Origin of the sequence: Rhodococcus sp. NPDC080181, from assembly GCF_040702225.1 — a bacterium.
GTDB lineage: Bacteria > Actinomycetota > Actinomycetes > Mycobacteriales > Mycobacteriaceae > Rhodococcoides > Rhodococcoides fascians.
Genome location: NZ_JBFBKN010000005.1, coordinates 230687 through 288357 on the forward strand (window position 1 = coordinate 230687; position 57671 = coordinate 288357).

Genomic DNA, 57671 nt, shown 5'->3' on the forward strand with positions numbered 1-57671 from the left:
CGCTGGGTGCGGCCGTGACGAGAGACGCGGGCGCGGCAGCGAAGCAAAAGTAGATAGCCTCGCACCGTGACGCAGAAACGTTCGTTGCTCGCCGCAGTACTCCTCGTCGCCACGGTCTGCGCGGCCTGTGGAGGCGGCCCGTCGATCCGTCCCGAAGTGGCGGTGGAGCAGCGCTCGCCCGGTCAGCCCGCCGAGTCGTCGCCCGAAACCCCGCCCGAACCGGCTGCACTCGCTGTTCCGACCACCGACCTCGATTGGTCCGAGTGCACCTCGGCCACCCTCGGAATGTTCGGGCTCACCGCCACCACGCCGGGCCTGACGCTCGAATGCGGTGAGTACGAGGCCGATGTCGACGCCAGCGGTCAGATGTTCGGCACCTTCGCCGTCGGGGCGCTTCGGGCCACGCTCGACCGGACACCCGTCGATGCCGGGCCCCTGGTGTTCACGTCCGGTTCGGATCGTTCGTCCATCGCAACCTTGGCCACGATGGCCGCCGGCCCACTCGCCACGCTGCTCGAGGCACATCCGATCGTTGCCGTGGATCGCCGCGGCATCGGACGCTCGACGGCCGTGGACTGCATCGACGACACCCCCCAGGCGCCTACCAAGGCTGCCGTCGATGCCCTGGGACAGTTCTCCAGATCCGACTCGGACTCCGTCGACCGCGCGGTCGACGCCGGACGAGACGCCACCATCGAATGCACCGACACCCTGCAGCCGCAGGAGCTCGCCTTCGGCACCGGGTACGCCGCGGACGATCTCGATCGGCTTCGACAGTTGTGGGGCGTGGACCGGATCGGCCTGATCGGAGCGGGAAACGGTTCTCTCACCGCCATGGCCTACGCCGCGAAGTTTCCCGACAACGTCGCGCGCCTGATCCTCGATTCGCCGACGGGCGTCAACGCCGACCAGGCAACGCTCGCCGAGCAGCGAACTCAGGGCAAGGAAGCGGCGTTCGCTGCCTTCGCACAGCGTTGCGTCGCGCTGAACTGCTCGCTCGGAAGTGACCCGACGGCCGCAGTGGCACAGTTGATCAAGCGCGCCGCCGGCGGCGAGTTCGCACCGCTGTCCACACACGAAATTCTCGACGCGATCACCTTTGCCCTGGCTTCGACCGCGGGAGACGCGTCGACGCGGGCGAGAGATCTGTCCTCGACGCTCTCCGCTGCCGCCGCCTCCGACACGACAGCGCTCGCAGCGCTCGCCGAACGAGGCCGGGCGGCGTACAGCACCGACGGCCAGTTCGTCGCCCGCTGCACGGACGGGCAGCAGTGGCCATCTCCGCAGGGCGTCCGCGACCTGGCGCCGGGGTGGACCGACCGCTACCCGATCTACGGAACCGATGCTGCCTTGACGGCATTGCTGTGCTCGTCCTGGCCGACAGCTCCCTCCGTCCCACTGCCCACCTCGCTGGACGTTCCGGTCCTGGTTCTGTCCAACGCCGGCGACCCGATCGTCGGCAACGGCGGCCTGTCCTCGGTCACCGGCCTGATCGGTGCGACCGGTGCCGCCGTCGCGTCGGCCGCCTGGCAGGGCAGCGGGCATCCGAGCATCGGCGGGTCGCAGTGCCTGCAGAGTGCTGCTGTCACCTACGCCCGAGACACGACGCTTCCGACCGACGGCACCGTCTGTCCGGCCTGACTCGACTCCTCGGAGGGTCGCGAAAGACACGGGCCCCGCGGGGTGTCCTGAACGGGCGCACCGACCGTCTCGGGTACCGTTCGCGGGTGTCACTTAGCTTTCTGGAGCCGCGTACCGGGCGGACCACCGCCGAAGTAATCAAGTACGCGCTCTGGCCGATCGCCATCATGACCGTCGTGCATCGGGTGGTGATCAGGGCGGTCAACGGCGATGTCACCAACGACTTCAACCCGGTGTACAACGCAGCTCTCGCGTTCCTCAACCGGCAGCCGGTGTACACCGCGAACTTCGATTCGGTCGATCCTCATTACCTGTACCAGCCGAGCGCGACGATGCTGCTCTCCCCCATCGCCATCATCGACCCGGAGCGCTCTCGCTGGCTGTTCATCCTTGCCAGCACCGTGGCCATCCTCGTCGCGCTGTACATCCTGCTGCGCATCTTCGGCTTCCGGTTGGACTCGGTGGCTGCACCCGCCCTGCTCCTGGCTGCCTTCGTCAGCGAGACGGTGACGAACACACTGGTGTTCACCAACTTCAACGGTTTCGTACTCCTCGGCGAAGTGGCGTTTCTCGGATTCCTGTTGCAGCGCAAGGATTTGTCCGCCGGTGTCGCGATGGGCTTGACCCTGGCGATCAAGCCGATGCTCGCACCACTGCTGCTGCTCCCCCTGATGACGAGACAGTGGAAGGTGTTCATCACCTCGATCGCCATCCCGGTGGTGATGATGGCCATTGCCTGGCCGTTGTCCGTCGATCCCAAAAATTTCATCGATCGGACGCTGCCGTACCTGCTGCAGACGCGTGACTACTTCAACAGCGCTGTCGTCGGCAACGGCCGTTACTACGGAGTGCCCGAGTTCCTGACCCTCGGCATCCGCGCCGTCCTGGGCATCATGGTGTTGGTCTCGCTGTGGTTGCTCTACCGGTACTGCCGAGAAGATCGACTGTTCTTCTTCGCCACCACCTCCGGCCTGATCCTCACCGCGCACTGGCTGCTGGGCTCACTGGGCCAGATGTACTACTCGATGATGCTGTTCCCGTTGCTCATGACGGTCGTGCTCAGGAACTCGCTACTCCGGAACTGGCCGGCCTGGCTCGCGATCTACGGGTTCATGAACGCCGATCGTTGGTTGTCCGGACGGTGGATCGAAACCGGACGGGCCCTCGACTATCTCCGCACCACCTTCGGTTGGGCGCTGCTGATCGTCGTGATCTTCGGAGTGCTCGTCGGACGCTGGTTCGCCGCGAGAACAGAGGGACGGCTCGACGAGGGAATCGAGCCCAACTACCTGCTACCGACTGCGTCACCAGCGAAAACGGCATAACCCGGCAAATCGTATTAGCGTGTCAGCATGAGTTCAGCAACAGACAACAATGCCGCTCCGGCCGTCCAGCTCACCGACGCGCAGTGGCGGGAGAAGCTGACACCCGAGGAGTACGCGGTTCTGCGTCAGGCCGGTACCGAGCGCCCGGGCGTCGGCGAATACACCGACACCACCACCGAAGGCATCTACGAGTGCCGCGCCTGCGGAGCCGAACTGTTCCGCAGCACCGAGAAGTTCGAATCGCATTGCGGATGGCCGTCTTTCTTCGACCCGTCCGACAGCGACGCCGTCATCCTGGAAGAGGACACCACTCTCGGCATGCGCCGCGTCGAGGTCGTTTGCCGCAACTGCCACAGCCACCTCGGCCACGTCTTCGAGGGCGAGGGCTACCCCACCCCGACCGACCAGCGGTACTGCATCAACTCAATTTCTCTGGTGCTCAAGCCTGCATCCTGATCGGTCCGGACATCCCGGGGATCGCCGCGCACTCGGCGAACCTGCGCTGAGGATGCGTCGAAACCGAGCCGCGAACTCCGGAGATTACCTCTGCTTGACCTGATCGTTAGGGTAGCTTTGGGGTTGTGGCCACGTCGATCAAGACCTTCTGGTGGCGCCAGGTGAAAATCACCGGCGTCACACCCAATTTCGGTGACGAATTGACGCCGGGACTGGTCGGAACATTGTTCGGGAAGAAGTGTTCCTGGCGTCGCGCGAAGAGCTGCGACATGATCGGGGCAGGTTCCACCCTGGAAATGGTCCAGCTCATGCAGGCCCGGAAGGGTCTCAAGGTCTGGGGCTCGGGTTTCATGCTCAGTGACGCCGCCCACGAACGAGACTTCAGCTACCCCGATTTCGACTTCTACGCGGTTCGCGGACAGCTGTCGCTGGGACGCATCAAGTCCGAGCGCGAAGTCGCGGTCGGGGACCCCGGGCTGCTGGCGAACAAAGTCTATGCACGCTCCCCACGGGTACCCGGCCGGATCGGCCTCGTCTACCACTGGGTGCACAAGAAGGATCCCGTAGTGCGCTCGCTTGCGCGAGACGAAAGCGTCACGTTGATCGACCCGTCCAGAAAGCCGGCCAAGGTCATCGCCGACATCACTGCATGTGACTTCGTGATGTCCACGAGTCTGCACGGGTTGATCGTCGCAGACTCGTACGGCATCCCCAACGCATGGATAAAGCTGCCGCAAGACATAGGCGGCAACGGATACAAATTCGCCGATTATTACTCTGCTTTCGACCGAGAAGCTGTCCAGCATTCGTCGGACCTTGCGCGAGATCACGATCGAATGGCGCAGCTACAATACGAATATCGGCCGGTCCCGAATCTGAAAGAGATTCAAGACAATCTGATCGGAGCTTTTCCGTTGGCTCCGCCCCACACAGCTTGAATTCGACAGGCCGACACTCGAGCCGGTCATCGCTCGCTCCCACACGATCGCTTTCGAGCGCCCTATTACGACGGTGCATACTGTGAGCATGCGCACTTTCACCTCACCAGAGCAGATCAAGGCGGCCGTCGGCGAAGAACTGGGAACCAGCGACTGGCTCCAGATCACCCAGGAACGGGTGAACACCTTCGCCGACGCCACCGGCGACCACCAGTGGATCCACGTCGACGTCGAACGAGCGAAGAAAGAGAGCCCGTTCGGCGCGCCGATCGCCCACGGATTCCTGAGCCTGTCGCTCGTGTCGATGCTGAACTGGCAGATCTACACCATCGAGAACACCAAACTCGGAATCAACTACGGCTCCAACAAAGTTCGCTTCATCAACCCGGTCAAGGTCGGATCCCATGTCCGGTTGCGGACCACCCTCACCTCTGTCGAGGACGCGTCGGGCGGAGCGCTGCAGATCGTGACGACGGGAACGTTGGAGATCGAAGGCGAGGACAAGCCTGCGCTCGTCGCCGAGATCATCTCTCGGGTGGTGTTCTGACCGATCGTGTCACCGGTGGATCGAACGCAGTGATCGGCGGCAGCGGCGCGTCGTAGCGTTCGATCTCCACCAGCACGTGTTGCCCGGTGCACCCCCGCGAGAGCGACGACGACCCGACGTCGGCGGTGAGAACGTTCACGCTGCCGTGCACGCACATCGACCCTGGGTCTGCTCGGTCCAGCGGGTCGTACCAGGCACCGGTCGACAACTGCACCACCGATTCCAGCATCCCGTCGTCGACGACCACCCCGGCCAGGCACGAACCGCGGTCGTTGAACACTCGCACCACATCGCCGTCCGACACTCCCCTGGCCCCCGCCGCAGACGGATGCATTCGAATCGGCTCGCGGCCCTGAACCTTCGAATTCCGGCTCACCGCACCGTGATCGAGCTGACTGTGCAGCCTGGTGCGCGGCTGGTTGGCGATCAAGTGCAGAGGAAACTGCTCGGCGCGTGGCCCACCGAGCCACTCCTGCGGCTCGAACCACATCGGATGCCCTCGGCAGTCGTCGTAATCGAACCCCGCGACCGTCGCCGAGAAGATCTCGATCTTGCCGCTCGGTGTCCGCAGCGCGTTGCCGATCGGGTCCTGGCGAAAATCCTCGAGAAACGTCAACTCGTCCTCGGTCTTCATCCGGAACGAACCCTCACGCGTGAAGTCGTCGAATTCCGGGGTCTGCACGCCGTCGGCCCGCAAGTACTCGCGCCACTGCCCGTACATGTGCTCGAGCCATTGCTGTGACGTGCGCCCCTCGGTGAACTGCTGCCCCACACCGAGTTTCATAGCGAGTTCCGCGAAAGTGTCGTAATCGTCGCGTGAATCGGCGAATCGCTCGGCAGCCGGCGCCATGGCCACGAGCAGTGGATCGTTGCGTGTGCAGCTCAGATCCGACCGTTCCAGCGATGTGGTCGACGGGACGACGACATCTGCGTGCTTGGCCATCGGCGTCCAGTAGGGATCGTGGACGACGACGGTATCGGGCCTGCCGAGTGCCCGGCGCAATCGTCCCAGATCCTGGTGGTGATGAAACGGGTTGCCGCCCGCCCAATAGACCACTTTGATGTCGGGATAGACCAAACGTCGGCCGTCGTAGTCGAATTCGTACCCGGGGTTGAGCAGCATGTCCGAGACAGCTGCAACCGGAATCAGATCGGCCACCGGATTGATTCCCTGCGGCAGTGTCGGCAACGGATAGGGCACAGGAGCGAGGCCGGGCTCGTTCATCGAGCCGTATCCGTGTCCGAATCCCCCACCGGGCACGCCGATTTCGCCCAACATCGCTGCCAACGTGATGCCCATCCACGGAGCCTGTTCACCGTGCTGCGTACGTTGCAGGGACCACGTGACGGTGACCATCGTGCGTTTCGACGCCATCTCTCGGGCGAGGTCCGCGATGATCGTGGCTTCGATGCCGCAGATGTCCGACGCCCACTGCGGGGTCTTGGGAGTGCCGTCCGAGACACCGAGAAGGTAGCGCTCGAACTCGGGGTAACCCTCGCAGTATTTCTCCAGAAACGCCGTGTCGTGCAGCTTTTCGTCGGCCAGGACGTATGCCAGAGCCAGCATCATCGCCACGTCGGTTCCGGGGCGTGGGGCGATCCACCGCGCCTCGCCCGACATGTCGTTGCGCAATGGACCGACGGTGACGATCTGCCCGCCGCGGGCGCGCATCGCGTCGAGCGAACCGACGGTCGGATGATCCGACGTACCACCGTGATTGATGCCGGTGTTCTTCACCGGAACACCGCCGAACGCCACCAGCAGTTCGGTGTGTTCGGCGATCACGGACCAGGATGTGGAGCGCGAGAACATCTTCCAGTGCGCGCCGAGCACGTGCGGCATGATGACGCCGGTCGCACCGAGCGAATAGCTGTGCACGGATCGCGTGTAGCCGCCGATGCAGTTCAGAAAGCGGTGTACCTGACTCTGCGCATGATGAAAGCGGCCGGCACTGGCCCAACCGTACGACCCGCCGTAGATGGCGTTGTTGCCGAATGTGTCCACCACGCGGCGCAATTCGCGCGACAACAGGTCGGTGAGCTCGTCCCACGAGACGTCGACGAACTCCTCGCTACCGCGCCTGTCGGTGGGGCCGGGACCGTTCTCGAGCCAGCCCCGGCGTACCGCAGGCGACGTGACGCGGGATCGATGGGTCACCGAACCGACGAGGTTGCCCAGCACCGGGGAAGGATTGCTGTCCGTCACCTGAGGATGAATCGCGGTGACGTCACGTCCGTCCGAGTCGGCGCGGAACATCCCCCAATGGCCCATGTGCTGGACGCCGGTCACTCCGGTCATCGAATCCCGAACGCGCTCAACGCTGCCAGCAGTGCGTCGGGACGCTCGGCCGTCGGCACCGGATCGACGAGTGCGAAACTGCACCCGATCTCCTGTGCCGCGCCGTCGGCCTCGGCACTGTCGCCCACCATCAGCGTCCGCGCGGGCTCGACGCCGAGAGCGGCCACCGCATGTCGGAAGATCTCCGGTTGCGGTTTGACGTGCCCGACCTCGAACGAGAGCACGAATTCGTCGACGTACCGGTCCAGGCCCCGAGCAGTGAACGCCGGACGGATGTCGAAGGCAATGTTGCTCAGCACCCCGACGCGAATCGACCGTCCCGCCAATGTCGACAGTGCCGCTTCCGTGTCGGGATAGGGCGTCCAGGAGTCGGCGTCGATGACTCGTCCGTACACCGATTCGGCCTGTGCCTCGGCGGTGATGCCGGACTGCGCCAGAACGTGCAGATACGCCTGCCGATGCAGGGCCGGATCCAGATCGCGATGACGCCATGCGTGCCGAGTGGCGTCGTCGAACTCGACGGTCTCGCCGACCGGAGCGGTCATGCGTCGCATGAGCTCGGCGGCTCCGGCTCCGTCGACCGGAATGCCGTCGGCATCGTGCACACCGTCGAACCACGACGGCTCCTCTTCCAGTCGGAAGAGTGTGCCGGAGAAGTCGAAGAGAACGGCGTCGACGATGGGTGTGTCCGTCCCCGTCACGGTAGTGATTCGACGAGCGCGTCCACCTCGACCCGAGGGCCGGTGAAGAACGGCGTCTCCTCGCGCACGTGTCGGCGTGCCTCGGTGGCCCGGAGATCGCGCATCAGGTCCACGATGCGGTCGAGCTCCGGGGCTTCGAAAGCCAGGATCCACTCGTAGTCACCGAGCGCGAACGAGGGGACGGTGTTGGCGCGCACGTCCTTGTAGTCGCGTGCTGCCTTCCCGTGATCGGCGAGCATCGTCCGACGTTCCTCGTCGGGCAGCAGGTACCAGTCGATCGAGCGGACGAACGGGTACACGCAGATGTACGCGCCCGGATCCTCGCCCGCGATGAACGCAGGCACGTGGCTCTTGTTGAACTCGGCGGGGCGGTGCAGAGCAGTGTTGCTCCATACCGGCGTGCTCGCCTTGCCCAGCGCGGTGGTGCGCCGGAAGTCGGAGTACGTCGCCTGCAGGTCCTCGATGCGCTCGGCGTGCGTCCACACCATGAAGTCGGCATCGGCCCGCATTCCGGCGATGTCGTAGACCCCGCGCACGACGACACCCTTGTCCTCACGGCCCTCGAAGAATGCCCGGGCTTCCTTCGCAGCGGCCGCGCGGTCGTCGCCCAGAACCCCGGGTGTGACCTTGTAGACCGAGAACATCAAGTACCGAAGAGTCGAATTGAGCGCTGAGTAATCGAGGCGTGCCATGGCCCCTATCGTGCCACCTCGACCAGACGGGCGGCAGCGGTGGTGGCGGACGCAATACAGGCCGGTACCCCGACGCCGCGCTGCCACGCTCCGGTCACGGCGAGCCCGGCGAGTTCGGACACTCCGGATTCGATGGCGGCGACGCGGTCGAGGTGTCCGGGAGCGTACTGGGGCAATCCGCCCGGCCACCTCTGGACGGTCACTGCCAGCGGCCGGGTGCCGATACCCGAGACCGTGGCCAGGTCGGCGAGCGCGACGTCGATCGTGTCCTCGTCGGATCGCTGCGCGGCAGTGTCGTCGCCGAAACGCCCGAGCGAGGCTCGCAGCAGTACCGCGTCACGCTGGGCCAGGTGCGGCCACTTTCGACTGGACAGCGTGAACGCCTTCACGTCCAGCCCCGCGTCCGTCGCCACCAGAATTCCCGAATTCTGCGGCAGCTCGGTCGACGTCGGAAACGCCATCGCCACGACCGTCGACGACGCAAGTTCGATCTCACGGGCCGCGCGCGACGCGTCCGGTGCGAGGTCTGTGATGAGATCGGCCAGTATCGGTGCCGGTACCGCCAGCACGACCCCGTCGACCACACCCACCCGATCGACGAACCAGCCGCCCGACTCACGGCGGATCTCGCCGACGCTCGTCTCGCGCAGAACGCGAGCGTCGGTGGCTGTAACCAAAGCGTCGAGCAGCACCGCGTAGCCGTCCCGGAGTCCACCGAACACCGGCCCCGGGGACGGAGTCGGGAGTGCCTTCAGCACAGCCTCGGTCAGGTTCGCCGCGCCGTTGTCCAACGCAGCGGCCAGCGTCGGCAGCGCAGCACGGACACCGATGGAGCTCGCCGAACCGGAGTAGACCCCGCCGAGCAGTGGATCGACCGAACGGCTCACCACCTGGTTCCCGAAACGTGTGCCCACGAGATCGGCCACGCTGGCATCGGAGCCCCGGACCCATCGAAACGGCCGCTCGGTCTCGGTGTCGATGATGTGCAGCTCGGACGGATCGACCAGCTCTCGGACGGACTCCGCCGACGACGGGATACCCATGAGGGTGCCCACCGGAAGTGGATGAGTGCGTCCACCGGAGAAGACGAGCGGTCGCACCGTCGACGGGTGCACGAGCTGATCGGTGAGCCCCAGTTCCGCAAGCAGGGCGGGCACCTCCGGACGGCGCCCGATGAACGCCTCGGCACCGACATCGAGCGACTGATCGCCGACCGAGGTGGTGCGCAGGGTGCCGCCCACCCGGGACGATGCCTCGACCACGGTGATCTCAGCGTCGGGCCCGCACGCCTGCCGCAGGCGATACGCCGCGATGAGGCCGGAAATTCCGCCGCCCACGACGGCGTAACGCCGGACGGTCACAACGAATGCACCAACGCGACGACCCGAGTCAGGATGTCGGGATCGGTATCGGGAAGCACGCCGTGGCCGAGATTGAACACGTGGCCGCGGGCACCGGCCGCGATCGCACGATCCGCCTCGGCGGCAATGCGTCGGACCTCGGCCTCGACTGCGTCCCAGCCCGCGAACAGCACTGCGGGATCGAGATTGCCTTGCAGGGCCTTGCCGTGGCCCACCCGGTGCACCGCGTCGTCGAGCGGAATCCGCCAGTCGACCCCGACCACGTCGGCACCGGCCTCGCCCATCGCACCGAGGAGTTCTCCGGTGCCGACCCCGAAGTGGATCTTCGGGACGCCGGCCGAGGACACGGCGTCGAACACTCGTGTCGAGTGCGGCAATACGTACTCGCGGTAATCGGCGAGCGAGAGTGTACCCGCCCAGGAGTCGAACACCTGAACGGCGTCGACGCCCGCAGCCAGCTGGGCCTGCAGAAAGGTGATCGTGGTGGAGGCCAATGCGTCGAGCAAGGCGTGCCACGTGGCCGGGTCGGACCGCATCAGAGCTTTGGTCTTCTCGTGATTGCGGCTCGGACCACCCTCGACCAGGTACGACGCAAGGGTGAAGGGTGCGCCGGCAAATCCGATCAGCGGGGTGGTTCCCAGCTCACGAGTGAGAATGCGGACGGCGTCGGCCACAGGCCGCACCTGGTCGGAGGTGAGGACGGGCAGAGCCGCGACGTCCGCAGCCGAACGCACCGGATGCGCAACCACCGGTCCGGTACCGGCGACGATGTCGAGATCGATGCCCGCGGCTTTGAGCGGAACCACGATGTCGGAGAAGAGGATCGCTGCGTCGACGTCGTGACGACGTACGGGCTGCAGGGTGATCTCGGCGACCAGATCGGGCCGGAAGCACGAGTCCAACATCCCGATGCCTGCACGGATCTTGCGGTATTCCGGGAGGGACCTGCCGGCCTGACGCATGAACCACACCGGCCGCCTCGACGTCGGTCGGCCGTCGATCGCGGCCAGAAACGGTGCCTCCGGAAGTTCTCGTCGGGCGGGGGCTGCGGTGTGCGATTCGGCGTTCATCACCGTCCATGCTGCCACGTGCGACAACCGCCGCTACCCTCGAGGGCGAGACACTCATCGCAGTTCAGGACACTCGGATCGTTCGACGGACGCTCGGCGCAGTTCGATCACGGCTCGGCGCGCCTCCATCGCAGGACAACGTGACGCGTCTAACGTCCGGTGACGTGACCGAGCACCGATCTGACGCCGAACCTGCGCCTTTCCGCGCCGCCATCGACGCGATGCATCGGGCGCAGGTACACCCGGCGATCGAAATCGGTCCGATTCGGCCGCCGCAGAGACTCGCTCCCTACAGCTATGCGATCGGTGCCGAGGTCAAGCACGCCGACTCCGAGCAGATCGACGAACAGAGCGACGGCGACGCGTTCGGCCGTCTGATCCTGTTGTACGACCCCGACGGTGCCGAGGCCTGGAACGGCACTCACCGCCTGGTCGCGTACATCCAGGCCGACGTGGACGAGTCCCTCGCCGACGATCCACTGCTCCCCGAGGTCGGCTGGAGTTGGCTGGTCGATGCCCTCGAATCGCGATCGGAACCGTTGAACGCGCTCGGCGGCACGGTCACCTCGACCAGCTCGGTTCGGTACGGCGACATCGCCGGCCCGCCGAAGGCTCACCAACTCGAACTTCGCGCGTCCTGGACGGCGACCTCGGAGGATCTCTCGACCCACGTCGAGGCGTTCTGCGAGGTGCTCGCCTACGCCGCGGGCCTGCCGCCCGCGGGCATCACCACCCTCGGGCAGCGCAGTTCCAGTCGGACATAGCAGTTCCAGTCGTACATAGTTGCCGGTCCGTTCGGCCCCAGGGCCTAGAGTCACATCTCATGTCAGCCGAGAGTTCCCCGGACGCCGCGTCGGATGTAGAAGCGAACGAGCCTGTCGCCGTTCCGTTGTTGGCCCCCGCTGACGGGGTTCCCGACGTCGTCGACACCGCCGATGCCGTTCGCGCAGCCGCAGAGGCACTTGCCGCAGGCCACGGGCCCCTCGCTGTCGACGCCGAGCGCGCGTCCGGCTTCCGCTACTCCCAACGTGCGTACCTCGTGCAGTTCCGCCGCCGCGGCGCAGGCACCGTGTTGCTCGACCCCATTCCCGTCACCGGCGACCTCGCACCCCTGGCCGAGGTCATCAACCCGCTCGAATGGGTATTGCACTCCGCGGACCAGGACCTGCCCGGTCTCGCCGAACTGGGGCTCGTCCCCGCCACGCTGTACGACACCGAACTCGCCGGCCGCCTGGCCGGATTCGACCGCGTCGGCCTCGGTGCGATAGTCGAGCGAACCCTCGGCCTGGCCCTGCAGAAGGGGCACGGCGCGGCCGACTGGTCTACCCGACCCCTCCCCGACACCTGGCTCAACTACGCCGCCCTCGACGTCGAAGTTCTGCTCGAGCTGCGAGACGCGATGGCCACCGAACTCGAGGCACAGGGCAAAACCGAGTGGGCAGCACAGGAGTTCGCCCACATCCTCGCCCTGGGCCCGCCCAAACCGAAAACCGACAGATGGCGTCGGACATCGGGAATCCATGCGATCAAGTCACCACGAACGTTGGCTGCCGTCCGCGAATTGTGGACCACCCGAGACGAATTGGCGGCCAAACGTGACGTAGCACCGAGCCGGGTCCTGCCCGACTCGGCGATCGTCGCCGCGGCGACGGCCGATCCGAAGTCCTCACGCGAACTCGAACAGCTACCCGTCTTCGGCGGCCCCCGTCAGCGTCGGTCCTCTCGGTTGTGGGCCTCGGCCCTGACCCGAGCACGGGCGCTGCCCACCGCGGAATTGCCGTCGATGGCGGCGTCGTTCGACGGGCCGCCACCGGTCAACCGATGGGCCCGCCGCGATCCGGACGCAGCGGCCCGACTCGCCGACGTGCGAGCGGCGATGACCGAGCTCAGCGAGTCGGTATCGGTGCCGGTCGAGAACCTCCTGATGCCGGACCTGCTACGCCGATTGGTATGGGATTGGCGGACTCCCGACGACGACGCTCTCGATCCAGAAGCTCTCATCGATACTCGCCTGACCGAAGGAGGGGCGCGGCCCTGGCAACGCTCGCTGGTGGTACCGGTTCTGACGAAGGCACTGCACCCTTCCCAAGTTACCGACGGGTAATACCCGCTACAGTGGGTGGCGCGTCCGGGCACCCGGACGAGTCGTCCGCATCTGTCGGGAGGATCGAAAAGCGTGTCTGTACCCCCGTCCACCAGCTCACAGAGGAATGTTGTCTTCGTCGACGGCATCCGTACCCCGTTCGGCAAAGCAGGCCCCAAGGGCATGTACGCCGACACTCGCGCAGACGACCTCGTCGTCAAAGCAATACGCGAGCTTCTCCGCAAGAACCCCAATCTTCCTCCCGAGCGCATCGACGAGGTCGCGATCGCTGCGACCACACAGACCGGCGATCAGGGCCTGACCATCGGCCGGACGTCCGCTCTCCTGGCCGGGCTCCCCCGCAGCGTCCCGGGATTTGCGATCGACCGCATGTGCGCAGGTGCGATGACTTCGGTGACCACCACCGGATCGGGAATCGGATTCGGCCAGTACGACGTCGTCATCGCCGGCGGAGTCGAGCACATGGGCCGCCACCCGATGGGTGAGGGTGTCGACCCCAACCCGCGCTTCCTCGCCGACAAGCTCGTCGATCCCAGTGCACTGGTGATGGGCAACACCGCCGAGAACCTGCACGACCGGTTCCCGAGCATCACCAAGGACCGCACCGACGCCTACGCCGTCGCCAGCCAGAACAAGTACGACGCGGCCAAGAAAGCCGGCTACATCGCCGACACTCTCGTTCCGGTCGCCACCAAATCCGCCGCAGGATGGGGCCTGGCTACCGAGGACGAGCCACCTCGCCCCGGCACCACCGTCGACGATCTCGCCAAGCTCAAGACACCGTTCCGGCCCGCAGGACGAGTGACCGCAGGCAATGCCGCCGGCCTCAACGACGGCGCCACCGCGGCGATCCTCGCCGGTGAGGACACCGCGCACGAGCTCGGCCTGAACATCGGGATGCGGATGGTCGGCTTCAGCTTCGCCGGCGTCGATCCCGCCGTCATGGGCATCGGCCCGGTTCCCGCAACCGAAAAGTTGCTCGGCCGAACCGGATTGAGCATCGACGACATCGGCCTGTTCGAGATCAACGAGGCCTTCGCCATCCAGGTTCTCGCCTTCCTCGAGCACTACGGCATCGCCGACGACGACCCCCGCGTCAACCAGTGGGGCGGCGCCATCGCGTGTGGCCACCCGCTCGCTTCCTCGGGCGTCCGCCTTATGACGCAGCTCAGTCGTCAGTTCGCCCAGCAACCCGACGTCCGCTACGGCCTGACGACCATGTGCATCGGTCTCGGCATGGGCGGCACCGTCATCTGGGAGAACCCCAACCACGCTGACTACTCAGGAGCCAAGGCATGAGTGACATCACGACGGCGTTCGAGGACGAGGTAGTCACGAACGCGTTCACCAAGATCGTGTCCGTACCGGGGCTCGACGGCTCCATCGCACTGGTGACCCTGGACAACGGCTTCGATCACACCAAGCCGTCGACCTTCGGTCCCGGCGGACTCGCCAAGTTCGACGCCGCACTGGACGAAGCGTTCGCAGCGAACCCGGTGGCCATCGCCGTCACCGGCAAGCCGTTCATCTTCGCCGTCGGTGCCGACCTCAACGGTGTGCCGAACATCAAGAGCAAAGATGAGGCGCTGCAGATCGGACAGCTGGGCCACAAGGTCTTCCGCCGCCTGCGGGAGTCGACGGTTCCCACGTTCGCCTTCATCAACGGTGCCGCACTCGGCGGTGGCCTCGAAGTGGGACTGCACTCGCACTACCGCACCGTCGCGGAGAACGCCGCCGCGCTCGGCCTACCCGAGGCCTTCCTCGGCCTGGTACCGGGATGGGGCGGAACTCAGTTGCTGCCCAACATCATCGGAGCCTCGAACGCGGTCACCGTCGTCATCGAGAACGCACTGAACCAGAACCGCGTCCTCAAGCCGCAGCAGGCACTCGACCTCGGCATCGCCGACGCCCTCTTCGGCGGAGCCGACTTCCTCGAGCAGTCCCTCGCGTGGGCCGCTCAGGTCATCAAGGGCGAGGTCGTCCCCCACCGTCCCGAGATCGACCGCGGTCAGGCCTGGGACGACGCCATCGCCCGTGCCCGGGGCATCGTGGCCGGCAAGACCGGCAATTTCGCACCGGGACCGGTCGCTGCCGTCGACCTGCTCGAGCTCGCCAAGAACACCGACATCACCGATTCCTCGTCTCTCGACAAGGCCTTCGCGGCCGAGGACGACGCGCTGTCGACGCTGTTGGTCAAGGACGAGTTGCGTGCCGGTTTGTACGCCTTCGACTTGGTTCAGAAGCGCGCGAAGCGTCCCGCCGGTGCGCCCGACAAGTCGCTCGCGCGCAAGATCTCCGGCGTCGGCATCGTCGGTGCCGGTCTGATGGCCAGCCAGCTCGCGTTGCTGTTCGTGCGCCAACTGAAGGTGCCGGTGATCCTCACCGACATCGATCAGGAGCGCATCGACAAGGGTGTCGGCTACGTTCACAGCGAGATCGACAAGCTGCTCGGCAAGAAGCGTCTGTCCCCCGACGCCGCAAATCGGTTGAAGGCGTTGGTGTCCGGATCGATCGACAAGTCCGCATTCGCGAACACCGACTTCGTCATCGAGGCCGTGTTCGAGAACCTGGACGTCAAGAAGAAGGTGTTCGCCGAGGTCGAAGAATTCGTCTCTGCCGAAACGATTCTCGCGACCAACACCTCGTCGCTGTCGATCACGAAGATGGCGGCCGACCTGAAGCACCCCGAGCGCGTGGTGGGCTTCCACTTCTTCAACCCGGTCGCGGTGCTTCCGCTGCTCGAGGTCGTCAAGGGCGAGAAGACCGACGATGCCACACTCGCAACAGCATTCGCCACCGCGAAAACTCTGAAGAAGTCTGCCGTGCTGTCGGCGGATCTCCCCGGATTCGTCTTCAACCGGCTGGTCACTCGTGCGTCCAACGAGATCATCAGCGCGATCGACGAGGGCACCCCGTTCGATGTGGCAGACGGCGCTGTGGGCGAACTCGGCATGCCGATGAGCCCGCTGACGTTGCTGGCACTCGTCGGACCGGCCGTCGCTCTGCACACCGCGGAAACGCTGGCCGAGGCATACCCGGAGCGATTCAAGGACTCCGCCGGATTCCGTGCGCTCGTCGAGGCGAAGAAGCCGGGCGTGTGGACCTACGGACCCGAGGGCCAGGTCGTCGACCCCGAGGTGGCCGCACTGTGGCCGCAGGGTGATTCACCGTCGACGGCCGAACAGGTTCTCGAGCGAACCCGTAACGCCTTCGCTGACGAGATCAAGATCATGCTCGACGAAGGCGTCGTCGCGGCGGCCCAGGACATCGACCTGTGCCTGCTGCTGGGCGGCGGCTTCGGATTCTGGAACGGCGGCATCACTCCGTACCTGGATCGCAGCGGCGCGTCCGAGGCCGCGACCGGTCAGCGCTTCCTCGCGCCCGGTGTAGCCGGCGTCTAGCTCTACCCGCCGAGTTCGAGGTTATGGACGGATTTCTCCTGATTTTCGTCCATAACCTCGAACTCGGCTTTTTCGTGTCGGGATAAGGTCTGATCCGATGAACAGCGAACGCAGTCGGTTGATCGGCATCGCCTATCGAATGCTGGGTTCCTACAGCGACGCCGAGGACGCAGCATCGGAAGCGCTGCTCCGCTGGTACCGACTCACCGACGCCGAACGTGACGCCATCGACGTCCCCCGTGCGTGGCTCACCCGCGTCGTCGGCCGCATCTGTCTGGACCTGCTCGGATCCGCCCGCGTACGCCGGGAACACTATGTGGGGCAATGGCTTCCCGAACCCGTCCGAGCCCTTGCGACCGGCGACGACGGCACATCGAACCCGGCCGACCGCGTCGCCCTCCACGAGTCCGTCGGCCTGGCGTTGCTCGTCGTTCTGGACTCACTGAGCCCGGCAGAACGTGTCGCGTTCGTGCTGCACGATGCATTCGCGATTCCATTCGACGACATCGCGAACGTTCTCGGTCGGACCCCCGCCGCCTGCCGCCAACTGGCCTCGGCCGCCCGGCGACGGGTGCACGACGATCGCCGCGGCCCCAGCGCTCCCGACACCCACGACCGCGTCGTCCGCGCTTTCGTGGCTGCCGCCGCCGGCGGAGATCTCGATGCGCTCGTCGCACTGCTCGCCCCCGACGTCACCCTCGTCAGTGACGGCGGCGGACGAGTGGCGGCGGCCCGCAACCCGGTTCGCGGGGCCGATCGGGTCGCCCGCTTCGTTCTGGGTATCAGCGTCAAGTCCACCGACCTCGACCGGTCGATCGAATCGGTCAACGGCCTGACCGGGATAGTCCTCCGCCGACACGGTGTGGTCACCGGTGTGATCGGTTTCCGCACCGATTCCGCCGTGGTCACCGACGTGTGGATCGTGCTCAACCCGGAGAAACTTCGACACTGGTCGTGACGGCCATACATTCTCGTGGGCTACGTCGTCAGTGCAGGTGAGGCCCGAACTCCTCGAGCCGATCGACTCCGAACAGGACAGGTGGACACACGATGAAGATCGCCGTAGCCGGTGGAACAGGGACCGTCGGAACGCATGTCGTAGACGTGGCGCGTGAGCGTGGGCACGAGGTCGTCGTGCTGTCGCGGTCGGCCGGTGTCGACCTCGTCGACGGGACCGGCCTGTCCGACGCTCTGTCCGACGCTCTGGCCGGCGTCGACGCCGTCGTCGATGTCGCGTCGACACAAACGGTCTCGGCGAAGGAATCGACGGCGTTCTTCTCCGCCGTCACCCGCAACCTGCTGGCGGCCGAGATCGAGGCCGGAGTCGGCCACCATGTGGCGCTGTCCATCGTGGGGATAGACAAGGCTCCGCACTCGTACTACGCCGGAAAAGTCGAGCAGGAGAACATGATTCGGTCCGGGTCGGTGCCGTGGACGATCCTGCGAGCCACTCAATTCCACGAATTCGCCGCTCAGATCCGTGCACGCGCGTCGTTCGGTCCGGTGAGCATCGTCCCGAAGATGGTCTCGCAACCGATTGCTGCCCGCGAGGTCGCCGAACGACTGATCGACCTGGCGGAGCACTCCCCCGCGGGCCGCGTTGCCGACCTCGGCGGACCGAGGGAAGAGCGGATGGCCGAGATGGTGCGGCGCTATGCACGTGCCATCGGTGCCCGTGGCCTGGTGCTCGAGGTCCCGATTCCCGGCGCATACGGTCGCGCGATGCGAGACGGAACGCTGGTCACCACGACCGGTTCGGATCACGGTTTCCAGACCTTCGATCAGTGGTCGGCCACCCAGGCGCGATAGCCACCTGCCGCCGAACTCGAAGCTATGGACGACTTACAGCAGTTTTCCGTCCGCAACTTCGAGTTCGACAGCGCGATATCGGACTTCTCGCCTATTTCGGCAATTGGATTGCTGCACGCCACGAATATCGAGGCGATTTCGCTCCCATTCCGTGTGTGCGAGGACGAAGATGGCGATGACCACCATGGACGCTGTTCACCCGAAAGCTGGTTCATGCCATGACGCAATCGACCGATCGGCACACCGCAAAGGTCATCGGAGTCACCATCGCCGCCGCTGTCGGCGGGTTTCTGTTCGGATTCGATTCCTCCGTCGTCAACGGTGCAGTCGACTCGATCCAGCAGAATTTCGCTCTGTCGTCGTTCGTCACGGGGTTCGCGGTCGCAATCGCGCTACTCGGGTGCGCGGTCGGAGCCTGGTTCGCCGGTCGCCTGGCCGACAGTTGGGGCCGCAAGAAGGTGATGCTGCTCGGCTCTGCCCTGTTCACCATTTCCTCGGTGGGGTCCGGGTTCGCCTTCAGCGTCCCCGATCTGATGTTGTGGAGGGTCCTCGGCGGGCTGGGTATCGGAATTGCATCGGTGATCGCGCCCGCGTACATCTCGGAGATAGCACCGGCTCGCTATCGCGGTGGATTGGCATCGCTGCAGCAATTGGCAATCACCGTCGGAATCTTTGCCGCGCTGCTCTCGGATGCGGTTCTTCAGAACGCGGCAGGCGGACCGTCGAACGATCTGTGGTTCGGCCTCGAAGCGTGGCGGTGGATGTTCCTGGTCGGCGTCGCGCCCGCATTGGTCTACGGATTTCTCGCGACACTGATTCCAGAATCACCTCGGTACCTGGTGGGTAAACACCTCGACGAGGAAGCTGCACGCATTCTGGGCGACATCACCGGCGAAGTGAACCCCGACGAACGCATCCGGGAAATTCGCCTGACTCTCCGGCGAGAATCCAAATCCTCGTTCGCCGATATCCGAGGACCCAAATTCGGTCTGCAGCCGATCGTGTGGGTCGGTATCACGATGGCGATTCTGCAGCAGTTCGTCGGGATCAACGCGATCTTCTACTACTCGACGACGCTGTGGAAGTCGGTGGGCTTCAGCGAGAATCAATCGTTCGTCACGTCGGTGATCACGTCCGTCATCAATGTGTCGATGACATTCGTCGCAATCTTGTTCGTCGATCGCTTCGGTCGCCGAAATCTGTTGATGATCGGCTCGATCGGCATGTTCGTCGGTTTGGTCCTGGCCGCAGTCTCGTTCACGCAAGCCGTCGGAAGCGGCGACCAACTGGAATTGCCGTCGCCGTGGGGCCCGGTCGCGCTCGTCGGCGCAAATCTGTTCGTGGTCTTCTTCGCAGCAACATGGGGACCGATCATGTGGGTGATGCTCGGGGAGATGTTCCCCAATCGAATGCGTGCAGTGGCGTTGGGCATCAGTACCGCCGCGAACTGGATAGCGAATTTCGCCATCACATTGGCATTCCCGCCGTTGTCCGACACCATCGGACTCGGCTTCATCTACTCGTTCTTCGCGCTGTTCGCTCTCCTTTCCTTCTTCTTCGTCAAATACAAGATCACCGAGACCAAGGGGATGGAACTCGAAGAGATGGGCGTCTGAATCGAGGTTGTCCGAACGACGGCGGGTCCGCGGTTCTCTCGACCGATAAGGCAGGGTGGGGGTGCACTCTGTCGGTCGATCTGCCGTCGAAAGTAGGACATGAAGCTTCGTATCGCTTGCGCCGTGGGCACCGTCGTGGTGTTCGGACTGAGCCTGCGCCTGCTGTTCGGCAGTACGTCGGCACTCACCTCCGACATCGCCGAGTTCTACTCCGCGAACTCGACATCCATGGCGTTGCTGACCACGGGCCCAGTGATCTGCCTCGGTGTATTCGCCGCCACCGCACGCTATTTCGTGCGCCGGGTCCCTGCCACGCACGTTCTTGTGGTGTGCCTGTCCCTGGTGGCCGTCGGCACAGCTGTACGCGCGGTGCCGTCGTGGCCGATCCTCGTGGTCGGCACTCTCGTCGCGGCGGCGGGTATCGCGGTCGCGAATGTGTTGGGTCCGGTTTTCGTCCGTCTGGTGGTACGAGAGTGGAGCCTGTCGGAACGACCCAGGGGCAGGGAGTGGAGCCTGTCGGAACGACCCAGGGGCAGGGAGTGGAGTTCGATAGGTGAACCCGATGCGGCGGCGGGGCGACGACTGGGGTTGTTGACCGGGGTGTTGACCGCTGTGATCAGTGCCAGTGCGGGAGTGGCGTCGGGAGTGTCCGTTCCGTTGGCCGAGGCCTTCGACGGTGGTTGGCGGATTGTTCTGGGGCTGTGGTCGATTCCGGTCGTGTTGGCCGCCGGATGTATGGCGATCTTCGGGCGAACGCTGTCGCGCGGGCGGTCGGTTGCCGGGTCGGCGACACTCCCCGACGACGCTCCTGGGAGTCGCACGGGGGTTCTGACATCGCCCGTGGCGTGGTCGTTGACGGCATTCATGGGTTTGCAGTCGCTGATGGCGTATTCGATGATCGCGTGGTTACCTACGATCTTTCGTGACCGCGGGGTGGACGCGCGTGATGCCGGTCTGCTGTTGACGGCATTGTCGGTCAGCAGCGTGCTGACTGCATTGACGGTTCCGAGCCTCGCGACCAGGTTGGGGAATCAGAGCGCGTTGGCGGTCGCCGTGACGCTACCGACGTGCGTGGGCCTGCTCGGGATAGTGTCGTCGGCCGATTCCTGGGCCCTGGTGTGGGCGGTACTGCTCGGTTTGGGGCAGGGCGGGCAGTTGTCGCTCGCGCTGACGCTGATGAACCTGCGGGCCGCGAACGCCCGTGATGCTGCGTCGCTCAGTTCCATGGCGCAGACGGTCGGATACGTGTTGGCTGCTGCCGGTCCGCTGGTGTGCGGGGCCGTTCATTCGGCGACGCAGCGGTGGGAACCGTCGATTGTGTTTCTTCTGGTGGTGACGATCCCCATGGCTGCAGCAGGTGCGGTGGCCGGCCGCCGCGTCGTGGTCGGAAGCGAGGCGGAGCCGGCCGACGCCGTCAGAGGCTCTTGACCCAATGCGAAACTTGCTGCACCACGGTTTCGCAGGTGAGTCCGAACTCGTGGTGCAGTTGCTCCCGAGATGCGTGGTCCAGGAATCGTTGCGGCACACCGAGATCGCGGCAGGGCACGTCGACACCGGCACCGCGCAGCGCGGCCGAGAGCGTCGAACCTATCCCGCCGTGCAGGCCGCTGTCCTCGACGGTGACCACCAACCGGTAGTCCTCGGCCATCTTGAGCAGCGACTGCGGGACCGGGAGCACCCAGCGTGGATCCACGACGGCAACCGAAATACCCTCTGCTTCCAGCTTTTTCGCGGCGTCGAGGGCGAGCGACCCGAACACCCCGACGGCAACGATCAGCACGTCGCCGGTGGCCTCGGACGGCTCGGTCAGCACGTCGAGTATTCCGTCCAACCTGCGCACCGCAGGCACCGTCTCGGTGACCGCGCCCTTCGGGAAGCGAAGAGCCGTAGGGCCGTCCGAGGTGGCGATCGCCTCGGCCAGCTCCTCTCGAAGAGTGGCGGCGTCTCGTGGCGCTGCCACCTTCATGCCCGGAACGATGCCGAGTAGAGACATGTCCCACATGCCGTTGTGGGACGCGCCGTCGGCACCGGTGACTCCCGCGCGATCCAACACGATGGTGACGGGAAGACCCAACAGGGCGACGTCCATCAGCAGTTGATCGAACGCGCGGTTGAGGAACGTGGAGTAGATGGCGACCACGGGATGCATGCCGCCGAGCGCAAGCCCGGCGGCCGACGTCATCGCATGCTGCTCGGCGATACCCACGTCGAACATTCGGTCCGGAAACCGCACCCCGAACGCCGCGAGCCCGGTGGGCGCGGCCATTGCGGCGGTGATGGCCACGACGTCCTCGTTCTGCTCGCCCTGCTCGATCAGCGCCGCCGAGAACACCGACGTCCAATCCGGAGCCGATTTGGATCGGGCCAGGCCGGTCGCAGGATCGATGACGCCGGTGGCGTGCATCTGGTCGGCTACGTCGTTCTCGGCATGGATGTAGCCCATGCCCTTGCGCGTCACCGCGTGCACGATGACCGGGCCGCCGTACGCCTTGGCTCTGCGCAGTGCCGATTCCATGGCGTGCTGGTCGTGACCGTCCACCGGGCCCAGGTACTTGATGCCGAGATCGGTGAACATGACCTGCGGGCTGATGGCGTCCTTCACTCCGGCTTTCATGCCGTGCAGCATCGTGTAGGCGGCGCGGCCGACGACGGGGATCCGTCGTACGATCCGGCGGCCGTTGTCGAGAATCTTCTCGTATCCCGGCTGCAGTCGCAGAGCTGCCAGGTGATCGGCCAGCCCGCCGATGGTCGGGGCGTACGAACGGCCGTTGTCGTTGACGACGATCACCAGCGACCGGTCTCGGCCGGCGGCGATGTTGTTGAGCGCCTCCCAGCACATACCGCCCGTCAGCGCGCCGTCACCGACCACAGCCACGACATGCCGGTCGGTCTCTCCCTTGAGGGCGAACGCTTTGGCCAACCCGTCTGCATACGACAAGGATGCCGATGCGTGCGAGGACTCGACCCAGTCGTGTTCGCTCTCGACCCGAGACGGATAGCCCGACAGCCCGCCCTGCTTGCGGAGTGTATCGAACATTCCTGCGCGTCCGGTGAGCATCTTGTGCACGTAGGCCTGGTGGCCCGTGTCGAAGATGACCGGATCACGCGGTGAGTCGAAGGTGCGGTGGATCGCCAGAGTCAGCTCCACCACTCCCAGATTGGGACCGAGGTGGCCCCCTGTTGCCGATACCTTCTCGACCAGGAAGGCGCGGATCTCGCGAGCCAGTTCGGCCAGCTCCGCACTATCGAGGTCGCGCAAGTCCTCGGGCGTCTGAATTCGCGCTAGGACACCCAACGAGATCGCTCCCTCCGGCCGGAAAACATATTCGAAAAACCAGTCTACGGAGTGGCTGCACCCAGCCGCCCCGTCCAGCATTGTCTCGCCGACACTACCGTCGAGTAGGCAGGTGCCCGGGGTCAGTCGCCCCTAACCTCGAATACGCTCGAAACGGACACCCGACATACAGTGTCGCCCATGAGCAACGTCGTCGATGCCATCCTGACCCGGGTTCACGAACTGTGCCGGGACGACGCGTCGGGACAGGTTGCCGACTACATCCCCGAACTCGCAGCCGTGACGCCGGACGGCTTCGGTATCGCCCTGACGACCACCGACGGCTACCTGTACGAAGTCGGCGACACGAGGATGCCGTTCACCATCCAATCCATCTCGAAACCCTTCACCTATGCACTCGCGCTGGCCGACCGCGGGCTCGACGTCGTCGCGGGCAAGATCGACGTCGAACCCTCGGGTGAGCCGTTCAACGAGATCAGCCTGGACCCCGTCACGGAGCGGCCCCGAAACCCGATGATCAACGCGGGTGCGATCACGTCCGCGTCGCTCATCGCCGGCCGCACCGCGGAGGAACGATTCGAGCGCATTCGAGCGTCGTATTCCCGGTATGCAGGAAGGTCTCTGAGCTTCAACGACGCGGTGTATCGATCCGAAGCGCGCACCGGACACCGCAATCGCGCCATCGGCTACATGCTGCGGTCCTTCGGCATCATCGACCACGATCCGGAGGCCGCCGTCGACCTGTACTTCCGCCAGTGCTCGATCGACGTCACGGCGGCGGATCTGGCCATGATGGCCGCCACGATGGCCAACAACGGAGTCAATCCCCACACCAAGGAGCGCGCCCTGGCACCCGCACTGGTCGAACGCGTGCTGTCGGTGATGACGACCTGTGGGATGTACGACGGCGCAGGCGACTGGGTGGCGCGGGTGGGTATGCCGGCCAAGAGTGGGGTCGGCGGCGGCATCCTGGCGGTGCTTCCCGGGCAGATGGGCATCGCCGTCTACTCCCCCCGCCTCGATTCGCACGGCAACAGCGTGCGCGGCGTTGCTGCCTGCCGAGAACTCTCCACCACACTCGAATTGCACTTTCTACATGTCACTCGGGCCGCGAAGTCGTCGATTCGACGTCGGTACGTTCTCACCGAGGCACCGTCGCGAAAACGACGATCCGAGATCGAACAGGCCACACTCGCTGCAGTCGGCGACCGGGCGCGGGTCTACGAGTTGCACGGGGACCTGCTGTTCTCGGGTGCCGAGACAGCGGTCCGCGAGATCGGCAACCTCGACCGGAATCTCGATGCACTCGTCATCGACGTTCGTGGCGTCGACGAGGTGAGCGACATCGCCCGTTCGATGTTCGAGGACCTACGCCGCGATCTCGCCGACCACGGCTGTGTGGTGTGCCTGGTGGATCCCAGAGCCATCATGGGCCACACGACGTCGAGCCTGGACCCGAACGATCCGGCGGGCCGGGTGTACTCGAGTCTGAGCTCGGCCATCCAGTGGGCCGAGAACCTGCTGCTCGATCGGCACTGCTCCGGCGCGCGGCAACCGGCAGAGATCACTCCGGCCGAGCACCCGTTGCTCGCCGGTCTGTCCACCGAGCAATTCGACTCGGTGACTCCCTATCTGGAGAAACGTCACTACGCACGGGGCGACGTCATCGTTCACCGTGGTGCGCCTGCAGCGGGTCTGTTCTTGATCCTGCGCGGAGAAGTGACATCGACGGCCGTGTCCGCAGACGGGGGCACACACCGCATCACGACGCTCTCCCCCGGGATGAGCTTCGGCGAGATGCCGCTGCTGATGTCGGTGCCGTTCCTGCTGGACATGGTGGCCGACACCCCGGTCGATCTGGTGGTCGTGTCGGTATCGCACTTCGAGGCACTGACTCGGGACGCCCCGGAAGTGAAGCTGGCGCTACTGGAAAATCTGGCCAGCGGCGCGTACGGCCAGATGGCGTCCGTCGTCAAGACGCTCGGGCGGTTCGACATCGGCTTCTGATCCGACTGTCGAACCGCCCGAGTGGACGTGCATGGCCCCTGATCAGGCGTCGAGCGTGATCATAGTGAGGACCTCGGTGGGCTGCGCCGAGCCGCCGGCAGGCTCGAGCGAGAACGCGAAGTTGGTCGACGCTCCCATGCCGTCCACCACGGTGCCGTCGCTCGACGTGAGCTGATCCTCGGTGACAACGCCGGCGGAGCGCGGCGCACCGTCGACGAACCACATCTGGTAGACCCGGCCCGACGGCGGCTCCGGGACACCGTCCAGAGTCACCACGACCGCATCTCGGCTCAGCGAGTACGACACCTTTGCAGTGCCGCCACCCGGGAACTCCGCAGACGCCTCACGAGCGTCGGGCGCTGCGACGATCTGCTCGGCCTGGGAAGGCTGCGGGTCCGAGCCCATGGTCTGCGTGACGACGACTACACCACCGACTGCGACGACGATCGCGGCAGCCGCGGACACCATCGAGTATCGCCACGTCTTGGAGCGCTCACGTCGGTGCCGGTGCAGCGGAGTGACGTTCGGCGGAAGTTCTCGGACCGTCGGCTCCTGATCGCTCGCGGCGACACGCGCTAGCACGGCCTCCCGCACGCGTTCGGGTGCGGGAGTCGCGTCTGCCGCCGCAGCCAACGCCAGCGTTTCGTGAATCTCACCCACGAGGATGTCGAATTGTGCCCGGGTCGTCTCGTCGACGCGGATTCGCTCGGATTCGATGGCGCGCCGCTCGGACTCGCTCATCGCGTGGAGGGCATAGACCTCCGCTTCGTCCAGCAGTCGTTGCCGTGACGCTTCACTCATTGCGGGATCACCCCCAGGCATGTCTTCAACTTGATCAATCCATCTCGTATGCGCGATTTGATCGTCGGCACGGCCACCCCGAGCCGTTCGGCAACCTCGCGATAGGTGTACCCGCTGTAATAAGCCATTCGTACCGACTCGCTCTGCGTATCGGTCAGAGTGTCGAGACAGGCCACGACCGCCTCCGATTCGAGCCGCTGGGTCACCGTCTCGAGTACCTCGTCGTGCTCGGGTGTGTGACTCACGGCACCGTACGCCGCCTCGCGGTCGGTACCCGACTGTTCGCTACGTACCCGATCGACCGCCCGGCGATGTGCCAGCGTCATGATCCACGCCAGCGGACTCCCCTGGCTCGGATCGTAATTCGGTGCCGCACGCCAGATCTGGAGGAACACCTCCTGCGCGGTCTCCTCGCTGTACCCCGGATCGCGAAGCACGCGCACCACCATCCCGTACACACGGGAGGACGTGGCGTCGTACAGCTCGGCGAAGGCCGACCGGTCGCCCTGGGCAACGGCGGCCATCAGGCGACGGAGACGGTCCGTCTCCTCGGCACGCAGATTCTTCAGCTGGGGGCTCGGTACTGCGCACACCGCATCCTCGACCGAGGTGCTGTCCTCGGACTCGGGCGGCGTTCGGTCACGGCCGGTGCCCGCAGATCCGGAAGCGTCGGAGAACGGCACGCTCATCGGACTGTCGTCCCAGCAGACGGGTTCATGATCGAGTTCATCGATCATGACACTAGTGGTCATGTAGCCCTCATATCGAAACCTCCGCGTTTTCCCGCCGCAGTACATATTCGGAACAAACACCCCGAGGGATGGTCCGCGACCGAAATTCGTTTGCGCAGAATTGGACCGGGCTTCATCCTGGGTGCGAGAATCGGACAAACGCGGGCAATCGGGCGGACAGCTCGATGGAGGGACGGACACGCATGACGGCCATCGAAACCCACGGGCTCGTCAAACATTTCGGCACCACCGCCGCAGTCGACGGCGTGGATCTGTCGATCCCGTCCGGCGGGGTGTACGGCGTACTCGGACCCAACGGGGCCGGGAAAACCACGACCATCCGGATGCTGGCGACACTTCTTCCGATAGACGGCGGCAGCGCACGAGTCCTGGGACACGACGTGGCAACCGAGCCGGAGGCCGTTCGCCGAAAAGTCTCTCTCACGGGTCAATTCGCCTCGCTCGACGAGGATCTGACCGGCACCGAGAATCTCGTTCTGCTGGCGCGGCTGCTCGGCTACTCACGTCCGGCCGCCCGAGCGCGCGCTGATCAACTGTTGACAGCATTCGACATCGCCGACGCCGGACCGCGACAGGTCAAGACCTACTCCGGTGGCATGCGCAGGCGCATCGACATCGCGGCGAGCATCATCGTCACCCCCGAGCTGATCTTTCTCGACGAACCCACCACCGGCCTGGACCCGCGCAGTCGCAATCACGTCTGGGAGATCGTCCGAGCACTGGTGGCAGGCGGCACGACGGTACTGCTGACGACGCAGTATCTCGACGAGGCCGACCACCTGGCCGGGCGCGTGGCGGTGATCGACCACGGCAAAGTCATCGCCGAGGGCACGACGGGCGAGCTGAAGGCATCGGTGGGATCGAACTCACTGCACCTGCGCGTGCTCGATGCCGGGCACCGGAATGCCGCGGCGAGAATCGTTCGAGATCTGGTCGGCAGCACCGTGACCGAGGACGCCGACCCGTTCACCGTGTCCGCACGACTGGACAATCCGGCGCAGGCGGCACCGATCCTTCCTGCTCTCGAATCCGCCGGAATCGCCATCGCATCCTTCACCCTCGGTCAGCCGAGTCTGGACGAGGTGTTCCTGGCGCTGACCGGGCACGACGCGGGAGCGGGAGTGGAGCCGGTGGGTGCGAAAAAAGCTGAAATCGACAACGGGGAGATCGCGTCATGAACACCGAGGCCCAACGATCCGCCCCACAGGCGTCGACGATCATCGATGTTCTCTCAGCCGCAGGTCCGAGGCCGGAGCGTCCGTCGTCGCTGTCGACCTCGCTGAGTTTCGGCTGGCGGGCGTTGCTGAAGATCAAGCACGTACCGGAGCAGTTGTTCGACGTGACGGCGTTTCCGATCATGTTCACGCTGTTGTTCACGTACCTGTTCGGTGGCGCTCTGGCCGGTTCGACCGACGCGTACATCCAGTTTCTGCTGCCGGGCATCCTGGTGCAGACCGTGGTGATGATCACGATGTACACCGGCGTAACGATGAACAAGGACATCGAGAAGGGTGTGTTCGACCGGTTCCGATCGTTGCCGATCTGGCGTCCGTCGCCGCTGGTCGGTGCGTTGCTGGGTGACGTCGTGCGCTACACGTTGGCGTCGGTGATCGTACTGATCTTGGGGCTGATTCTCGGTTTCCGGCCGCAAGGCGGGCTGCTCGGTGTGATCGCATCGATAGTGCTGTTGCTCGTGTTCTCGTTCTGCCTGTCCTGGATCTGGACGATGATCGCCATGATCGTGCGCACCGAGGCAGCCGTGATGGGGATGTCGATGTTCATCCTGTTTCCGCTGACGTTCGCGAGCAACATCTTCGTCGACCCCAACACGATGCCGGGGTGGCTTCGTGCGTTCGTCGACGTCAACCCGGTCAGCTTTCTGGTGACGTCACTTCGAGGCCTGATGCAGGGCGATGTCGACACCGGCCAACTCGGAGTGACTCTGGTGCTGTCGGCGGCAATGCTGGCGATCTTCGGACCGATCACGATGCGGCTGTACAACCGCAAGTCCTGATCCGCGCCTCCCGGTGCAAGCGTCAGGATGCGGCGCGGGCTCGGTGTCGGCGGACTGCGTCCCGGTTCGAGCACACGGTTCCGCAGTACCGCTGCCGTCCGGTGCGTGAGGTGTCGGCGAAGGCGGTCGTGCAGTCGGCTGCGGCGCACCGATGGAGTCTGTCCATTCCGCGACCGGTCAAGTGCAGCGCGGTACCGACACCGACCAGTGCCCTGATGACGCCACCCAACGCGATGTTGGGATCGCGATAGTGCATGTGCCAGCCGTCGTCGGCATGGTTGGTCAACCGTGGGTACGCGGATGCCTGTGCAAGGAGGGCGTTCAGGGCCTCGGCCCGCTCCTCGGCTGTCTCTGCATCCACCACGCGAGCCCACTCGCGGAGGAACTCGAGTGTGTCCGCGAGATCGGCGTCGGTGGCAGTCCAGTCGGGAACGAGGCCGGCGTCGATGCAGCGGGCCCCCAATTCGCTCGGCGACGTGGGTGGCCGGTTGAGGAGGTCGATGCCCAGTTTCACGGCATATTCCCCGTAAGGGTTGATGTGCACAAGACCATTACATCACAGTGGATGCATGGACATCGAACACAGCACACACTCCTGGACCACCCGCTCGCTGCACGACACCAGCGAAGGCCTCGTCGGCTACCAGGGCTGCCACTGCGGAGCTCAACGCATCGTCTCGGTACCCGCGCAGACGTTCGCCCCGGTTGCCGAAGTGGATCACCCCAGCACGTTCGCCACCGCAGGCACCACCGTGTCGAGTGCATAGCCGATGGACAGCGCCGAGTTGGTGGCGTAGGACTTCGCGACTTCCGGGTCGTCGAACACGACGTAGCGGCCGTCCGCGACAGCCGGAATCCGTTGGAACAGCGGATTGTCGGTCACCTCGGACGGCGCCTTCTGGATGGGGAAGACGATCAGTACGTCGGCGTCGAGCAGGTCGAGCTCCTCCCCGGAAATCGGAACCGAGAAGCCGCGCGGCGGAAGAGAATCGATGGCCGGGCTGGTGACGAAGCCGAGCTTCTTCATGAACTCGAGTCGACTGTTCGACGAGATGTATGCGCCGTATCCGGTGCCGCTGTAGGCCCCGACCACCGCTGTCTTGCCGGCGAATTCCGGATGGGCAGCGGCCGCTGCATCGAAACGGTCGGCGATTCCTGCGAGCAGCGCGTCCCCTTCGGACTGCTTGCCGAGTGCCGTGGCCACCATCGTGACCTGCTGCTCGAGCGTTGTCAGGTAGTTGTCCGCCCCCGCCGGTATACCCACCGTCGGAGCAATGGCGGACAGCGTGGCGTACCGATCGGCGTCACCGGAGCTCTTGGTGTCGAGGATCAGATCCGGCTCCAGCGCCGCGACCTGCTCGAACGACGGCTCCTGCGTCCCGATGATCTGCGGTGGTGCGTCGTAGAGCCCGGCCGCCCACGGACCGACGCCGTCGCCGCCGAAGGCGAGCCAGTCGCTCGCACCGACCGGTGAGACACCGAGCGCGAGTGCGGTTTCCGCGTCGCCCCAGCCGAGCGCGACGACGCGCTGCGGGGCACTGTCGACGGTCACGCCGCCGAACTCGGTATCGATCGTGACGGGGAACGCAGCCGCCGTTCCGTCGGACGGTGCCTCCGATCCGGGTCCGTCGTCCCCGCCCGACCCACACGAGACGACGGCGGTCAGGAACAGCAGGGCGACCGACACAGCACCGACGGTGCGACGAATTCTCACCCGAGAAACGGTACGTCAGACTCGCCAAGATTGGTGAGGCAACCCTATTTACGGACGAAGCGGCCGATACATTCGACGTGGCTGGTCAGAGGAAATGCGTCGAACGCGCGCACGTCCGTCAGCTCGTAACCGGCTGCCCGGTAGAGGCTCGCGTCCCGCGCGAACGATGCCGGATCGCAGCCGATATGGACGATCGTGCGGGGAGACCGCGTCGCGAGACCTTCGATGACGTCGCGTCCGGCACCGGCTCGCGGCGGATCGAGTACCGCCACCGCCACCGATTCCGGCAACGAATCCATCGATCGCTCGACCCGGCCCGGCGCGAACGAGACCTGAGCAAGGTCGTGCAGCGCCGAACGCCCGTCCTCGGCGGCCCGGCGCGAGAACTCGACGCTGGTGACTCGTCCGCTCGATCCCACCCGCTCGGCGAGAGCCGCCGCGAACACGCCGACACCGCCGTAGAGATCCCATGCGCCGTCACCCGGATCGGCGTCCGCCCAGTCGCGCACGACGTCGGTGTACACCTGGGCCGCTCCCTTGTGCGCCTGCCAGAAGCCGGTGGCATCGAGTGTCCACGGCCGCGCCGAGACGAATTCGGTGACGCGACCCGAGCCGATGACAGCCTTTTCCGGCCTGGTCCGGGACGACGCCGCTCGACGCGCCGACGCACCGCGGCGGCCCGGAGACCGGCGTCCGGTTCGCGTCAACTGGGCCGGTGCCACCTCCACCACATGGCGTTCACCCGTACCGTCGAGGACCACCTGCAATTCGGCACCTGCGCGCCACTCACGGTCCGACAATCCGTCGAACGCAACTGGATCCATTTGCGGGCACGACAACTCCGTGACGATCGAACTGCTTCGATAGCGGTGGTAGCCGGGCCGTCCACCCGAATCCACTGCCAGCCGAACGCGGGTCCGCCATCCGGTGCCGTCGCCGGTGCCCGGCAACTCCTCGACCGGAACGTCCCTCTCGATGCCCGCGACGCGGCGCAGCTGTTCGGCGACGACGGAGGACTTGAGTCGACGACCGGCTTCGGGGATCGCGTGAGAATAGTCGCAGCATCCCGAACCACCGGGGCCGGAGATGGGGCAGCGAGCGTCGATGCGGTCCGGCGACGCGGTGAGGATCTCGATCGCGTCGGCGCGGCAGAACGACCCACCGCGATCCTCGGTCACCTTGGCCATGACGCGTTCCCCCGGTAGCCCGTGGCGGACGAACACCACCCGACCTTCGTGACGGGCCACGCAGAACCCACCGTGTCCGGGAGCACCCAGTTCGACGTCGAGCACCAGCCCGAACCAGTTCTCGGTCATTTGCCCGCCGGCGGTTCGTAGCCGCGACGCGATGCACCCGGCGCATTTCCGAGCACCTCGCGCCTGGCCTTCTCCGACGAGCGCAGCTGCCACGGAACGCTGGTGACCATCACGCCGGGTTGGAACAGCAGTCGGGACTTCAATCTCAGCGCACTCTGGTTGTGCAGGACCTGCTCCCACCAGTGACCGACGACGTACTCGGGGATGAAGACGGTCACCACATCACGTGGTGAGTCGCGTCGAACTCGTTTGACGTAGTCCAGAACCGGCTTGGTGACTTCGCGGTAGGGCGATTCGACGACCTTCAGGGGTACCGAGACGTCACTGGCCTCCCATTCACGTACCAATGCTCGAGTGTCCACCTCGTCGACGTTGACGGTGACCGCTTCGAGAGTGTCGGGCCTGGTCGCGCGTGCGTAGGCGAGAGCCCGCAGGGTCGGCATGTGCAGCTTGGACACCAGCACGATCGAGTGCGTGCGGCTGGGTAGTACGCCGTCCCATACCTCGTTCTCCAGCTCGCGCGCCACGGTGTCGTAGTGCTTTCTGATCATCCGCATCAGGATGAAGATGGCCACCATCGCCACGATCGCAATCCAGGCTCCGGCAGCGAACTTGGTGATCAACACGATCACGAGAACGGTCGCCGTCATGGCCAGACCGACGCTGTTGACCACCCGCGAGCGCTGCATCCTGCCGCGCTGCTCGCCATCGGTCTCGGTTCGGAGCAGGCGGGTCCAGTGCCGGATCATGCCGGTCTGGCTCAGAGTGAACGAGACGAACACACCCACGATGTAGAGCTGGATGAGCTTGGTGACCTCTGCTCCGAACACCACGACGAACACGATGGCTGCGCCGGACAGGAACAGAATGCCGTTACTGAAGGCAAGGCGATCGCCGCGTGTGTGCAACTGTCGGGGTAGATACCGGTCCTGAGCGAGCACCGAGCCCAGCACGGGGAAGCCGTTGAATGCCGTGTTCGCGGCGAGTACCAGGATCAACGCCGTCACGGCGGTGATGAAGAAGAACCCAACGGGGAACCCGCTGAACACTGCCTCCGCCAACTGCGCGATCAACGTCTTCTGGTGGTAGCCATCCGGTGCCCCGATCAGCTGCGTCTCCGGGTCCATCGCGTACTTGATGCCGATCTTCTGCGCCAGCACGATGATGCCCATCAACAACGTGATGCCGATACCGCCGAGCAGCAACAGCGTGGTTGCCGCGTTACGGGACTTGGGCTTCTCGAAGGCAGGCACCCCGTTACTGATGGCCTCGACTCCGGTCAGCGCCGCGCAACCCGACGAGAACGCCCGCGCGACGAGGAACGCGAACGCGATCCCGTACAGATGCGAGTCCTCGGCTTTCAGATCGAACGTCGCCGACTCGGCGTGAATGTCGTCTCCGAGCACGTAGACCCGGAACAACCCGTAGCCCAACATCAGGAACATGCCGCCCATGAAGGCGTATGTGGGAATGGCGAACGCGGCACCCGACTCGCGGATACCGCGCAGGTTGATCGACGTGATGAACACGATGGCCACCACCGCGAACAGCACCTTGTGCTGCGCGACGAAGGGCACGGCCGAACCGATGTTCGACGCGGCCGCCGAAATGGAGACCGCCACGGTCAGCACGTAGTCCACCAACAATGCACTACCCACGGTCAGACCCGCCGCAGGACTGAGGTTGGTGGTCGCGACCTCGTAATCACCACCGCCGGACGGGTAGGCGTGCACGTTCTGCCGGTAGCTGGCGACCACCACCGCCATCACGACACAGACCGCGAGACCGATCCACGGAGTGAACGTGAGCGCCGATATCCCGGCCACGGACAACACCAGGAAGATCTCTTCGGGTGCGTACGCAACCGAGGACATGGCGTCCGAGGCGAACACCGGTAGCGCGATTCGCTTGGGTAGCAAGGTATGACCGAGCTTGTCGCTGCGGAACGGCTTACCGAGAACCAGCCGCTTTGCGGCAGTCGAGACCTTGGACACGATCAGAAGCGTAGGCCGTCGGGTCGCCGTCGGCGCAACCACGCGCCCTTTGACTTCCATCCGATGCCCACCCACGGTCGAGCCGGTGACGAATCCCCGATACGTTGGTGCTCGCATGCACACGGTGGCAATGTCGTCGGCAGTGTTGGTCGGCAATCGAGATCGGGACGGAGCTGGGCGTTGTACGTAGTTGTGATGGGGTGTGGCCGTGTCGGCGCATCGCTGGCCGGAGCGCTCGAGCGCATCGGGCACGAGGTGGCGATCATCGACCGCGACGAAACCGCGTTTCTGCGCCTCGACCCCGACTTCGGCGGGCATCGAGTAGTCGGTATGGGATTCGACCGAGATGTGTTGGTGCGCGCCGGAATCGAGAAGGCGGAGGCATTCGCAGCCGTATCCTCCGGTGACAATTCCAACATCATCTCCGCGCGCGTCGCGCGCGAGACGTTCGGCGTCGAGAAGGTCGTCGCCAGGATCTACGACGCCAAACGCGCCGCCGTGTACGAGCGCCTCGGTATTCCGACCGTGGCCACCGTGCCGTGGGCGACCGACCGGTTTCTGCACAATCTTCTGCGGGACGACCCCACCACCAAGTGGCGAGATCCGTCCGGGAGCGTCGCGGTGGTGCTGCTCGACTTCCACGATGCGTGGATCGGCAAGAAACTGTCGGTACTCGAGGATGCGACCCGGTCGCGGGCCGCGTTCGTCATCCGTTTCGGCACAGGACTGCTGCCCGACAAGCGCACCGTGATCCAGGCAGGCGACGAGGTGTACGTCGCTGCCGTCTCCGGGACCGTCGCCGAGGCCATCGCATTGGCCGGCAATCCGCCGCCGTCGGACGACTGATGCTCGCCCGTACTTTGTTCTCCTCCCCCATCGACCCGAACGGGAAGCCATGAAAGTCGCCATCGCCGGTGCCGGCGCAGTCGGCAGATCCATTGCACGCGAATTGATCCGAAGCGAGCACGAGGTGATGCTCCTCGAACGCAAACTCGACCACGTCGATCAGGCCGCGGTACCCGAGGCCGAATGGGTGCTCGCGGACGCCTGCGAGTTGAGTCTGCTCGAGGCCGCCCATCTCGAGAACTACGACGTAGTGATCGCCGCTACCGGCGACGACAAGGCGAACCTGGTGCTCAGCTTGCTGGCCAAAACCGAGTTCGGCGTGAACCGCGTGGTGGCCCGGGTCAACGACCCCAGAAACGAATGGCTCTTCGACGCGGCCTGGGGTGTCGATGTCGCAGTCTCGACCCCGCGCATGCTGGCGTCACTGGTGGAGGAGGCCGTATCGGTAGGCGATCTGGTCCACCTGATGACATTCCGCAAAGGGCAGGCAAATCTCGTGGAGATCACTCTGCCCGAGAACACGCCCCTGGCGGGCAAGCCGGTACGCAAGCTCCAGCTACCGCGGGACGCAGCACTGGTGACGATTCTTCGCGGTGGCCGTGTCATCGTTCCGCAGCACGACGATCCACTCGAAGGCGGTGACGAGTTGCTCTTCGTCGCGGCGAAAGAGGTGGAGGACGAACTACGTGCTGCGGTCGGTCTGACCTGACGGCAGCTCGTCGGCCTGTTCGTCGTTAGATGCGAGGTCCAGCGCTCGATCTGCCTGACGCACCGCCCACAGAGTCACCAGTAGGGCTACGCCGGTCAGGGGCCACCCCATCCCGATCCGTGCCACCGCGAGCCAGCCGGTCTGGTCCGAGTCGTAGAGCTGGGACTGAACGATGTAGCGCGCAGCGAACACCGACGCCCAGGCGATAGTGGCCACGTCGTAGTAGCGAACCGCAGACCGCTCCCGACGCCACGACGTTCCCTTGCCGTTGAGGTAACCCCAGATGACGCCGACGAGCGGCCACCGGGCGAGTACCGACAGCACGAACGCCCCGCCGTAGACGAGTGATGTATAGATGCCGAACAGGAAGTAGCCCTTGGCGTCCCCGGTGCGGTACGCGATGAATGCGCAGATGCCTACGCCGAAGAATCCGGAGATGGCCGGTTGTATCGGGCTGCGGCGTACCAGCCGCCACACCAGAACGGCCGCGGCGACACCCAACGCCGCCCACAGAGCGACCGACAGGCCGAAGTAGCTGTTGAACGGGACGAAGACGACCACGGGCAGCGTGGAATACACCAATCCGCTCACACCGCCGAGCTGCTCGAGCACGGTGGGGGCGGCGGTCTTCACGGCGTCCGGCGTCGACGTGTCGGGTACCGGTTCCGGCGTGTCCGACGTTCTCGGGTGCGGCACTGCATCGTCGCTGTTCGTCACGAGAACGAGAGTGCCATACCGGGGACGATCAGTTGTCGTCGCGCAGTTCGTAGTACGGGTTGTAGACGATCTTGCGCCCATCGCGTTCGCCGACCCGGCCACGCACCAGGACCGTCTTGCCCGGCTCGATTCCGGCAATCTTGCGCCGGCCGATCCACAGGAGAGTCACCGTGTCGGTGCCGTCGAAGAACTCCGCTTCGATGTTTGCGTTCGCGGCCTTGGAACACGCTTCGACGCTGCGTAGACGACCCAACATCGTGACCTCTTCGCCACGCGAGCAATCGCAGGCGCGTCGAGCTCCGGACGCTTCGGAGGATTCGGCCATCTCCTCGGCGTCGAGCTGATCGATGTCCTCGGTCAACTTTCGCGTCAAGCGGCGAAAGTATCCTGCGGCAGCGGGTGCCATTGTGCGCTCCTGCGGGTGGGGGTCGTCTCGCAGCTCCACTCCTGGGAGCAGTTGCGGCGACCTGGGAGTTTCCCTCGTCATAGCTGGTACTTCGCCACTGTAGACCCGATCCGGCGCGCTGACCAACCACCGCCACGCCGTCGAACGGGGGCGTGCACAATCGTCTCGTGCACACCCGATTCGAGACCTCCACCGCGATCGTTCTACCGGGGACGGGATCGGACGCGCAGTTCGCGAAGGAGGCATTCGGGCAGGCGTTCGACGTTGTGGGATTGACCACTGTCGCCGTGGAACCCGACCCGACCGGCGTGGTGAGGAGCTACCTCGGTGCCCTCGACGACGCTGTACGCGCGCACGGTCCCGTCGTGGTCGCCGGAATCTCGCTGGGTGCAGCCGTCGCGGCGCACTGGGCCGAACGCAACCGCTCGAGTGTCGTCGCGTTGGCGCTGGCGCTGCCGGCGTGGACGGGCGATCCCACCGGCTCACCAGCTGCACTGAGTGCACGGTTCACGGCTGGGTCGCTTCGCGAACACGGGCTCGACAGCGTCACGGCGACCATGGCGGAGTCGAGCCCAGAATGGCTCGCGCGCACCCTGGCGCGATCCTGGGCGTCGCAGTGGCCGGCGCTCCCCCGCGCGCTGGACGAGGCGGCCTCGTACCGAGGCCCGGAATTGGACCGTCTCGCGCGGATCGACGCGCCGACCGTCGTGGTCGGCGCGATCGACGACCCGGTGCATCCGATCGCGGTGGCGGAGCAGTGGGCTCGCGCCCTACCGAGAGGCGTACTGCGGACCGTGACATTGACAGATATCGGACTCGACCCGGGGGTCCTGGGCCGAGAAGCCGTCGACGCTCTGACCGCGGCGCTCGACGGCTGACGCCGATCAGCCCCCCAGTTGCTGAATCGCCGATCCGGACGCTCCGCGGCGCGGAGCGCGCTCGGCACCGGGTTGTTCGGCGTTCGGTTGCGGAGTCGACTGCTGCTGCGCCGCATCGGTGTTCGCATCAGGGGCGGTGGGCTGCGCCGGCGCGGCCTGCTGCGCTGCTTGCTGCTGCGCGGCAGCCGCCAGTTGCTCGGCCAACACCTGCGGCAGAACCACCGGCAACGGAGTACGCACCGGGTGTGGATCGGTGCCGCGGTCGACGACGGTCTGTCGAAGAATCGAGTGCGCGAGCTGGACCAGGGGCTGGCCCTCCGCCACCGCGCCCGACGGCCCGGCGAGGACGCATCGAACCATCCAGCGATACCCGTCGACACCGATGAAGCGCAGATCGGCGTTGGCGGTGACACCGACCAGCTCGCGGCCCCACGGCCCGGTCTCCACGGTCGTCTCGGCCTTGTCGTTGCGGAGCGATGTCGCCAGATCGGCTGCCACCTCGCGCCACTGCCCCGGAGACTTCGGGGCAGCGTAGGCGGCGATGGTGATGCGCCCGAACTGGGTGACGATGTGTACTGCTTGCGGGCTGCCCGCCTGAGACATCTCGACCTGTAGTTGCCCGCCCTCGGGGAGAGGGATCAACACCGAGCCGAGATCCAGCCGGTTCGCCGCGACGGTCTCGCGATCCTGGTCCAGATCACCGAGATCGTGGGGGCCCTCGACGGTCGTGTCCGCGGTCGCATCGTCGTTGTCGTTGTCGTCGTCGCGGCCGTCGACGAATGGCTCCGCGCTGGACGCGGAGGCACTGCCGGCGTCGTTCTTCTTACGCCGTCCGAACATGTTCAGCTCTCTTCTTCTCGGTTGCATTCAGTTCGCTGTACACCGACGACCGTCGCGACAGACGCACTACGTAGGACGTCACTGCACCAGACTCGCATGTCCGCCGGTCGAACCGTGACCGCCGTCCCCTCGAACGGTGTCGTCGAGTCGATCCACTTCGACGAACTCGACCAATTCGACGCGCTGCACCACCAACTGAGCGATTCGATCGCCGCGATCGAGCACGATGGGCGTCCGGAGATCGTGGTTGATCAAGCAGACCTTGATCTCCCCGCGGTATCCAGCGTCGATGGTGCCAGGGGTGTTGACGACCGACAGTCCCGATTTGGCCGCCAGGCCCGAGCGCGGGTGGATCAGCCCCACCATCCCGAGGGGCAAGGCCACCGCAATCCCCGTGCCCACGAGAACCCGTTCGCCGGGAGCGATCGTCACTGGGGCGGTGATCCGCAGATCCACACCCGCGTCACCCTCGTGCGCACGCGTGGGAACCGGTAGATCTGGGTCCAACCGGCGAAGTCGAACCTCCCCGGGGCGGTCCGGGGGCACCTCGAGCTGGTCGCCGGAAAGCGTGTTGCGGGACTCGATGACTTCGTCACTCACGTCGAACGAGACTACGCTGATCTGCTTCGCCGTCGGCGGGGCGACTACCCTGGGTGGGGTGACTGCAGATCGACAGGCCGATCGGGCGAACCCCGAGTCCGACGACCCCGCCTCGCGTGCCGGTTCCCCCGGCTCGGAGTCGGTGCTCTACGCCGAACGACTGTGGGTACCCCTCTGGTGGTGGGTGGCCGGCGCAGCGCTGGCGGTACTACTCGCAGCGGAGGTACACATGGGTGCCCCCGGTGTTCGCGCCTGGCTGCCCTACGTGTTGCTCCTGCCCCTTGTCGCCTGGGGTCTGGTGGCGTTCAGCAGGTTACGTGTGCAGGTGGTGGCCACCGATCCGAGCTCGGACTCGACCGAGTCGTCGTCCGCCGGCCTCGAGCTACGGGTCGGCAAAGCGCATCTGCCTCTCGATGTCGCGTCCAAGGCAGCCGTGGTGCCCGCGACAGCAAAAAGTGCGGCGCTGGGAAGGCAGCTGGACCCGCTTGCCTTCGTACAGCACCGCACCTGGGTGAAACAGATGGTGATCGTCGTACTTGACGACCCGGACGACCCGACGCCCTACTGGTTGATCAGCACCAAGCGACCGGAGGATCTACTCGCCGTGCTCAGTGCCCACGGCGTGGAAGCTCGCTGACCCAGCCGTCGGGCTCTCGCTGCGAAACCTCACTGCCCGGCCGCTCGGCCGGGCATTGCCTGCCCTCGATCAGGGCCTGCCGTCGATCAGGCAGCGCAGTCCCGGCACATGAGGACGCCGTTGGCATCGCTGGCCAGTCGACTGCGGTGGTGCACCAGGAAGCAGCTCGAACAGGTGAATTCGTCCGCCTGCTTGGGAACCACCCGGACCGAAAGCTCTTCGCCGGACAGGTCGGCACCCGGGAGCTCGAAGGACTCGGCGGTGTCTGACTCGTCCACGTCGACGACTGCGGACTGCGCCTCGTTGCGGCGAGCCTTCAGTTCTTCGAGAGAGTCCTCCGAGACGTCGTCGGATTCTGTTCTTCTCGGAGCGTCGTAATCGGTTGCCATTGTTCTCGTAACCCCTCATCTTCGTACGTGTGTGTGGTGGAAGCTGCCGGTGTGGTCGGCTTGTGGCCGTCGGCTGTGAAGAGGGCGCTTGCTCGCTCCCACCGATTTGATTCTCGATCGAACAGGTTCATCACGCGGTGCCGGAAACTACACCGGGTAGTTCCCGAATTCCGCCGGTTGAAACTCGATCGAGATTTCGCTCACCTGATCGACGATTCACCGGCAGCTTTCTGTTTCTTAAGCACTGCGGCCGCCAGACAATAGCCGACGCCGACCCCAAAGCCGAAACCGAATCGCCGATCACTTCATTGCCTCCGTGCACGCCGCATCAACACCGAGATCACCGGCTTCATTCCGCAGTCCGCAGAAGCAGTTCTGCTGCTGGTTTTCGCGGTGCAAACGGGTCGCATGCACTGCTTTCGGCGACCTCGCGGCCGAGTGTGCCGTCGCCGAGGACCGCGGGCATCTACAGTAGGCACGCGTCGGTGTGAACCGACTCCGTGTACCGGTCTCGGCGACTGCCGACGGAAAGGCGAAGAATCACTGTGGTTTCTCTGATCACCGAAGGCCGGCCGGTCGACGACCGCGGCCGTCCGTTCCGTCGACGCCGCGCACTTCCGATCATCGCCGTGTTCGCAGTACTCGCTCTGCTCGCCGTGGTCGTGTGGGTCAAGGTGTTCACCACCACCGAGACGACATCGGCCACTGCCGAATGCAACACCCCGACCACGACCGCTGCCACCGACGGAACGCAGCCGGTTGCCCTCGGCGAGGAAGTCGACCCGACGACACTTCTCGACGTCGAGCCTGCCGCCCTGTCGGCATCGAAGGTACGAGTGTTCAACGCCAACGGCGAACGCGGCCAAGCTGCACACGTGGCGGCTCAGCTCAGTGACTACGGCTTCGCGAGTGCTCCGGACGTGCAGGTGGGCAACGATCCCGTCTACGTCGACCAGAACATGCAGTGCCAGGGCCAGATCCGATTCGGATCCGCGGGTATCGGTGCCGCGAGCGCAGTGTGGCTCCTCGCACCGTGTGCAGAACTCATCGAGGACTCGAGGACCGACGACTCGGTGGATCTGGCACTCGGCACCTACTTCAGCGAGATTCAGCCGAACGACGACGCAGAGGAAGTGCTACGCACGCTGGCGGGCGCAGCACCCGGTGCCGCGCCGCAGCCCCTCGACCCCGATCTGCTCGCCGCCGCGCGTCAGTCTCGTTGCTGAGTCGATCGCGCTGCTGAGACGATCGCGCTACTGAGTCGGACCAGTCCGTCAGCTCGGAGTCGGATCGAGTGCGCCGACGAGTCGTAGGGCGGCAGTCAGGGGTTCGGCGATTCCCGGGGCCATCGCCACGGTGACGACCCCGTCCGCACTCGACGACGTCGCTGCGGGCACATCGACGAGGGCTCCGGCCTCGGCAGCGATCAGCGACCCCGCCGCCCAGTCCCACGGGCTGAGCCCGTGCTCGAAGTGTGCGTCGACGGCACCGGACGCGACCATGCACAGATCCAGTGCTGCAGAACCGATTCGGCGAATATCTCGCACCTTCGGCAGCAGTTCGGCGATGATCGCGCCCTGCGCCGCGCGGCGTCGTGATCCGTACCCGAATCCGGTGGCCAGCAACGTCATCGACAATTCGGTCACACCCGAACACTGCAGCCGTTCGATACGACCGTCTGCGTACCGAGCCGTCGAACCGTGCCCCTGCGCGGCCGAATAGACCACATCGCGGGCCACGTCGACGACGGCCCCTGCCACGCTCACTCCGTCGATCTGCACCGCAACAGAGACCGCGTACGCAGGAATTCCGTACATGAAGTTGACGGTTCCGTCGATCGGATCCAGCACCCATCGAACTCCGGCGACGGATTCGTCCCCGCCACCTTCCTCCTCGCCGAGGACGGCATCGCCGGGACGCAGCTGCGCCAGCAATTCGCGAAGAACACGTTCGGTTTCGGTGTCCACGACGGTGACCGGATCGGTCGGTGTGCTTTTCGTCTGCACGGCCTCTGCCTCCGCGTCGGCACTGTCACCGAACACCTGCGGACGACGCGTTCGGACGTGCTCGGCTGCCTCCGTGGCAACCCGAACGGCAACCCCGCGCAGTACCTCCGCATCACGTGTCGTCGGTTCGGTATCCGACCGTTCTACGGTTGCCGGCGTCTGCGGCAATTGCTCAGTGGCGGTGTGGGTCTGCGTTCCGTCATGTTTCGGCACGCGTACATCGCAACACACTTCGCCGGCGCGGCACCACCGCGGCACTCGGCGGGCCGTCCGCTACAGCGTCGGCGTCACGCCGACGAACGGACGGCACTATTGTTCCGAAGCGACGGCACACACGAATTCGATCAGGCCAGGAGCGGCATCGACATGACACAGCCAGGTTCGGACAACAGCACCGCGGCGACGGCCGAGCGTCACGGGTTCGGCGTCGACGTCGGTGGCAGCGGCATCAAGGGCGGCATCGTCGACCTGAACACCGGTGAGCTCGTGGGCGATCGCTACAAGATCGAGACGCCTCAGCCTTCGACCCCCGACGCCGTCGCGCGGACCGTGGCCGAGATCGTCTCGCATTTCGAGTGGACCGGGCCGATCGGCGTCACCCTGCCCGCGGTGGTCACCAACGGTGTGGCGCGTTCGGCCGCGAACATCGACAAGAGCTGGATCGACACCGATGCGCGAGCATTGTTCGCGAAGGCCATCGGAAACGAGAACATCACCGTCCTCAACGACGCGGATGCCGCCGGGGTCGCCGAGGACAAGTACGGCGGCGGCAAGGGCAAGGACGGGGTCGTCGTTCTGCTCACGTTCGGCACCGGCATCGGTTCCGCCGTTCTGCACAACGGAGTTCTGCTGCCGAACACCGAATTCGGACACATGGAGATCGGCGGCAAGGAAGCCGAGCATCGCGCGGCGTCCTCGGTGAAGGAGAACAAGGGGCTGTCCTACAAGGAATGGGCCAAAGAGGTCTCCACCGTGCTCGCGACGTTCGAGGCGCTGCTGTGGCCCGACCTGTTCATTGCCGGTGGCGGAATCAGTCGCAAGAGCGAGAAGTGGATTCCGCACCTGACCAACCGAACTCCGGTGGTCCCCGCGACCCTGCTGAACACGGCGGGGATCGTCGGAGCGGCCCTCGCTGCGGACAGTGCCGTCGCGTCCGCCGAGACCGGTACATCGGCTGGATCACCGCACTGACACGCGGTGTCGCCACCTGCGAAGGACGAGGGTAGGTAACAAACTCCTGAGAGGTCGTTACAATGGTGTGTGCCGGTACGCAGCCGGCCGAATCCGAAGACCTCTCCGCCGGAAACAACTCTGGCGTGACGCCGCACGACTTCGTCACGAAAGGGCGTACGTGGCAGCCACCGATATCCGTCAGACCGTAGATTCCGAACCTGGAACTGCGACACCTGAACCTGCTGTCAAGGCACCCGCCGCGAAGGCACCGGCTAAGAAGGCACCGGCCAAACGCGCCGCCGCCAAGAAGGCACCGGCCAAGAAGGCCGCAGCGAAGAAGACAGCAGCTCCCGCCACCGGCGATGACGTCGACGAGAGCACCCCGGGAATCGAAGACATCGACATCTCCGAAGGTGAACTCGCCGCCGCAGCGAACGACGTCGTCGAGGTCGTCGCCGCAGGCGACGACACCGAAGAAGACGCAACGAGCGAGCCGACCGCCGAGGACAAGGCGTCCGGCGACTTCGTCTGGGACGAAGAGGAATCCGAAGCCCTGCGTCAGGCCCGCAAGGACGCCGAGCTCACCGCATCAGCGGACTCGGTTCGCGCGTACCTCAAGCAGATCGGCAAGGTCGCCCTCCTCAACGCCGAGGAAGAGGTCGAGCTCGCCAAGCGCATCGAGGCAGGACTGTTCGCCGTCGAGAAGATGCGCGAGTCCGCGGAGAAGGGCGAGAAGCTCCCCGTCGCCCAGCGGCGTGACATGACCTGGATCTGCCGTGACGGCAACCGCGCCAAGAACCACCTGCTCGAGGCAAACCTCCGCCTCGTCGTCTCGCTGGCCAAGCGCTACACGGGCCGCGGCATGGCGTTCCTGGATCTCATCCAGGAGGGCAACCTGGGTCTGATCCGCGCGGTCGAGAAGTTCGACTACACCAAGGGCTACAAGTTCTCGACGTACGCCACCTGGTGGATCCGCCAGGCCATCACCCGTGCCATGGCAGACCAGGCCCGGACCATTCGTATCCCGGTGCACATGGTCGAGGTCATCAACAAGCTCGGACGCATCCAGCGTGAGCTCCTGCAGGATCTGGGCCGCGAGCCCACTCCGGAGGAACTCGCCAAGGAGATGGACATCACGCCCGAGAAGGTGCTGGAGATCCAGCAGTACGCTCGCGAGCCGATTTCCCTCGACCAGACCATCGGTGACGAGGGTGACAGCCAGCTCGGGGACTTCATCGAAGACTCCGAGGCTGTCGTCGCGGTCGACGCGGTGTCGTTCACGCTTCTGCAGGATCAGCTGCAGTCGGTGCTCGAGACGCTCTCCGAGCGCGAAGCAGGCGTAGTTCGCCTCCGCTTCGGCCTCACCGATGGACAGCCCCGCACCCTCGACGAGATCGGGCAGGTGTACGGAGTCACCCGCGAGCGAATTCGTCAGATCGAGTCCAAGACGATGTCGAAGCTGCGGCACCCGTCGCGGTCCCAGGTTCTGCGCGACTACTTGGACTGACAATCTTCGAACGACAAGCGACCGTCGATCTTCGGATCGGCGGTCGCTTCTCGTTGCTGGCGACTGCCAGGCTTTCGGTCAGAGCACGGGCGTCCCGAAATCCCCGGCGGGCCCCGGTCGGTACTCGACGGCGGCAGTGACGGCCTCGAGCGGTAGCGGTCCGTACAGGTGCGGAAACAGCATCGACTGCGGGTCGGACGGCACACCCGGCTCCCACTGCACCGGCGCACTCAACCGCGCTGGGTCCAGCGCCAGCAGCACCAGATCGGTGCGTCCTGGGAAGAGCCGGTTCGCGGGCAGATGCACCTGCTCGGGCGTGGAGAGGTGAACGAAACCCAGTTCGGCGAACGACTCCGGCGTGTACTCGGTACCGCCCCGGATTCTCGACCACTCCTCCGTGGTGCACAGATGTACGAGGACGTCGGTTCGTTCGGTCACACCGCCATTGTGCCGGGTTCTCGGGGCCTCGTGTCCCCTACCCCGCGCGTCCCCGAGCCGTGTCCTGGAAGTCAGGGCGGGGGCAGCGTGGGTGCCCCACCGCGCGTTCGGCCCGGCAGGCCGCCGAGCACCACTGCGGCGATGACGGCAAGGATTCCCAGGGACTCGAGCAGCGTCGGCACCTGGGTCAGCACCACGGCACCGACGACAGTCGCGGTCGCGGGCAGCAACGCCAACAGCAACGCGAAGCGAGCCCGACCCACTCGGACCAGGACGTACTGGTCGAGAACGTACGGAACGACGCTCGACAGCAATCCGACGCCCAGGCCCAGAACCCAGATGCGCCAGTCGCTCAGAACGTCGGTGTGCGCGAATGCGAACGGTGCGAACAGCGGCACGGCGAGAACCACCGATGCGATTCCGAAACCGGCAGCCATGTCGTCGAGCCCCTGCCCGGCGTCGGCCACGGACTTGCCCAGCACGATGTACGCCGCCCACAGAGCCGCCGAACCGAGCGCGAACGCGATTCCGATCAATCCCACCTCGCCGCCCTCGAACTGAGCCGACGCGATGGCAGCAACGCCGGCGACCACCAGAACGACCGCGAGTGCATCGGTGAGCTTCCGAGATCCTGCTGCGGCCACGACGATGGGACCCAGAAACTCGATGGCGACCGCCGCACCGAGGGGCAGCCGCGCGATGGCCTCGTAGAACATCACGTTCATGCCGATGGTGGCCGCTCCGAACGCGGCGGCGGTCACCGCGCGTCGTACCGTCCATACGGATCCGGCACCGCCGCGTCGACGCCACGGCCTACGCCAGGCGATCAGGACGACAGCGGCACCGAAGCCCCGCAGCCAGGCCACCGCAGCCGGGTTCACCGTGTCGAACAGGAACACTCCGATGGCCGCACCGACGTACATGCATATGGCACCGATCACGAACAGCGACGGGATACCCAGCCTCGAAGCGCCGGACAGCGAGGAAGAAGTCGAAGCCACACCGGGACCCTACTGCCGCCACCCGTCCGATTCCGTATCAGCTGTCAGCGAACAGGATCCACGGCGTTCCTGCTCGTAGGACATGTTTCGTGTTAGTGACAACACAAAGAAACGCGCTCGGGAACAACGCGTGACCGCCATACGTCTGACAGAGTGAACGAACCGCGCCATACCGACGCGGCGGACCGGCCCCAGGCGAACGGGACATACCCGCAAGCCAGTACGGAGGAGTCATGCCCGGAACATTGACCAGCCCACAATTGACAGCAGCGGACCGGTGCGACCGGTGCGGTGCAGGGGCTCGCGCGCGTGTCGTGCTCTCGACCGGTGGAGAGCTTCTCTTCTGCGGTCACCACGCCACCGAGCACGAAGCCCGCTTGCGTGAAGTGAACGCAACGGTGATGACCGAATCGGACTCCACGGTGTAACCCACCGACTCGTCGGGGGACGCCAGTTCGCCACAGCTGTACCGATACAACTGCATCAACGCACGATCACAACGACGGACGGTCTCTGGACCGTCCGTCGTTGTCGTGTCACCGGCACAGTTCGCCGGCAGCACTCGTTCGTCCGTCGGGTGCTACATCTTGCGCAACTGCGCGATTCGCTCACCCAGCTGCTCCGCCGATGCCATCGCCGTCGGCGGGCCACCGCAGATTCGACGCAGATCGCCGTGAATGACGCCGTGCGGCTTCCCCGTCCGGTGGTGGTACACCGCAACCAAACTGTTCAGTTCCCGCCTCAGGCCGGCCAACTGGCCGGCACTGGTGGCCCTGTCGTTGACGACGGCAGGCGCGGGGACCGCCGGGCCCGGAGCGGGTTTGTCGATCTGCTCCTGCTGACGCTGGCGAAGCAGGTCGCGCATCTGCGTCGCATCGAGCAGGCCGGGGAGCCCGAGATAGTCGGCTTCTTCGTCGCTGCCCGAGAACGTCGCGGTCCCGAACGAGGACCCGTCGTAGATCACCTGATCGAGCTCGGCATCCGCGCCGAGGGAGGTGTACGCCTTCTCTTCCTCGCCCAGCTCGTCTTTCTGCTTGTTCGCGTCGGCCAGCAGCTCGTCGTCGAAGCCGTCCTTCTCGCGGTGGGGCTTGCCGAGAATATGGTCGCGCTGAGCCTCGAGCTGCGAGGCGAGGTCGAGCAGGACCGGTACCGACGGCAGGAAGACGCTCGCCGTCTCGCCCTTACGGCGTGATCGCACGAAACGGCCGATTGCCTGCGCGAAGTACAGCGGAGTGGATGCACTGGTGGCGTAGACGCCGACGGCGAGACGCGGAACGTCGACACCCTCGGACACCATGCGAACGGCAACCATCCACCGCTGATCACTCTTGCCGAACTCGGCGATACGAGCCGAGGATGTGGGGTCGTCGGAGAGGACGAGGGTCGGCGTCTCCCCCGTGATCACCTCGATCAGCTTGGCGTAGGCCCGCGCCACCGTCTGGTCGGTCGCGATCACGAGACCACCTGCGTCGGGCATACCGCCCGACCGCAACTGTGCCAATCGTGTGTTCGCAGCCAACAGCACCGCAGGCATCCAGTCGCCCTGCGGGTCGAGGGCGGTACGCCAGGCCCGTGCGGTCTGCTCCGCATTCAGCGGCTCGCCCAACCGAGCGGTGTACTCCTCGCCTGCGCTGTCCCGCCACCGTGCCTCCCCGGAATACGCGAGGAAGACGACCGGGCGAACGACTCCGTCGGCGAGGGCGTCGGAGTAGCCGTACGCGTGATCGGCCTTCGACCGCATCAGGCCGTCCTGATCCGGTTCGTAATTGACGAACGGAATGGGACTGTCGTCGCTGCGGAACGGAGTACCCGTCAACGCAAGGCGTCGGGTGGCGTCGCCGAACGCTTCGCGGATGCCCTCGCCCCAGCTCTTCGCGTCACCACCGTGGTGGATCTCGTCGAGGATCACCAGAGTCTTGCGGGCCTCCGTGCGCACTCGGTGCTTGAACGGATGCGAGGCGATCTGCGCGTAGGTCACCACCACACCGTGGTAGTCACTCGAGGTCTGCCCGGTCGAGTTGGAGAAGCGCGAGTCCAACGCGATGCCCACCCGCGCCGCCGACTCGGCCCACTGATGCTTGAGGTGCTCGGTGGGTGCCACCACCGTCACCTGATCGACGGTGCGGTGCGCGAGCAGTTCGGCGGCGACGCGCAGGGCGAACGTGGTCTTACCTGCACCCGGGGTCGCCACCGCCAGGAAATCCTTGGGCGAGGCGACGAGATACTTCGTCAGCGCGCGTCGCTGCCAGGCACGTAGCGGTGCCCCGCCGGCGACGGGCGCAGCCGTCTGATCGGTGGATGGTGGTGTGGGATCGAACATGTCAGCGCTCACTGGCCGCCGGTTCCTGGCATCGATGTAAATTCCTCGCGCTCTCGGTAGCCCTGCAGTGTCCGCCGAGGAGCCTATCGCTCCGTACCGACGGATCCCGCATCGCTGGGGTGATGTCGGACGCGACACGGCGCGTCGGTCGTTAGGCGAAGTCGGCATCGGTCAGGAATGCTGGAGGCACCATGAGCGAGTCTGCAGGCCCAACTCCCACACCGCCGCGATTGTCGGCGAGAAACCCGCTACGTGCGGTGTGGAAAGTGACTCTGCGCACGCTCGGCAAGGCCTGGGACGATTCGATCTTCAGCAAGGCCGCGACCGCCGCCTTCTGGCAGACGCTGTCGCTACCGCCCCTTCTGCTCGGGGTGCTGGGCAGTCTCGGTTTCGTCGGAGGATGGTTCGGCCCCAACACCGTCGACATCATCGAGTCGAAGATCATCACCTTCAGCAACACGCTCTTCAGCAGCAGTGTCGTCGATCAGATCATCGCGCCGACCGTTCGAGACGTACTCGCACAGGGCAGTGGCGAAATCGTCTCGGTCGGCTTTCTGCTCTCGCTGTGGGCGGGCTCGTCGGCGATCTCGACGTTCGTGGACTCCATCGTCGAAGCACACGGACAGGCCGACGCTCGAAATCCCGTCTGGCAGCGGTTCTTCGCGCTGCTCCTGTACGTCGGCTTCCTGATCATCGCGGTGTTCGTGCTTCCGCTCGTCGCACTCGGACCGGTGTACGTCCAGCAGATACTGCCCGATTCGTGGCTGACCGTCGGCAGCGAACTCGTCGACTTCCTGTACTACCCGGCCGTCGGCTTGCTGCTGATCATCGGCCTGACCACGTTGTACAAGCTGGCGTTGCACACGTCACTGCCCTGGCATCGTCTGCTCGGCGGAGCACTGCTGGCCGGGGTGTTCTTCATGATAGCCAGCGCCGTACTCCGCCGGTACCTGACCTGGGTCACCAGCACCGGCTACACCTACGGTGCGCTGGCAACTCCGATCGCGTTTCTGCTCTTCACGTTCTTTCTCGGCTTCGCCGTGGTCCTCGGAGCCGAGTTCAACGCGACGATCCAGGAGTTCTGGCCGGCCAGAGCAACCCGAATGGATCAAATGCGTGAGTGGCTCGCAGCGCAGGCAGCGGCGGACGACAAGCCGTCGGGACCGGTGACCGCGGTAGCGCGGCGTCTGGCCACAGGCCCGATCAAAGTGGTCGGCGATCGGCAACGATCCGACCGGCCCGAACCGTCTCAGTGACGGTCGGGCCCGGCGGAGTCACCGTCGAACGTGAGCCGTCACTCGCCCTTCTTGAGGCCCTCGTAGACCTTCTTGCAGTCCGGGCACACCGGTGAGCCCGGTTTTGCAGACTTGGTGACCGGAAACACCTCGCCGCACAGCGCTACCACATGGGTACCCATGACGGCGCTTTCGGCGATCTTGTTCTTCTTGACGTAATGGAAGAATTTCGGCCGGTCATCGTCGGTGGTTTCGTCCGGAGCGATGTCGGGACGGTCCTTCGTCTGAGTGCTCATGAACACAGATTAATCCGTCGCCACACTGTGTTCGAACCGGTCGCACAGCTCGTCGTATGCAATCTGTGAGCGGTAGTGCCACAGTGGAGGTATGACGAGAACCCCAGGGTTCGACGGAAGCGCGTACAGCGACTCGCCGGATGGGCCCGTCCTGATCACCGAGGCGCAACAGTCGGTGGAAGAGCAGCACAAAGCGCGTGTCCGCAAGTACATGTTCATCATGTCCTTCCGCATACCGGCCTTGGTGCTCGCTGCACTGGCATACGGAATGTGGATGAACCCATGGATATCCATGGCGATCGTCGGTCTGTCCATTCCGCTCCCATGGATGGCGGTGTTGATCGCGAACGATCGGCCGCCGCGTACCAAGGACGAAATGAGCCGGTACGACTACCGGACCATCGACAGTCCGGCCATCGAATCGAGCAATCACCGCGTGATCGAAGCCGGCGAGGACTGACAGGAAGCCGACAGGCGGTGCGACACTTGCTCGGTGAACGCACAGATTTCTCCGTCCCCACTGGTCGCTGCCGCCGCTGCCCTCCGTGAAGCCTTCGATCGCGCGGGTTACGACGCCGACGGCGTCCTGAGGTTGCTGGGCTCCGACGCCCACGCCGCACTGGGACGCAGCGAACCGGTACCGGTCCGCAACGCGAGCCTCGGCGGCGGAGATCTGGGTGTCTTGGTGCGATTGTTCCTGCTGGTCGACGACTGCCCCGAGGACGAGGTCGCGGCCGCTCTCGCACCGCTGACCGTCTCCGAAGCCATCTCGGCCGGCATTCTCGCTCGTACCGGATCCACGGTGCGCACCCTGCTCGACATCCGGCCCCTCGACGCCGGGCACGGAACCCGGTGGATCGTCTCCGATCCCGACGGCAGCATGCGCGTCGCCGACACGGCCACCGATCATGTGCTTGGCGTCGGCCAGGCGTCGCTGTCGTTGTTGCGCGGTACACCGACCTCGCCAGTGGACACCGTCCTCGACGTCGGGACCGGATGCGGCGTCCAAGCCGTCCACGCGTGCGACTACGCAACGACGGTGACCGCGACCGACATCAGCCCGCGTTCGATGGATCTGGCGGCAGCGACGACGGCCCTCAACGGTCTCGACGTCGAATTGCTGCACGGTTCGTGGTTCGAGCCGGTGGCCGGACGTACGTTCGATCGAATCGTCGCCAATCCCCCGTTCGTCGTGGGACGCGCCGAAGTACTGCACTCGTACCGAGATTCCGGCCTCGACCTCGACGGCGCGAGCGCGTTGATGATCGCCCAGGCACCCGAGCACCTCACCCTCGGTGGGACTGCTGCCATCCTCGCGTCGTGGGTGCACCTCGAGGGCGAGGACTGGCGTACGAGAGTGGCGTCCTGGCTTCCCGCCCACGGCGTCGACGCCTGGGTGGTCGAGCGTGACGTGGCAGACCCCGCTCTGTATGTGGGCACCTGGATGCGCGACGGCGGTTTGGACCCGCGCGACCCCGATGCGGCCGCGGTGGCCCAGTCCTGGCTCGATCATTTCGCCGCCGCGGGTGTCGAGGGCGTCGGTTTCGGGTTCGTCTATCTACGCAAGACGGACTCTCCGACGGATCTGCTCGCCGAGGAGTTGACGCACGGGTTCTCCGACCCGCTCGGGAACGAGTCGCTCGAGTATTTCTCTCGGCTCGAGTGGCTCCGTGACAACGACATTCTCGACTCGGTACTGACTCTCGACCCCAACACCGCGCTCGAACGAGTGTTTCTTCCCGGCGACGAGGGCTGGGCTCCAGTGGCGATCCGTGTCCACCGGGGAAACGGACCACAGTGGCAGCACGACGTCGACGAGCTCGGTGCCGCGCTTCTGGCGGGCCTGCGTCCGGATGGGCTCGCGGTGGGCGAACTGGTCGAGCTGCTCGCCGCCGCGCACGGTGAGGATGCCGACGAACTGGCGGGGCATGCGGTGACGCTGATGCAGGGTCTGGTGCGGCACGGACTCGTGTTGCCGGCTCGCTGAACGGACCTGGGGCTGCGCTGCCGTTCCCGCTGCGAACGTTCTCAGCAACTTCTCAGGACGGACCCGCCGTATTCCCTGGTCAGGCGGGTATCACAAGGATCGGCGTGGGAACTTATCGGAGCGTCCCGAGCGTTGAACCTGTGAGACACCACCGACCAGGAGGCAAGTCATGACCAGCCCCAGCACCACGATTCGTCCGCGGCCCACCGATGCCGATCTGGACGCCCAGAGCCCAGCAGCCGATCTCGTTCGCGTGTACCTCAACGGCATCGGCCGCACCGCGTTGCTGACGGCTGAAGAAGAGGTCGACCTGGCCAAGAGGATCGAAGCAGGTCTGTACGCCAAACAGGTTCTCGAGAACACGAAGCGGTTGAGCGCAGTCAAGAAGCGCAACTTGGCCATCATCGTGCGGGACGGAAGCGCGGCGCGCAGCCATCTGCTCGAAGCAAACCTCCGGTTGGTCGTCTCGCTCGCCAAGCGCTACACCGGTCGCGGAATGCCGTTGCTCGACCTGATCCAGGAGGGCAACCTGGGCCTGATTCGCGCCATGGAAAAGTTCGACTACGCGAAGGGCTTCAAGTTCTCGACCTACGCAACGTGGTGGATCCGTCAGGCCATCACTCGCGGCATGGCAGATCAGAGCCGAACGATTCGGCTCCCTGTCCACCTCGTCGAGCAGGTCAACAAACTCGCCCGGATCAAGCGGGAGCTGCATCAGCAGCTCGGACGCGAGGCAACCGACGAAGAGCTGTCGAGTGAATCGGGCATCGCAGTCGAGAAGATTGCGGATCTGCTCGACCACAGCCGGGATCCGGTCAGCCTCGACATGCCGGTGGGTAGCGACGAGGAAGCGCCGCTGGGTGACTTCATCGAGGACTCGGAAGCCACGTCCGCCGAGAACGCCGTCATCGCCGGGCTGCTGCACAGCGACGTTCGCGTCGTGCTCGGCACCCTCGACGAACGTGAGCAGCAGGTCATTCGTCTGCGCTACGGCTTGGACGACGGCCAGCCGCGCACCCTCGATCAGATCGGCAAGCTCTTCGGACTGTCTCGCGAGCGCGTGCGTCAGATCGAGCGCGAGGTGATGGTCAAGCTTCGCCAGGGTGACCGCGCCGAGAAGTTGCGTTCGTACGCCAGCTGATTCCGGTTCTCCGACCGGTGGAGCGACGGTGAACACTCCCGTTCGCGCCATCCGACGCGGTGGCCGAACCGACGTTCTTTTCCCCTCGGGACGTCGGCTCGGTCGCCGCTTCTCTCGTTTTCGGCGACACAGTCCTCGTCAACGCAATCGTCGGGGACCGAGGTCTGCCTTCGTCGGTTCGGGCCCGATTCGTACTCGCGCATCGGTGATGTATGCGCCGTCGGCGGATGCCAGCACCGGTTCGCAAGAAATCTCACGGATGTCGGGAATGTCCTCGGCCAGCGCAGATATGCGCTGGACGAGGTCGATCAGCGCACTCTTGTTGACCGGCACGGCGTTTCGGTAGCCCGACAGCAGCGGAGCAGCCTTCGGCGCGTCGATCAACTGTGCCGCTTCGTCCTCGGTCAACGGCAGCACACGGTAGGCACGGTCGCCCAACAGATCCGAGATCACTCCGGCCAGACCGAACGAGATGAGCGATCCGAACGACGGGTCGTCCTGAACCCGCACCACGCAGCCGATTCCCTTGACTGCCATGCGCTGGACGTGCAGTAGCGGCTCTCCGGATTCGGCCGCCAGGTTGCGGTATGCCACACGGACTGCCGAGGCGTCGGCGACGTCCAAGCGGACACCGCCCAGATCGGGCCGGTGCCGCCACCGCTTCCCTGTCGCCTTCACGGCAACCGGGTACCCTAGTTCGTCGGCCGCCGCGACGGCCTCGTTCTCGTCGGTGACGGCGCGGAACGCCACGACGTCGAGGCCGTAACAGGCCAACAGTTCGGCAGTCTCGAAATCCGACAGCCAGCGCCCTTGGCCCCCTGCCGAACGCCAATCCCGGACCAGCTGCTTGGCGCGATCGCCGTCGATGCTCTTGGGCCGAACCAGATTCGATACCGGCCGCGAGCGCCAGGACGAATACCGCCACGCGGCGGCGAGTGCCGCCACGGCTCGTTCGGGGCTCGAATACGACGGAACCGAGCCCCGAACCGGGTGCCCGCCGGGCCCGCGTACAGCCAGCACATCCGGGATACCTTCGGTGGCAAGGAAAGTCGACAGCACCGGCTTGTCGGATCCCCGGACCGCATTGCCCAGCGCAGTCGCGAACGGTTCGACCTCGACCGCGACCGGGGGCACGAACACGACGATCACTGCATCGATGTCGGAGGCGGCCAGTGCCGACGAGACGGCCGCGGCAAAATCCTCGGGACCGGCCTGCGGTCCGACGTCGGTCGGGATATCAGCATGCAAGCCTTTGGCGCGAGCGGCGTCGACGGCCAGGACTCCCAGGGCCGTGGAGTTGCCCACGACGGCGACGCGTGGGCCGGCCGGGAGGGGTTGGTTGCCGAACAGTACTGCGCAGTCGAACAGTTCGGAGATGGTGTCGACCTGGATCACTCCGGCTTGGGCGAACAACGCTCGGACGATGGAATCGTCGATGTCGGCACCGATGGCGTGTGCGGGTGGTACGGCTCCGCGGCCGCTCTTGACCGCGATGATCGGCTTGCTGCGCGCTACCCGTCGAGCGATTCGGGTGAATTTGCGGGGATTTCCGAAGCTCTCCAGGTACAGCAGAATCACCTCGGTCGCCGGGTCGGAGTCCCAGTACTGCAACAGGTCGTTACCCGAGACGTCCGCTCGGTTGCCGGCAGAGACGAACGTCGACAGACCCAGTCGGCGATTGGCTGCCTCGTCGAGAATTGCGATGCCGAGTGCGCCGGACTGGCAGAAGAAGCCGACGTTGCCCGGGGTCGGCAGATGCGGTGCCAATGTGGCGTTCAACCCGAACTCAGGGTCGGTGTTCGCGACGCCGAGCGCGTTGGGCCCGATCAATCGCATCCCGTGGGCACGGGCGGCGAGCACCAGCCTGCGTTCGCTCTCCTGCCCCGCTGGCCCGGTCTCGCCGAATCCACCCGACACCACGAGCAGTGCTTTGACACCTTTGTCCAGGCAGTCGTCGAGCACTGCGTCGATGGCATCGGCCGGAACCGCAGCGATAGCAAGGTCGACCGGGTCCGGGATGTCGTGCACGGTGGCGTACGCGCGGACACCGCGCACCGAGCGGTGGTCGGCGTTGACGGGGTACACCGGGCCCGTGAAGTTACCGGCGAGCAGGTTCGCCAGCACCGCGTTGCCCACCTTGGAGCTGTCGGTCGATGCGCCGATGACGGCGACCGATCGAGGGCTGAGTACGTTGCGAACGCTACGGGCCTCGGCCGCGCGCTCGCGAGAGTTCCGCACCGACAGCAACGCCTCGCTCGGATCGATGGCGAATTCCAGCCGTAGAACACCGCCCTCGAAGGAACGGCTCACCTGATATCCGGCCTCCCGGAACACGGTGACCATGTTGCGGTTTTCGGCCAACACCTCGGCGACGAACATGTTGACGCCGTTCTCGGCGGCCGCACCCGCGAGGTGCTCGAGCAGGATGGGTCCGAGTCCGCGGCCCTGGTGGGCGTCGGCGACGACGAATGCAACCTCGGCCGAGTTGCCGTCGCCCTCGGGTAGCCGCTCGTACCGGCCGACCGCGATGATGTCGTCGCCCAGTACTGCAACGAAGGCCACACGGTCGTGATGGTCGACAGTGGTGAAGTTCAGAACGTCCCGCTGCGGCATCGTCGGATAGGGGCCGAAGTACCGAAGGTATCTGGTGCGCTCCGACAGTCGTCCGTGAAAAGCCACGATGGCCTCGGAGTCCGAGGGCACGATGGGCCGCAGGTGCACGACGCCGCCGTCCGACGTCAGAACGTCGGCGACCCAGTGCCGCGGAAATTCTGTTTCCGCGCGCTCTCGTGCCAGTTCCTTGCTGCTCTTCTCGTCTGTCGCGGCGGCCTGTTCGGCGGCCGGGTCGGTACCGGTGGAATCAGTCACGCGGGTCCTCCGGATCGAGTCCGAGCAGCGGAAACACTGCTCGACGAGTGGCGATGATGGCCGAGTCGACGCGTTCGAGTGCCCGGTCGGTGCCGTCCGTTCCGGCCAACGATCCGCCGGGACCGTCCCAGGCGGGATAGTCGACATCCCCACCGTCGCCCATGGTCTGGGGCAGATCCACGCTCGGTGCCATGGTTCTCACTCGCTCGCGCCAGGTGTCGGGTAGGGGTGCCATCGGATCGATGTCGCGGCCGAGGGCAGCGGCGATCAGGTGAGTCCAGGCCCGTGGAACCACCCGAACGAGGCCGTACCCGCCTCCCCCGACGGCCAACCACCGTCCCTCCGAGTAACGGTCCGCAAGGTCGCGCATCGCCAGGAAGGCCGCGTTCTGCCCGTCGACGGTGAGCGCGAGATCTGCAAGCGGATCCTCGCGGTGACTGTCGACGCCGCATTGACTGACGATGATCTGCGGCCGGAACGCTCCGATCGCGCCCGGAACGATCGCATGAAATGCACGGAGCCAGAGCCGATCCGCGGTACCGGGCAGCAGCGGGACGTTGATCGAGGAACCCTCGCCGCGTTCGGTTCCTACCTCCGTCGACCATCCGGTGTTCGGCCACAGTGTTGCCGGGTGCTGATGCAACGAGACCGTCAGAACCCGAGGATCACCGAGAAACGCTGCTTGGACGCCGTCGCCGTGGTGTGCGTCGACGTCGATGTAGGCGATGCGATCGAACCCGTTGTCCAGCAACCACGAGATCGCGATGGCGGCGTCGTTGTAGACGCAGAAGCCCGAGGCCCAATCGGCCATCGCGTGGTGCATTCCACCGCCGATACTCACTGCTCTCCTGGCCCGCCCCGACGCGATCTCCCGCGCGGCCGCCAAGGAGCCGCCGGTCAGCATCGCGCTGGCTTCGTGCATGTGCTCGAACACCGGGTTGTCGTCGGAACCGAGACCGTGGACGACGTCGTCGGGGTCTCGCAGGGCCGGACCCTGCGACGGCGCGCGCTTGACGGCCTCGATGTACGCGCTGGTATGAAACCGCAGCAGCTCCGAGTCCGGTGCCGCCGACGGTTCGACGAGCTCCACGCCCGCCAACACACCGAGATCGGTGGCGAGGGCCATCGTCAGATCCAGCCGCGTCGGGTTCATCGGATGGTCGTCGCTCCACCGGTAACCGAGATAGTCCGCGCTCCACACGACGATGTCCTCGGGACGGTTCGGAATGGATACGGCGGCGCGTGTCGCCTGATCAGACATACGGACAAAACTACGTTGCCGATCGGGATGGTGTTGCCGGGTTCCGGTGTTGTCTTCGGTACCCGATTGTGACGCGCCACGGCGAGCGGCTTCCGGGGTTGTGATGCGCCGCGCCCGCCGCCATCGGGTGCAGCGCCGATTCAGAGCCGCTGACGGTAGGATCGAACCCGACGAAGGGGTTGAGTGTGAAGGATCTGGTCGACACCACGGAGATGTACCTCCGGACGATCTACGATTTGGAAGAAGAAGGCGTCATCCCGCTCCGCGCGCGGATCGCCGAGCGGCTGGAGCAGAGTGGTCCCACCGTCAGTCAGACCGTCGCCCGAATGGAGCGCGACGGTCTTCTGTCCGTCGCCGGCGACCGGCATCTGGAGCTGACCGAGAAGGGCCGCAGCCTGGCCGTCGCGGTCATGCGCAAGCACCGTCTCGCGGAGCGTCTGCTCGTCGACATCATCGGACTGCGCTGGGAAGATGTGCACGCCGAGGCGTGCCGTTGGGAACACGTGATGAGCGAGGAGGTCGAGCGCCGGCTGGTCACCGTGCTGAACAACCCGACGACCTCG

The 57671-nt window shown here is 65.5% G+C and carries 55 protein-coding genes (2 of these 55 running past the window's edge); 31 read left to right on the forward strand and 24 right to left on the reverse strand.

Annotated features, from left to right (window positions below; all coding sequences use genetic code 11):
• From AB0O58_RS08485 to AB0O58_RS08510, 6 genes are all read left to right on the forward strand, one after another.
• Positions 1–18: the end of a pyrimidine reductase family protein gene (locus AB0O58_RS08485; RefSeq protein ID WP_032370461.1), read on the forward strand. The gene continues 768 nt to the left of window position 1, outside the view; only the last 18 of its 786 coding nucleotides appear in the window; its start codon lies off the left edge, out of view; it ends in the stop codon at positions 16–18.
• Positions 19–66: 48 nt separating this feature from the next.
• A complete protein-coding gene (locus tag AB0O58_RS08490) occupies positions 67–1641 on the forward strand; it encodes an alpha/beta fold hydrolase (RefSeq protein ID WP_045841772.1) in 1575 nt (524 codons plus the stop codon).
• A gap of 86 nt (positions 1642–1727) precedes the next feature.
• Positions 1728–2966 (forward strand): glycosyltransferase family 87 protein, encoded by a 1239-nt coding sequence (locus AB0O58_RS08495; protein WP_027496926.1) that lies wholly within the window; start codon positions 1728–1730, stop codon positions 2964–2966.
• A 27-nt stretch (positions 2967–2993) separates the two neighbouring features.
• Positions 2994–3422 (forward strand): peptide-methionine (R)-S-oxide reductase MsrB, encoded by a 429-nt coding sequence (gene msrB / locus AB0O58_RS08500; RefSeq protein WP_366238101.1) that lies wholly within the window; start codon positions 2994–2996, stop codon positions 3420–3422.
• A gap of 125 nt (positions 3423–3547) precedes the next feature.
• On the forward strand, positions 3548–4360 hold the full coding sequence (locus AB0O58_RS08505; protein ID WP_366238102.1) for a polysaccharide pyruvyl transferase family protein: 813 nt from the start codon (positions 3548–3550) through the stop codon (positions 4358–4360).
• An 88-nt stretch (positions 4361–4448) separates the two neighbouring features.
• Entirely contained in the window at positions 4449–4907 is a 459-nt protein-coding gene (locus AB0O58_RS08510) for a MaoC family dehydratase (RefSeq protein WP_366238103.1), read from the forward strand.
• Here AB0O58_RS08510 and AB0O58_RS08515 read toward each other — a convergent pair.
• Genes AB0O58_RS08515 through hemE form a run of 5 tightly spaced genes read right to left on the reverse strand, consistent with a single transcriptional unit; the run spans position 4885 to position 11030 of the window.
• Positions 4885–7206 (reverse strand): molybdopterin-dependent oxidoreductase, encoded by a 2322-nt coding sequence (locus AB0O58_RS08515; RefSeq protein WP_366238104.1) that lies wholly within the window; start codon positions 7204–7206, stop codon positions 4885–4887. The two genes, AB0O58_RS08510 and AB0O58_RS08515, sit on opposite strands and share 23 nt — an antisense overlap.
• The gene (locus AB0O58_RS08520; RefSeq protein ID WP_230595117.1) at positions 7203–7907 is read right to left on the reverse strand and encodes an HAD family hydrolase; all 705 of its coding nucleotides are present in this window, start codon (positions 7905–7907) and stop codon (positions 7203–7205) included. Before AB0O58_RS08520 ends, AB0O58_RS08515 begins: the two co-directional genes overlap by 4 nt.
• Complete coding sequence (hemQ, locus tag AB0O58_RS08525) at positions 7904–8599, reverse strand: hydrogen peroxide-dependent heme synthase (protein WP_027496920.1); 696 nt, start codon at positions 8597–8599, stop codon at positions 7904–7906. Before hemQ ends, AB0O58_RS08520 begins: the two co-directional genes overlap by 4 nt.
• Before the next feature lie 5 nt (positions 8600–8604).
• Positions 8605–9960 (reverse strand): protoporphyrinogen oxidase, encoded by a 1356-nt coding sequence (locus AB0O58_RS08530; RefSeq protein ID WP_057474673.1) that lies wholly within the window; start codon positions 9958–9960, stop codon positions 8605–8607.
• Positions 9957–11030 carry a uroporphyrinogen decarboxylase gene (gene hemE / locus AB0O58_RS08535; protein ID WP_366238105.1) on the reverse strand — a complete coding sequence of 358 codons (1074 nt, stop codon included), beginning with the start codon at positions 11028–11030 and terminating at the stop codon, positions 9957–9959. The genes AB0O58_RS08530 and hemE overlap by 4 nt, the downstream gene beginning before the upstream one ends.
• A gap of 164 nt (positions 11031–11194) precedes the next feature.
• Between hemE and AB0O58_RS08540 the strand changes: the two genes are divergently transcribed.
• From AB0O58_RS08540 to AB0O58_RS08575, 8 genes are all read left to right on the forward strand, one after another.
• Positions 11195–11794: a DUF3000 domain-containing protein gene (locus AB0O58_RS08540; RefSeq protein WP_027496917.1), complete on the forward strand. Its 600-nt coding sequence runs from the start codon at positions 11195–11197 to the stop codon at positions 11792–11794.
• Positions 11795–11853: 59 nt separating this feature from the next.
• Positions 11854–13134, forward strand: a complete 1281-nt coding sequence (locus AB0O58_RS08545) for a ribonuclease D (protein ID WP_027496916.1) — start codon at positions 11854–11856, stop codon at positions 13132–13134.
• A 72-nt stretch (positions 13135–13206) separates the two neighbouring features.
• Positions 13207–14433 carry a thiolase family protein gene (locus tag AB0O58_RS08550; RefSeq protein WP_032365064.1) on the forward strand — a complete coding sequence of 409 codons (1227 nt, stop codon included), beginning with the start codon at positions 13207–13209 and terminating at the stop codon, positions 14431–14433.
• Entirely contained in the window at positions 14430–16535 is a 2106-nt protein-coding gene (locus AB0O58_RS08555) for a 3-hydroxyacyl-CoA dehydrogenase NAD-binding domain-containing protein (RefSeq protein ID WP_032372518.1), read from the forward strand. The genes AB0O58_RS08550 and AB0O58_RS08555 overlap by 4 nt, the downstream gene beginning before the upstream one ends.
• A gap of 97 nt (positions 16536–16632) precedes the next feature.
• Complete coding sequence (gene sigJ / locus AB0O58_RS08560) at positions 16633–17493, forward strand: RNA polymerase sigma factor SigJ (protein ID WP_283551212.1); 861 nt, start codon at positions 16633–16635, stop codon at positions 17491–17493.
• Positions 17494–17585: 92 nt separating this feature from the next.
• Entirely contained in the window at positions 17586–18344 is a 759-nt protein-coding gene (locus AB0O58_RS08565; RefSeq protein WP_366238106.1) for an SDR family oxidoreductase, read from the forward strand.
• Between the two features lie 218 nt (positions 18345–18562).
• A complete protein-coding gene (locus AB0O58_RS08570; RefSeq protein ID WP_222086629.1) occupies positions 18563–19960 on the forward strand; it encodes a sugar porter family MFS transporter in 1398 nt (465 codons plus the stop codon).
• A gap of 99 nt (positions 19961–20059) precedes the next feature.
• Positions 20060–21388, forward strand: a complete 1329-nt coding sequence (locus AB0O58_RS08575; protein WP_366238107.1) for an MFS transporter — start codon at positions 20060–20062, stop codon at positions 21386–21388.
• Here the strand turns inward: AB0O58_RS08575 and dxs are convergent.
• Entirely contained in the window at positions 21375–23255 is a 1881-nt protein-coding gene (gene dxs, locus AB0O58_RS08580) for a 1-deoxy-D-xylulose-5-phosphate synthase (protein ID WP_027496908.1), read from the reverse strand. The genes AB0O58_RS08575 and dxs overlap by 14 nt on opposite strands.
• A gap of 180 nt (positions 23256–23435) precedes the next feature.
• On the opposite strand from dxs, the gene glsA reads away from it, so the two are divergent.
• Positions 23436–25262, forward strand: coding sequence for a glutaminase A (gene glsA, locus AB0O58_RS08585; RefSeq protein ID WP_366238108.1), 1827 nt, complete (start codon positions 23436–23438; stop codon positions 25260–25262).
• Between the two features lie 42 nt (positions 25263–25304).
• Here glsA and AB0O58_RS08590 read toward each other — a convergent pair whose 3' ends face one another.
• Positions 25305–26063 (reverse strand): anti-sigma factor, encoded by a 759-nt coding sequence (locus tag AB0O58_RS08590; RefSeq protein ID WP_032365057.1) that lies wholly within the window; start codon positions 26061–26063, stop codon positions 25305–25307.
• The gene (locus AB0O58_RS08595) at positions 26060–26815 is read right to left on the reverse strand and encodes a sigma-70 family RNA polymerase sigma factor (RefSeq protein WP_027496905.1); all 756 of its coding nucleotides are present in this window, start codon (positions 26813–26815) and stop codon (positions 26060–26062) included. Before AB0O58_RS08595 ends, AB0O58_RS08590 begins: the two co-directional genes overlap by 4 nt.
• A 164-nt stretch (positions 26816–26979) precedes the next feature.
• Here AB0O58_RS08595 and AB0O58_RS08600 point away from each other — a divergent pair, with 164 nt between their 5' ends.
• Together AB0O58_RS08600 and AB0O58_RS08605 are read left to right on the forward strand one after the other, a co-directional pair.
• Positions 26980–27993 carry a daunorubicin resistance protein DrrA family ABC transporter ATP-binding protein gene (locus AB0O58_RS08600; protein WP_045841783.1) on the forward strand — a complete coding sequence of 338 codons (1014 nt, stop codon included), beginning with the start codon at positions 26980–26982 and terminating at the stop codon, positions 27991–27993.
• The gene (locus tag AB0O58_RS08605) at positions 27990–28829 is read left to right on the forward strand and encodes an ABC transporter permease (RefSeq protein ID WP_094643156.1); all 840 of its coding nucleotides are present in this window, start codon (positions 27990–27992) and stop codon (positions 28827–28829) included. Before AB0O58_RS08600 ends, AB0O58_RS08605 begins: the two co-directional genes overlap by 4 nt.
• A gap of 22 nt (positions 28830–28851) precedes the next feature.
• Here AB0O58_RS08605 and AB0O58_RS08610 read toward each other — a convergent pair whose 3' ends face one another.
• Entirely contained in the window at positions 28852–29373 is a 522-nt protein-coding gene (locus AB0O58_RS08610; RefSeq protein ID WP_027496903.1) for a CGNR zinc finger domain-containing protein, read from the reverse strand.
• A gap of 25 nt (positions 29374–29398) precedes the next feature.
• On the opposite strand from AB0O58_RS08610, the gene AB0O58_RS08615 reads away from it, so the two are divergent.
• A complete protein-coding gene (locus AB0O58_RS08615) occupies positions 29399–29596 on the forward strand; it encodes a hypothetical protein (RefSeq protein WP_037219315.1) in 198 nt (65 codons plus the stop codon).
• On the opposite strand, the gene AB0O58_RS08620 is transcribed toward AB0O58_RS08615, so the two are convergent.
• Genes AB0O58_RS08620 through AB0O58_RS08630 form a run of 3 tightly spaced genes read right to left on the reverse strand, consistent with a single transcriptional unit; the run spans position 29548 to position 33853 of the window.
• Positions 29548–30543 (reverse strand): iron-siderophore ABC transporter substrate-binding protein, encoded by a 996-nt coding sequence (locus AB0O58_RS08620; protein ID WP_052073644.1) that lies wholly within the window; start codon positions 30541–30543, stop codon positions 29548–29550. The genes AB0O58_RS08615 and AB0O58_RS08620 overlap by 49 nt on opposite strands.
• Before the next feature lie 44 nt (positions 30544–30587).
• Positions 30588–31859 carry a TRAM domain-containing protein gene (locus AB0O58_RS08625; protein ID WP_366238109.1) on the reverse strand — a complete coding sequence of 424 codons (1272 nt, stop codon included), beginning with the start codon at positions 31857–31859 and terminating at the stop codon, positions 30588–30590.
• Complete coding sequence (locus AB0O58_RS08630; RefSeq protein WP_366238110.1) at positions 31856–33853, reverse strand: APC family permease; 1998 nt, start codon at positions 33851–33853, stop codon at positions 31856–31858. Before AB0O58_RS08630 ends, AB0O58_RS08625 begins: the two co-directional genes overlap by 4 nt.
• A gap of 180 nt (positions 33854–34033) precedes the next feature.
• Here AB0O58_RS08630 and AB0O58_RS08635 point away from each other — a divergent pair, with 180 nt between their 5' ends.
• Both AB0O58_RS08635 and AB0O58_RS08640 read left to right on the forward strand, forming a co-directional pair.
• On the forward strand, positions 34034–34699 hold the full coding sequence (locus tag AB0O58_RS08635; protein ID WP_027496899.1) for a TrkA family potassium uptake protein: 666 nt from the start codon (positions 34034–34036) through the stop codon (positions 34697–34699).
• 49 nt (positions 34700–34748) lie between these two features.
• A complete protein-coding gene (locus tag AB0O58_RS08640) occupies positions 34749–35408 on the forward strand; it encodes a TrkA family potassium uptake protein (RefSeq protein ID WP_032365054.1) in 660 nt (219 codons plus the stop codon).
• Here AB0O58_RS08640 and AB0O58_RS08645 read toward each other — a convergent pair.
• Both AB0O58_RS08645 and AB0O58_RS08650 read right to left on the reverse strand, forming a co-directional pair.
• A complete protein-coding gene (locus AB0O58_RS08645; protein ID WP_027496897.1) occupies positions 35382–36041 on the reverse strand; it encodes a DUF3159 domain-containing protein in 660 nt (219 codons plus the stop codon). The two genes, AB0O58_RS08640 and AB0O58_RS08645, sit on opposite strands and share 27 nt — an antisense overlap.
• A gap of 112 nt (positions 36042–36153) precedes the next feature.
• Positions 36154–36531, reverse strand: a complete 378-nt coding sequence (locus AB0O58_RS08650) for an OB-fold nucleic acid binding domain-containing protein (protein ID WP_027496896.1) — start codon at positions 36529–36531, stop codon at positions 36154–36156.
• Positions 36532–36698: 167 nt separating this feature from the next.
• Between AB0O58_RS08650 and AB0O58_RS08655 the strand changes: the two genes are divergently transcribed.
• On the forward strand, positions 36699–37409 hold the full coding sequence (locus AB0O58_RS08655) for an alpha/beta fold hydrolase (RefSeq protein WP_366238111.1): 711 nt from the start codon (positions 36699–36701) through the stop codon (positions 37407–37409).
• A 6-nt stretch (positions 37410–37415) separates the two neighbouring features.
• Here AB0O58_RS08655 and AB0O58_RS08660 read toward each other — a convergent pair whose 3' ends face one another.
• Both AB0O58_RS08660 and dut read right to left on the reverse strand, forming a co-directional pair.
• Complete coding sequence (locus tag AB0O58_RS08660; RefSeq protein ID WP_032372524.1) at positions 37416–38249, reverse strand: DUF3710 domain-containing protein; 834 nt, start codon at positions 38247–38249, stop codon at positions 37416–37418.
• Between the two features lie 78 nt (positions 38250–38327).
• On the reverse strand, positions 38328–38795 hold the full coding sequence (gene dut / locus AB0O58_RS08665) for a dUTP diphosphatase (RefSeq protein ID WP_027496893.1): 468 nt from the start codon (positions 38793–38795) through the stop codon (positions 38328–38330).
• A 196-nt stretch (positions 38796–38991) separates the two neighbouring features.
• Here dut and AB0O58_RS08670 point away from each other — a divergent pair, with 196 nt between their 5' ends.
• A complete protein-coding gene (locus tag AB0O58_RS08670; RefSeq protein WP_063216906.1) occupies positions 38992–39486 on the forward strand; it encodes a DUF3093 domain-containing protein in 495 nt (164 codons plus the stop codon).
• Positions 39487–39572: 86 nt separating this feature from the next.
• Here AB0O58_RS08670 and AB0O58_RS08675 read toward each other — a convergent pair whose 3' ends face one another.
• A complete protein-coding gene (locus tag AB0O58_RS08675; protein WP_027496891.1) occupies positions 39573–39875 on the reverse strand; it encodes a DUF4193 domain-containing protein in 303 nt (100 codons plus the stop codon).
• A gap of 545 nt (positions 39876–40420) precedes the next feature.
• Between AB0O58_RS08675 and cei the strand changes: the two genes are divergently transcribed.
• Positions 40421–41101, forward strand: a complete 681-nt coding sequence (cei, locus tag AB0O58_RS08680) for an envelope integrity protein Cei (RefSeq protein ID WP_032372525.1) — start codon at positions 40421–40423, stop codon at positions 41099–41101.
• A gap of 48 nt (positions 41102–41149) precedes the next feature.
• Here cei and AB0O58_RS08685 read toward each other — a convergent pair whose 3' ends face one another.
• Positions 41150–41983 (reverse strand): inositol monophosphatase family protein, encoded by an 834-nt coding sequence (locus AB0O58_RS08685; RefSeq protein ID WP_032372803.1) that lies wholly within the window; start codon positions 41981–41983, stop codon positions 41150–41152.
• A 264-nt stretch (positions 41984–42247) separates the two neighbouring features.
• Here AB0O58_RS08685 and ppgK point away from each other — a divergent pair, with 264 nt between their 5' ends.
• Together ppgK and AB0O58_RS08695 are read left to right on the forward strand one after the other, a co-directional pair.
• Positions 42248–43072: a polyphosphate--glucose phosphotransferase gene (ppgK, locus tag AB0O58_RS08690; RefSeq protein WP_052057356.1), complete on the forward strand. Its 825-nt coding sequence runs from the start codon at positions 42248–42250 to the stop codon at positions 43070–43072.
• 160 nt (positions 43073–43232) lie between these two features.
• Positions 43233–44561 (forward strand): RNA polymerase sigma factor, encoded by a 1329-nt coding sequence (locus AB0O58_RS08695; RefSeq protein ID WP_366238112.1) that lies wholly within the window; start codon positions 43233–43235, stop codon positions 44559–44561.
• Between the two features lie 78 nt (positions 44562–44639).
• Here AB0O58_RS08695 and AB0O58_RS08700 read toward each other — a convergent pair whose 3' ends face one another.
• Complete coding sequence (locus AB0O58_RS08700; RefSeq protein ID WP_032370442.1) at positions 44640–44999, reverse strand: DUF952 domain-containing protein; 360 nt, start codon at positions 44997–44999, stop codon at positions 44640–44642.
• A gap of 71 nt (positions 45000–45070) precedes the next feature.
• Positions 45071–46000 carry an EamA family transporter gene (locus tag AB0O58_RS08705; protein ID WP_283550125.1) on the reverse strand — a complete coding sequence of 310 codons (930 nt, stop codon included), beginning with the start codon at positions 45998–46000 and terminating at the stop codon, positions 45071–45073.
• A 233-nt stretch (positions 46001–46233) separates the two neighbouring features.
• On the opposite strand from AB0O58_RS08705, the gene AB0O58_RS08710 reads away from it, so the two are divergent.
• The gene (locus AB0O58_RS08710; RefSeq protein ID WP_027496884.1) at positions 46234–46428 is read left to right on the forward strand and encodes a hypothetical protein; all 195 of its coding nucleotides are present in this window, start codon (positions 46234–46236) and stop codon (positions 46426–46428) included.
• Between the two features lie 152 nt (positions 46429–46580).
• Here AB0O58_RS08710 and AB0O58_RS08715 read toward each other — a convergent pair whose 3' ends face one another.
• Positions 46581–48320, reverse strand: a complete 1740-nt coding sequence (locus AB0O58_RS08715; protein WP_032400812.1) for a DEAD/DEAH box helicase — start codon at positions 48318–48320, stop codon at positions 46581–46583.
• Between the two features lie 191 nt (positions 48321–48511).
• Between AB0O58_RS08715 and AB0O58_RS08720 the strand changes: the two genes are divergently transcribed.
• Positions 48512–49576, forward strand: coding sequence for a YihY/virulence factor BrkB family protein (locus AB0O58_RS08720; RefSeq protein WP_045841788.1), 1065 nt, complete (start codon positions 48512–48514; stop codon positions 49574–49576).
• Between the two features lie 38 nt (positions 49577–49614).
• On the opposite strand, the gene AB0O58_RS08725 is transcribed toward AB0O58_RS08720, so the two are convergent.
• Complete coding sequence (locus AB0O58_RS08725; RefSeq protein ID WP_027496881.1) at positions 49615–49851, reverse strand: DUF3039 domain-containing protein; 237 nt, start codon at positions 49849–49851, stop codon at positions 49615–49617.
• Positions 49852–49942: 91 nt separating this feature from the next.
• Between AB0O58_RS08725 and AB0O58_RS08730 the strand changes: the two genes are divergently transcribed.
• The 3 genes from AB0O58_RS08730 to AB0O58_RS08740 all read left to right on the forward strand — a co-directional run bounded on the left by AB0O58_RS08730 (position 49943) and on the right by AB0O58_RS08740 (position 52979).
• Entirely contained in the window at positions 49943–50311 is a 369-nt protein-coding gene (locus AB0O58_RS08730) for a DUF3099 domain-containing protein (RefSeq protein WP_027496880.1), read from the forward strand.
• Positions 50312–50356: 45 nt separating this feature from the next.
• Entirely contained in the window at positions 50357–51838 is a 1482-nt protein-coding gene (locus AB0O58_RS08735) for a class I SAM-dependent methyltransferase (RefSeq protein ID WP_032391626.1), read from the forward strand.
• Positions 51839–52007: 169 nt separating this feature from the next.
• On the forward strand, positions 52008–52979 hold the full coding sequence (locus AB0O58_RS08740; RefSeq protein ID WP_027496878.1) for a sigma-70 family RNA polymerase sigma factor: 972 nt from the start codon (positions 52008–52010) through the stop codon (positions 52977–52979).
• Positions 52980–53117: 138 nt separating this feature from the next.
• Here AB0O58_RS08740 and AB0O58_RS08745 read toward each other — a convergent pair whose 3' ends face one another.
• Both AB0O58_RS08745 and AB0O58_RS08750 read right to left on the reverse strand, forming a co-directional pair.
• The gene (locus AB0O58_RS08745; protein WP_027496877.1) at positions 53118–55775 is read right to left on the reverse strand and encodes a bifunctional GNAT family N-acetyltransferase/acetate--CoA ligase family protein; all 2658 of its coding nucleotides are present in this window, start codon (positions 55773–55775) and stop codon (positions 53118–53120) included.
• Between the two features lie 64 nt (positions 55776–55839).
• Complete coding sequence (locus AB0O58_RS08750) at positions 55840–57108, reverse strand: acetoin utilization protein AcuC (protein WP_052054723.1); 1269 nt, start codon at positions 57106–57108, stop codon at positions 55840–55842.
• A gap of 185 nt (positions 57109–57293) precedes the next feature.
• On the opposite strand from AB0O58_RS08750, the gene AB0O58_RS08755 reads away from it, so the two are divergent.
• A protein-coding gene (locus AB0O58_RS08755) for a metal-dependent transcriptional regulator (RefSeq protein WP_027496875.1) crosses the window boundary here: on the forward strand, positions 57294–57671 show its 5' portion. The gene runs 309 nt beyond the window's last position; the window shows 378 of its 687 coding nt (coding positions 1–378); the start codon lies at positions 57294–57296; the stop codon falls past the right edge of the window.

Bases quoted from the DNA above. Each gene is read 5' to 3' on its own strand.
- msrB (WP_366238101.1), top strand. From the start codon at position 2,994: ATGAGTTCAGCAACAGACAACAATGCCGCTCCGGCCGTCCAGCTCACC.
- hemE (WP_366238105.1), bottom strand. From the start codon at position 11,030: ATGAACGCCGAATCGCACACCGCAGCCCCCGCCCGACGAGAACTTCCG.
- glsA (WP_366238108.1), top strand. From the start codon at position 23,436: ATGAGCAACGTCGTCGATGCCATCCTGACCCGGGTTCACGAACTGTGC.
- AB0O58_RS08650 (WP_027496896.1), bottom strand. From the start codon at position 36,531: ATGGCACCCGCTGCCGCAGGATACTTTCGCCGCTTGACGCGAAAGTTG.
- AB0O58_RS08750 (WP_052054723.1), bottom strand. From the start codon at position 57,108: ATGTCTGATCAGGCGACACGCGCCGCCGTATCCATTCCGAACCGTCCC.
- AB0O58_RS08515 (WP_366238104.1), bottom strand. From the start codon at position 7,206: ATGACCGGAGTGACCGGCGTCCAGCACATGGGCCATTGGGGGATGTTC.
- AB0O58_RS08740 (WP_027496878.1), top strand. From the start codon at position 52,008: ATGACCAGCCCCAGCACCACGATTCGTCCGCGGCCCACCGATGCCGAT.
- AB0O58_RS08640 (WP_032365054.1), top strand. From the start codon at position 34,749: ATGAAAGTCGCCATCGCCGGTGCCGGCGCAGTCGGCAGATCCATTGCA.
- AB0O58_RS08570 (WP_222086629.1), top strand. From the start codon at position 18,563: ATGACGCAATCGACCGATCGGCACACCGCAAAGGTCATCGGAGTCACC.
- AB0O58_RS08595 (WP_027496905.1), bottom strand. From the start codon at position 26,815: ATGACCACTAGTGTCATGATCGATGAACTCGATCATGAACCCGTCTGC.
- AB0O58_RS08575 (WP_366238107.1), top strand. From the start codon at position 20,060: ATGAAGCTTCGTATCGCTTGCGCCGTGGGCACCGTCGTGGTGTTCGGA.
- AB0O58_RS08625 (WP_366238109.1), bottom strand. From the start codon at position 31,859: ATGACCGAGAACTGGTTCGGGCTGGTGCTCGACGTCGAACTGGGTGCT.
- AB0O58_RS08565 (WP_366238106.1), top strand. From the start codon at position 17,586: ATGAAGATCGCCGTAGCCGGTGGAACAGGGACCGTCGGAACGCATGTC.
- ppgK (WP_052057356.1), top strand. From the start codon at position 42,248: ATGACACAGCCAGGTTCGGACAACAGCACCGCGGCGACGGCCGAGCGT.
- AB0O58_RS08710 (WP_027496884.1), top strand. From the start codon at position 46,234: ATGCCCGGAACATTGACCAGCCCACAATTGACAGCAGCGGACCGGTGC.
- AB0O58_RS08545 (WP_027496916.1), top strand. From the start codon at position 11,854: ATGTCAGCCGAGAGTTCCCCGGACGCCGCGTCGGATGTAGAAGCGAAC.
- AB0O58_RS08675 (WP_027496891.1), bottom strand. From the start codon at position 39,875: ATGGCAACCGATTACGACGCTCCGAGAAGAACAGAATCCGACGACGTC.
- hemQ (WP_027496920.1), bottom strand. From the start codon at position 8,599: ATGGCACGCCTCGATTACTCAGCGCTCAATTCGACTCTTCGGTACTTG.
- AB0O58_RS08605 (WP_094643156.1), top strand. From the start codon at position 27,990: ATGAACACCGAGGCCCAACGATCCGCCCCACAGGCGTCGACGATCATC.
- AB0O58_RS08615 (WP_037219315.1), top strand. From the start codon at position 29,399: ATGGACATCGAACACAGCACACACTCCTGGACCACCCGCTCGCTGCAC.
- AB0O58_RS08660 (WP_032372524.1), bottom strand. From the start codon at position 38,249: ATGTTCGGACGGCGTAAGAAGAACGACGCCGGCAGTGCCTCCGCGTCC.
- AB0O58_RS08510 (WP_366238103.1), top strand. From the start codon at position 4,449: ATGCGCACTTTCACCTCACCAGAGCAGATCAAGGCGGCCGTCGGCGAA.
- sigJ (WP_283551212.1), top strand. From the start codon at position 16,633: ATGAACAGCGAACGCAGTCGGTTGATCGGCATCGCCTATCGAATGCTG.
- AB0O58_RS08600 (WP_045841783.1), top strand. From the start codon at position 26,980: ATGGAGGGACGGACACGCATGACGGCCATCGAAACCCACGGGCTCGTC.
- AB0O58_RS08590 (WP_032365057.1), bottom strand. From the start codon at position 26,063: ATGAGTGAAGCGTCACGGCAACGACTGCTGGACGAAGCGGAGGTCTAT.
- AB0O58_RS08555 (WP_032372518.1), top strand. From the start codon at position 14,430: ATGAGTGACATCACGACGGCGTTCGAGGACGAGGTAGTCACGAACGCG.
- AB0O58_RS08730 (WP_027496880.1), top strand. From the start codon at position 49,943: ATGACGAGAACCCCAGGGTTCGACGGAAGCGCGTACAGCGACTCGCCG.
- AB0O58_RS08725 (WP_027496881.1), bottom strand. From the start codon at position 49,851: ATGAGCACTCAGACGAAGGACCGTCCCGACATCGCTCCGGACGAAACC.
- AB0O58_RS08715 (WP_032400812.1), bottom strand. From the start codon at position 48,320: ATGTTCGATCCCACACCACCATCCACCGATCAGACGGCTGCGCCCGTC.
- AB0O58_RS08720 (WP_045841788.1), top strand. From the start codon at position 48,512: ATGAGCGAGTCTGCAGGCCCAACTCCCACACCGCCGCGATTGTCGGCG.